The sequence below is a fragment of the Acetobacter malorum genome (assembly GCF_001580615.1).
In the GTDB taxonomy this organism is placed as follows: domain Bacteria; phylum Pseudomonadota; class Alphaproteobacteria; order Acetobacterales; family Acetobacteraceae; genus Acetobacter; species Acetobacter malorum.
In genome coordinates, this window is the sequence record NZ_LHZC01000042.1 from 1 (window position 1) to 57,671 (window position 57,671).

The 57,671-nt window shown below is 60.0% G+C and carries 47 protein-coding genes and 2 tRNA genes (1 of these 49 running past the window's edge); 20 read left to right on the plus strand and 29 right to left on the minus strand.

Features of this window, described 5'->3' with window-relative positions; genetic code table 11:
• Positions 1-381: 381 nt before the first annotated feature.
• Positions 382-1,998 (minus strand): efflux transporter outer membrane subunit, encoded by a 1,617-nt coding sequence (locus AD930_RS04475; RefSeq protein ID WP_082781700.1) that lies wholly within the window; start codon positions 1,996-1,998, stop codon positions 382-384.
• Between the two features lie 59 nt (positions 1,999-2,057).
• On the opposite strand from AD930_RS04475, the gene AD930_RS04480 reads away from it, so the two are divergent.
• On the plus strand, positions 2,058-2,729 hold the full coding sequence (locus AD930_RS04480; protein WP_043549945.1) for a TetR/AcrR family transcriptional regulator: 672 nt from the start codon (positions 2,058-2,060) through the stop codon (positions 2,727-2,729).
• 105 nt (positions 2,730-2,834) lie between these two features.
• Here AD930_RS04480 and AD930_RS04485 read toward each other — a convergent pair whose 3' ends face one another.
• From AD930_RS04485 to AD930_RS04510, 6 genes are all read right to left on the minus strand, one after another.
• The gene (locus tag AD930_RS04485; protein WP_061505290.1) at positions 2,835-3,758 is read right to left on the minus strand and encodes an FAD-binding protein; all 924 of its coding nucleotides are present in this window, start codon (positions 3,756-3,758) and stop codon (positions 2,835-2,837) included.
• 2 nt (positions 3,759-3,760) lie between these two features.
• Positions 3,761-4,510 carry an electron transfer flavoprotein subunit beta/FixA family protein gene (locus AD930_RS04490; RefSeq protein ID WP_043549942.1) on the minus strand — a complete coding sequence of 250 codons (750 nt, stop codon included), beginning with the start codon at positions 4,508-4,510 and terminating at the stop codon, positions 3,761-3,763.
• 62 nt (positions 4,511-4,572) lie between these two features.
• Positions 4,573-6,210, minus strand: coding sequence for an electron transfer flavoprotein-ubiquinone oxidoreductase (locus tag AD930_RS04495; protein WP_061505291.1), 1,638 nt, complete (start codon positions 6,208-6,210; stop codon positions 4,573-4,575).
• Between the two features lie 138 nt (positions 6,211-6,348).
• On the minus strand, positions 6,349-7,008 hold the full coding sequence (locus tag AD930_RS04500) for a 2OG-Fe(II) oxygenase (protein WP_061505292.1): 660 nt from the start codon (positions 7,006-7,008) through the stop codon (positions 6,349-6,351).
• Between the two features lie 150 nt (positions 7,009-7,158).
• Positions 7,159-8,538, minus strand: a complete 1,380-nt coding sequence (gene hemN / locus AD930_RS04505; RefSeq protein ID WP_061505293.1) for an oxygen-independent coproporphyrinogen III oxidase — start codon at positions 8,536-8,538, stop codon at positions 7,159-7,161.
• A gap of 4 nt (positions 8,539-8,542) precedes the next feature.
• Complete coding sequence (locus tag AD930_RS04510) at positions 8,543-9,382, minus strand: OmpW/AlkL family protein (protein WP_043549939.1); 840 nt, start codon at positions 9,380-9,382, stop codon at positions 8,543-8,545.
• A gap of 301 nt (positions 9,383-9,683) precedes the next feature.
• Between AD930_RS04510 and AD930_RS04515 the strand changes: the two genes are divergently transcribed.
• Positions 9,684-10,463, plus strand: a complete 780-nt coding sequence (locus AD930_RS04515; RefSeq protein WP_061505294.1) for a Crp/Fnr family transcriptional regulator — start codon at positions 9,684-9,686, stop codon at positions 10,461-10,463.
• Here AD930_RS04515 and AD930_RS04520 read toward each other — a convergent pair.
• The 5 genes from AD930_RS04520 to AD930_RS04540 all read right to left on the minus strand — a co-directional run bounded on the left by AD930_RS04520 (position 10,443) and on the right by AD930_RS04540 (position 18,782).
• Complete coding sequence (locus AD930_RS04520) at positions 10,443-11,981, minus strand: efflux transporter outer membrane subunit (protein ID WP_082781701.1); 1,539 nt, start codon at positions 11,979-11,981, stop codon at positions 10,443-10,445. The two genes, AD930_RS04515 and AD930_RS04520, sit on opposite strands and share 21 nt — an antisense overlap.
• A complete protein-coding gene (locus tag AD930_RS04525) occupies positions 11,978-15,067 on the minus strand; it encodes an efflux RND transporter permease subunit (protein WP_061505295.1) in 3,090 nt (1,029 codons plus the stop codon). The genes AD930_RS04520 and AD930_RS04525 overlap by 4 nt, the downstream gene beginning before the upstream one ends.
• Entirely contained in the window at positions 15,060-16,187 is a 1,128-nt protein-coding gene (locus AD930_RS04530; protein WP_061505296.1) for an efflux RND transporter periplasmic adaptor subunit, read from the minus strand. Before AD930_RS04530 ends, AD930_RS04525 begins: the two co-directional genes overlap by 8 nt.
• Before the next feature lie 358 nt (positions 16,188-16,545).
• Positions 16,546-18,129: a Do family serine endopeptidase gene (locus AD930_RS04535; protein WP_061505297.1), complete on the minus strand. Its 1,584-nt coding sequence runs from the start codon at positions 18,127-18,129 to the stop codon at positions 16,546-16,548.
• Between the two features lie 179 nt (positions 18,130-18,308).
• Positions 18,309-18,782, minus strand: a complete 474-nt coding sequence (locus AD930_RS04540) for a nucleoside deaminase (RefSeq protein WP_061505298.1) — start codon at positions 18,780-18,782, stop codon at positions 18,309-18,311.
• A 278-nt stretch (positions 18,783-19,060) separates the two neighbouring features.
• Here AD930_RS04540 and AD930_RS18410 point away from each other — a divergent pair, with 278 nt between their 5' ends.
• The 8 genes from AD930_RS18410 to AD930_RS04575 all read left to right on the plus strand — a co-directional run bounded on the left by AD930_RS18410 (position 19,061) and on the right by AD930_RS04575 (position 24,316).
• A complete protein-coding gene (locus AD930_RS18410; RefSeq protein WP_264820932.1) occupies positions 19,061-19,189 on the plus strand; it encodes a hypothetical protein in 129 nt (42 codons plus the stop codon).
• Between the two features lie 120 nt (positions 19,190-19,309).
• On the plus strand, positions 19,310-20,038 hold the full coding sequence (locus AD930_RS04545) for a gamma-glutamyl-gamma-aminobutyrate hydrolase family protein (RefSeq protein ID WP_061505299.1): 729 nt from the start codon (positions 19,310-19,312) through the stop codon (positions 20,036-20,038).
• On the plus strand, positions 20,035-20,793 hold the full coding sequence (locus AD930_RS04550; protein WP_043549931.1) for a pseudouridine synthase: 759 nt from the start codon (positions 20,035-20,037) through the stop codon (positions 20,791-20,793). Before AD930_RS04545 ends, AD930_RS04550 begins: the two co-directional genes overlap by 4 nt.
• Positions 20,794-20,795: 2 nt before the next feature.
• Positions 20,796-21,431, plus strand: a complete 636-nt coding sequence (gene rsmD / locus AD930_RS04555) for a 16S rRNA (guanine(966)-N(2))-methyltransferase RsmD (RefSeq protein ID WP_061505300.1) — start codon at positions 20,796-20,798, stop codon at positions 21,429-21,431.
• Between the two features lie 150 nt (positions 21,432-21,581).
• Positions 21,582-22,178 (plus strand): single-stranded DNA-binding protein, encoded by a 597-nt coding sequence (gene ssb / locus AD930_RS04560; protein ID WP_061505301.1) that lies wholly within the window; start codon positions 21,582-21,584, stop codon positions 22,176-22,178.
• Positions 22,179-22,256: 78 nt separating this feature from the next.
• Entirely contained in the window at positions 22,257-23,573 is a 1,317-nt protein-coding gene (locus tag AD930_RS04565) for an O-antigen ligase family protein (RefSeq protein WP_061505302.1), read from the plus strand.
• 189 nt (positions 23,574-23,762) lie between these two features.
• The gene (dksA, locus tag AD930_RS04570) at positions 23,763-24,176 is read left to right on the plus strand and encodes an RNA polymerase-binding protein DksA (RefSeq protein ID WP_043549927.1); all 414 of its coding nucleotides are present in this window, start codon (positions 23,763-23,765) and stop codon (positions 24,174-24,176) included.
• A gap of 65 nt (positions 24,177-24,241) precedes the next feature.
• Positions 24,242-24,316: transfer RNA gene (locus AD930_RS04575), tRNA-Thr, on the plus strand.
• A 438-nt stretch (positions 24,317-24,754) separates the two neighbouring features.
• Here AD930_RS04575 and AD930_RS17360 read toward each other — a convergent pair.
• The 3 genes from AD930_RS17360 to tldD all read right to left on the minus strand — a co-directional run bounded on the left by AD930_RS17360 (position 24,755) and on the right by tldD (position 28,099).
• Positions 24,755-25,168, minus strand: a complete 414-nt coding sequence (locus AD930_RS17360; RefSeq protein WP_082781702.1) for a hypothetical protein — start codon at positions 25,166-25,168, stop codon at positions 24,755-24,757.
• Positions 25,169-25,209: 41 nt separating this feature from the next.
• On the minus strand, positions 25,210-26,469 hold the full coding sequence (gene tyrS, locus AD930_RS04585) for a tyrosine--tRNA ligase (RefSeq protein WP_061505304.1): 1,260 nt from the start codon (positions 26,467-26,469) through the stop codon (positions 25,210-25,212).
• A 172-nt stretch (positions 26,470-26,641) separates the two neighbouring features.
• The gene (gene tldD / locus AD930_RS04590; protein ID WP_043549924.1) at positions 26,642-28,099 is read right to left on the minus strand and encodes a metalloprotease TldD; all 1,458 of its coding nucleotides are present in this window, start codon (positions 28,097-28,099) and stop codon (positions 26,642-26,644) included.
• Between the two features lie 225 nt (positions 28,100-28,324).
• Here tldD and treF point away from each other — a divergent pair, with 225 nt between their 5' ends.
• Positions 28,325-30,805: an alpha,alpha-trehalase TreF gene (treF, locus tag AD930_RS04595; protein WP_244150491.1), complete on the plus strand. Its 2,481-nt coding sequence runs from the start codon at positions 28,325-28,327 to the stop codon at positions 30,803-30,805.
• 72 nt (positions 30,806-30,877) lie between these two features.
• On the opposite strand, the gene AD930_RS04600 is transcribed toward treF, so the two are convergent.
• Positions 30,878-31,573 (minus strand): histidine phosphatase family protein, encoded by a 696-nt coding sequence (locus AD930_RS04600; RefSeq protein ID WP_061502473.1) that lies wholly within the window; start codon positions 31,571-31,573, stop codon positions 30,878-30,880.
• 16 nt (positions 31,574-31,589) lie between these two features.
• Positions 31,590-33,806, minus strand: coding sequence for a hypothetical protein (locus AD930_RS04605; RefSeq protein WP_244150492.1), 2,217 nt, complete (start codon positions 33,804-33,806; stop codon positions 31,590-31,592).
• Positions 33,807-33,960: 154 nt separating this feature from the next.
• Here AD930_RS04605 and rfbB point away from each other — a divergent pair, with 154 nt between their 5' ends.
• The 7 genes from rfbB (at position 33,961) to AD930_RS04640 (ending at position 41,998) form a co-directional block, all read left to right on the plus strand.
• Positions 33,961-35,019 (plus strand): dTDP-glucose 4,6-dehydratase, encoded by a 1,059-nt coding sequence (rfbB, locus tag AD930_RS04610; protein WP_061505305.1) that lies wholly within the window; start codon positions 33,961-33,963, stop codon positions 35,017-35,019.
• The gene (rfbA, locus tag AD930_RS04615) at positions 35,016-35,927 is read left to right on the plus strand and encodes a glucose-1-phosphate thymidylyltransferase RfbA (RefSeq protein WP_061505306.1); all 912 of its coding nucleotides are present in this window, start codon (positions 35,016-35,018) and stop codon (positions 35,925-35,927) included. Before rfbB ends, rfbA begins: the two co-directional genes overlap by 4 nt.
• A gap of 46 nt (positions 35,928-35,973) precedes the next feature.
• Positions 35,974-36,531, plus strand: coding sequence for a dTDP-4-dehydrorhamnose 3,5-epimerase (gene rfbC, locus AD930_RS04620; RefSeq protein ID WP_061502469.1), 558 nt, complete (start codon positions 35,974-35,976; stop codon positions 36,529-36,531).
• 15 nt (positions 36,532-36,546) lie between these two features.
• The gene (gene rfbD / locus AD930_RS04625) at positions 36,547-37,452 is read left to right on the plus strand and encodes a dTDP-4-dehydrorhamnose reductase (protein WP_061505307.1); all 906 of its coding nucleotides are present in this window, start codon (positions 36,547-36,549) and stop codon (positions 37,450-37,452) included.
• Positions 37,453-37,572: 120 nt separating this feature from the next.
• Positions 37,573-38,562 carry a glycosyltransferase gene (locus AD930_RS04630; protein WP_082781703.1) on the plus strand — a complete coding sequence of 330 codons (990 nt, stop codon included), beginning with the start codon at positions 37,573-37,575 and terminating at the stop codon, positions 38,560-38,562.
• Positions 38,563-38,747: 185 nt separating this feature from the next.
• Positions 38,748-41,330, plus strand: coding sequence for an FtsK/SpoIIIE family DNA translocase (locus AD930_RS04635; protein ID WP_373320460.1), 2,583 nt, complete (start codon positions 38,748-38,750; stop codon positions 41,328-41,330).
• Complete coding sequence (locus AD930_RS04640; RefSeq protein ID WP_043549915.1) at positions 41,327-41,998, plus strand: RluA family pseudouridine synthase; 672 nt, start codon at positions 41,327-41,329, stop codon at positions 41,996-41,998. Before AD930_RS04635 ends, AD930_RS04640 begins: the two co-directional genes overlap by 4 nt.
• Positions 41,999-42,048: 50 nt before the next feature.
• Here the strand turns inward: AD930_RS04640 and AD930_RS04645 are convergent, their stop codons facing one another.
• The 6 genes from AD930_RS04645 to AD930_RS04670 are packed head-to-tail and all read right to left on the minus strand — an operon-like array spanning position 42,049 to position 47,716.
• Complete coding sequence (locus tag AD930_RS04645) at positions 42,049-43,233, minus strand: glycosyltransferase family 4 protein (RefSeq protein WP_082781704.1); 1,185 nt, start codon at positions 43,231-43,233, stop codon at positions 42,049-42,051.
• A 33-nt stretch (positions 43,234-43,266) separates the two neighbouring features.
• Positions 43,267-43,938, minus strand: coding sequence for a glutathione S-transferase (locus tag AD930_RS04650; protein WP_061505310.1), 672 nt, complete (start codon positions 43,936-43,938; stop codon positions 43,267-43,269).
• Between the two features lie 12 nt (positions 43,939-43,950).
• Positions 43,951-45,033 carry a tRNA 2-thiouridine(34) synthase MnmA gene (gene mnmA, locus AD930_RS04655; protein WP_043549911.1) on the minus strand — a complete coding sequence of 361 codons (1,083 nt, stop codon included), beginning with the start codon at positions 45,031-45,033 and terminating at the stop codon, positions 43,951-43,953.
• Positions 45,034-45,065: 32 nt separating this feature from the next.
• Entirely contained in the window at positions 45,066-45,380 is a 315-nt protein-coding gene (locus tag AD930_RS04660; protein ID WP_043549910.1) for a ferredoxin family 2Fe-2S iron-sulfur cluster binding protein, read from the minus strand.
• A gap of 7 nt (positions 45,381-45,387) precedes the next feature.
• On the minus strand, positions 45,388-46,551 hold the full coding sequence (locus AD930_RS04665; RefSeq protein ID WP_061505311.1) for a cysteine desulfurase family protein: 1,164 nt from the start codon (positions 46,549-46,551) through the stop codon (positions 45,388-45,390).
• Between the two features lie 16 nt (positions 46,552-46,567).
• Positions 46,568-47,716 carry a cysteine desulfurase family protein gene (locus tag AD930_RS04670; protein WP_061505312.1) on the minus strand — a complete coding sequence of 383 codons (1,149 nt, stop codon included), beginning with the start codon at positions 47,714-47,716 and terminating at the stop codon, positions 46,568-46,570.
• 494 nt (positions 47,717-48,210) lie between these two features.
• On the opposite strand from AD930_RS04670, the gene AD930_RS04675 reads away from it, so the two are divergent.
• Positions 48,211-48,876 (plus strand): alpha/beta hydrolase, encoded by a 666-nt coding sequence (locus AD930_RS04675; RefSeq protein ID WP_025828379.1) that lies wholly within the window; start codon positions 48,211-48,213, stop codon positions 48,874-48,876.
• Between the two features lie 89 nt (positions 48,877-48,965).
• Here AD930_RS04675 and AD930_RS04680 read toward each other — a convergent pair whose 3' ends face one another.
• Both AD930_RS04680 and cysS read right to left on the minus strand, forming a co-directional pair.
• Positions 48,966-49,733 carry an RNA methyltransferase gene (locus tag AD930_RS04680; RefSeq protein WP_082781705.1) on the minus strand — a complete coding sequence of 256 codons (768 nt, stop codon included), beginning with the start codon at positions 49,731-49,733 and terminating at the stop codon, positions 48,966-48,968.
• Positions 49,730-51,100 carry a cysteine--tRNA ligase gene (gene cysS, locus AD930_RS04685; RefSeq protein ID WP_061505314.1) on the minus strand — a complete coding sequence of 457 codons (1,371 nt, stop codon included), beginning with the start codon at positions 51,098-51,100 and terminating at the stop codon, positions 49,730-49,732. The genes AD930_RS04680 and cysS overlap by 4 nt, the downstream gene beginning before the upstream one ends.
• Before the next feature lie 134 nt (positions 51,101-51,234).
• Between cysS and AD930_RS04690 the strand changes: the two genes are divergently transcribed.
• Positions 51,235-51,309, plus strand: a tRNA-Thr gene (locus tag AD930_RS04690).
• Positions 51,310-51,369: 60 nt separating this feature from the next.
• Here AD930_RS04690 and AD930_RS04695 read toward each other — a convergent pair.
• From AD930_RS04695 to addA, 4 genes are all read right to left on the minus strand, one after another.
• Positions 51,370-52,719: a bifunctional folylpolyglutamate synthase/dihydrofolate synthase gene (locus AD930_RS04695; protein WP_061505315.1), complete on the minus strand. Its 1,350-nt coding sequence runs from the start codon at positions 52,717-52,719 to the stop codon at positions 51,370-51,372.
• An 11-nt stretch (positions 52,720-52,730) separates the two neighbouring features.
• The gene (gene accD, locus AD930_RS04700; RefSeq protein WP_061505316.1) at positions 52,731-53,660 is read right to left on the minus strand and encodes an acetyl-CoA carboxylase, carboxyltransferase subunit beta; all 930 of its coding nucleotides are present in this window, start codon (positions 53,658-53,660) and stop codon (positions 52,731-52,733) included.
• A gap of 131 nt (positions 53,661-53,791) precedes the next feature.
• Positions 53,792-54,118, minus strand: a complete 327-nt coding sequence (trxA, locus tag AD930_RS04705; RefSeq protein WP_043549901.1) for a thioredoxin TrxA — start codon at positions 54,116-54,118, stop codon at positions 53,792-53,794.
• A 129-nt stretch (positions 54,119-54,247) separates the two neighbouring features.
• Positions 54,248-57,671, minus strand: the 3' portion of a protein-coding gene (gene addA / locus AD930_RS04710; RefSeq protein WP_244150493.1) for a double-strand break repair helicase AddA. Its footprint extends 176 nt past the window's final position; the window shows 3,424 of its 3,600 coding nt (coding positions 177-3,600); the start codon falls outside the window, past its right edge — the gene reads right to left on this strand; it ends in the stop codon at positions 54,248-54,250.

The following is a 57,671-nucleotide window of genomic DNA, read 5'->3' on the forward strand; positions in this document are numbered from 1 at the left end:
TCCAGAGGAAGCTGCCAACCGTGATCTCGTCCGGTGAAGCGGTTTCTATGCCATCGACCCCAACCCGTCAACACTATCCAGACCAAAAACTTTAAAAAAGTTCGTCTTAATTTTTAGACCGGGCCAGAACCCTAGTTTTCCGCCAGTTTTCAACGGGATAGCAGTTTTACCCTCCTGCCGAATCACCTCTAAACCTTAACGGAATCGTTTTTGAGAGTGGCCTGCAGGATGAGAGCACCTGATTAAAAGGGATAACGCCCCTCCCCTTAAAAGGATGCCAGCCTCAAGGCTCTATTTCCCGCCTGATCTCCGCCTTACAAATGCAAAACCCCCGGCGTCTGCGACGCCGGGGGTTTTGCAGCACACTGATACAGTAGGCTTTTAGCTGTGCTGTGTCGTCTTGGGTGTGGTTTTGCTGCCCTCGGGGTAGGTCGTCTCCCAACCACCGCCCAGCGCATTATAGAGGCGCACCAGATTATCCGAGATGACCGCCGTGCTATCTGCCAGTTGTGTCTGAGACGACAACAGGCGGCGCTCTGTGTCCAGCACCTGCAGGAAGCTTTGCATCCCGTGGCGATACTGATCCTGCGCCAGCTGCCAGGATCGCTGGTCCGCCGCTACCTGTGCCTTTAGGCTGAGGTTCCGCTTCTGCTCGGCCTCATAGGCTGTCAGAGCGTTATCCACCTCGCTCCATGCCTTAAGCACAGTCTTCCGATATCGGAGCGCTGCTGTTTTCTGAGACGCCTTCTTCATTTCAAGCTGACCGGTCAGACGACCACCCTGAAAGATAGGCAGCGAAATAGACGGGCCCACATTCCATGTCCGCGCACTCCAGAACCCAAGGTCCCGGAAAGAGAAGGACTGGAAGCCAAACCCGGCATCAATGGTCACTTTAGGATAGAAGTCCGCTTCTGCCTGACCGACTTCCGCCGTGGCAGCATGCAGTTCAGCATCCGCTTCCCTGATATCCGGGCGTCTGCGTGCCAGCTCAGACGGTAACCCCACCGGCACAGCTGCCGGAACCAAAGGAATAGAGGCCGTCTGCGTCAGTTCCGCATTCAGGCCACCGGGAGGCGCGCCCATCAGCAGATTGATAGCGTTAATCTGCATGGCAATCCGCTGCTCAAACTGCGGGATGCTGGAATTGGTGCTTTCCACCTGGGAACGTGCACTCTCCACATCCAGTTCACTCACCAGTCCACTTTTATAACGGGCGCTGCTGAGCTTGAGCATCTGCGTAGCGGCATCACGGTTAGCGATGGTGATGCGCAACTGCTCCTGAAGGCCACGCAGTTCCATATAGTCGCGCGCCAGTTCAGCCTGACGGGCGATCAGGATACCGCGGCGTTCTTCCATAGAGGCCGTCAGATAAGCCTTGGCGGCTTCATACTGCCGCCGGACACGGCCCCACAGATCGACCTCCCAGCTTGCCTGAAGGCCATCCTGCCACTGGTTGAGCAAAGGAATGGAAACATTGGCGGACTGTGAGGACAGAAGTGCGCCCATCCCTTCCGGTGCATTCTGACCAATCCGCTCTACAATGCGGCTGAGCTGTTTACTGCTATACTGCGCGCGCTTGTAAGAGCCTGAGGCCGCAAGATCCGGGAATCGCTCAGCGCCGGCAATCAGCAACTGCCCACGGCTGACGGCGAGTTGTTCTGTTGCCTGCAGCACATCAAGGTTTTCCGAGGCCAGACGTTTTTCAAGAGACGTCAGTTCCGGGTCCTGAAAGACCGACCACCATTCCGGGTCAGGCGCCTGTGTGCTAGGCACACTCAGAACACGGGAAGCCCCTTCAAGTTTGGCATGCTGCCATTCTGCCGGGGTCCATGTGGCTGGCTTTTTGTAATCCGGGCCTACCATGCACCCACCCAGCGCTAAAGCCAGAACTATGGTGCCTGCCCCCGACACATACCGTTTCGCCACCTGATCGCTCCTAACGAAAGTCCGTATTCTTACTACCCGGTTCTTGCACTGACCGACCGGTTCGGTCAGCATGCCAAACTATCGTTTTTCAATGTTGCGTCAATCATCATACTTGGGAATAACACCACACAATGTCTGCCTCCCCTTCTAAGCCCGTGATGGTGACCCACCTCTGCACCGGGGAATCTGAGGCCAAGCGCCAGCAGATTCTGACCGGAGCAAAAGCTGTTTTTGCAGCCCATGGCTTTGAAGGCGCCAGTATGTCCGCCATTGCGCGTGAGGCAGGCGTTTCCAAGGGCACGCTGTATAATTACTTTGCCAACAAGTGCGATCTGTTTGCCGCCTTTGTGGAAAAGAACTGCCGGGAAAAACTCGAGGTTCTGGCCCCGGTGCAGAAATTAAGCCTGTCCCCGGAAAAGACGCTGACGGCTCTGGCCCGGGAGATTATCAGGCTGATCATCTCACCAGAAAGCCTGATGCTCTATCGGATTATTGTCTCCGAAGCGCCGCATTTCCCGCATCTGGCCACAACCTTCTGGCAAAGTGGCCCCAAAAGGGCGATTGAAACCCTGTCTGGCTGGATTGAAGGACAGGTGGCGCAGGGCACACTGAACGTGGATGACCCTGTTTTTGCTGCGGAGCAGTTCTTCTCACTCTGCCAGACGCGCATTGCGCACCGGAAACGCTTCAATATGCCGTTTGATAATGAAGCTGAAGACGAAGAGAAGGTCATTAACTCTGCCGTTCGCATGTTTCTGGCAGCTTATGGCGTCAAGCCTTCTGAAGCCTCCGCAGCGGACTGAAACCCTTACCGTTTCTCAAAAAACAAAAAGCCTGTGTGCTCTGGGTAAGAGCGCACAGGCTTTAAGCCGTAACGGCCCGGAAATCCGGGCCGCAGAAACGATAGGTTAATTCAGCGCCTCGGTCAGAGCAGGCACGATCTCGAACAGATCCCCCACAATGCCGTAATCGGCGACCTGGAAGATCGGAGCTTCCGGATCTTTGTTGACGGCCACAATCACGCGGCTGTCTTTCATACCGGCCAGATGCTGGATCGCGCCGGAAATACCGAATGCCAGATAGAGTTCCGGCGCCACGATCTTGCCGGTCTGCCCGACCTGGAATTCGTTCGGCACAAAGCCCGAATCCACAGCTGCACGGGATGCGCCGATAGCAGCGCCCAGCTTGTCGGCCAGCGGTTCCAGAACGTGGAACTTTTCTTCGCTCTGAAGGCCACGGCCACCGGAGACAACCACGCGGGCAGATTCCAGTTCCGGACGCTCGGAATCGGACAGGTAAACTGCCACAAATTCAGAAACATTCGGGTTGGTTGCTGGCGCAACCGTTTCAATCGGAGCGGAGCCGCCTTCTGCCGGAGCGGCATCAAACGCAGAACCACGCACCGTCAGAACCTTTTTGGCATCGAACGAGCGCACGGTCGCCAGAGCGTTCCCTGCATAGATCGGGCGCACGAAGGTTTCGGCGTCCACAATGCTGACCACTTCCGGGATCGGCTGCACGTCCAGCAGAGCAGCAGCACGCGGCAGCACGTTTTTGCCTACGGCGCTGGCAGCGGCAATAATCTGGTCATACCCGCCAGCGAGCGAGACAATCAGAGCAGCCAGCGGCTCAGCCAGTTCATGCGCATACTGTGCATCGGCAGCATGCAGAACCTTGGTAACACCCGGGATAGCGGCTGCGGCCTGCGCCACGGCGGCATCACCCGCCACCAGCACATGCACGTCACCCAGCTGAGAGGCGGCGGTTACGGCAGAAAGGGCAGACTTTCTGATCCGGCCCTCTTCATGATCGAGAAGAACAAGAGCGGTCATAATCAGATCACCTTTGCTTCGTTACGCAGTTTTTCAACCAGTTCACCCACGGAGCCAACCTTCACACCAGCCTGACGCTGCTCCGGTTCCGCTACGGACACCACAGTGAGGCGACGGGTCATGTCCACGCCGAGGTCTTCAGCCTTCAGCGTTTCCGTCGGCTTTTTGCGGGCCTTCATGATGTTGGGCAGAGAGGCATAGCGCGGTTCGTTCAGGCGCAGATCCGCCGTGACGACTGCCGGCAGAGCCAAAGAGACATCTTCCGTGCCGCCATCGATTTCACGGCTGACCTTCACGCGGCCATCCGCAACTTCGACCTTACCGGCAAACGTGCCCTGCCCCCAGCCGAGCAGACCAGCCAGCATCTGGCCGGTTGCGTTCATGTCATCATCAATGGCCTGCTTGCCAAGAATGAACAGACCCGGCTGTTCTTTCTCGTTAATGGCCTTCAGCACCTTGGCGACTGCCAGAGGTTCCGGGCTTTCTTCAGACAGAACCAGAATGGCGCGGTCTGCGCCCATGGCCATGGCGGTCCGCAGCGTGTCCTGTGCCTGCTGCACCCCGATGGAGACAACGACAACTTCAGACGCAACGCCCTTTTCCTTGAGACGCACTGCTTCTTCCACAGCAATCTCATCAAAGGGGTTCATCGACATCTTGACGCCAGTGGTTTCAACACCGCTGCCGTCCGCCTTAACACGCGGTTTGATGTTGTAATCAACAACCCGCTTTACAGGTACTACAATCTTCATGGCTTCTTTCGCTTGCAGACGCAGGATCGTTCAAACGTTGCTTACCGTACTTTGCAACAAAATCACATACCAGCAGGATAATTAGGACCGCCGCCGCCTTCGGGCACAGTCCAGTCAATATTCTGGGTTGGATCCTTGATGTCACAGGTTTTGCAATGCACGCAGTTCTGCGCGTTAATTTGCAGAGCCGGCGCTGTGGCTTCATCCACCACTTCATACACGCCAGCAGGGCAATAACGGGCTTCCGGTGCACGGAACACATCCCAGTTAATCGTTTTCCACAGGGAGGGATTGCGCAGGCGCAGATGCACCGGCTGATCTTCCTCATGGTTGGTGGCGGACAGGAAGACGGAAGACAGACGGTCAAACGTCAGCGTGCCATCCGGTTTGGGATAGTTCGGCTTTTCACACAGGGCCGCGGCTTTCAGGGTTTCGTTGTCCTGATGCCTGAAATGCAGCGTCCACGGTGCGCGGCCACGCAGAAGCATGGCGTCCAGCGCGGCATAGACTGCCCCGCCCTTCATACCGAAATGCGCGAAAGCCGGACGCACATTACGGGCGGTGCGCAGTTCTTCCCACAGCCAGCTGTCTTTAACACGCTGTGTGTAGGAGCCGGGTTCAACCCGGTCTGTCTCAATGGCTTCAACCACCGCTTCTGCTGCCAGCATACCGGACTTCATGGCCGTATGCGTGCCCTTGATTTTGGGCATGTTCAGGAAGCCTGCGGAATCACCAATCAGAGCGCCACCGGGGAAGGTCAGACGCGGGATGGCCTGCAGGCCGCCTTCTGACAGAGCGCGTGCGCCGTAGCTGACGCGACGACCGCCTTCCAGATGCTTGCGGAACGCCGGATGCAGTTTAAGGCGCTGCATTTCGTCGAACGGGGAAAGCCATGTGTTGGGATAGTCCAGCCCGACCACAAAGCCGTAGGACACCAGGTTTTCACCAAAGTGGTAAAGCCAGGCGCCGCCATAGGTGTTGTCATCCAGCGGCCAGCCAAAGCTGTGCTGCACCAGACCGGGGCGATGGTTTTCCGCCGGAATTTCCCAGACTTCCTTGATCCCCAGCCCGTAGGTCTGCGGGTCCACGCCTTTGCGCAGGTCGTAATGCTCCATGACCTGCTTGGTCAGGGAGCCACGGCAACCTTCTGCAAACAGCGTATAACGGCCGCGCAGTTCCATACCCGGCTGGTAATTGGGGCCTTCTGCGCCGTCTTTGGTAATGCCCATATCCCCGGTGGCCACACCAACCACGCGGTTGTCTTCAATGAGGACTTCAGCGCCCGCAAAGCCGGGGTAGATTTCCACACCCAGCTCTTCAGCCTGCGTGGCCAGCCAGCGGCAGACTTCACCCAGACTGACAATATAATTGCCGTGATTAGCCATGTGCGGCATCAGGCGGTCCAGCATGGGCACGCGCAGGCTGCGGGTTTCGGTCAGATAGAGCATCTCTTCTGACGTCACCGGTGTGTTCAGCGGTGCACCGCGGTCCTGCCAGTCTGGCAGAAGCTCAGCCAGAGCCCGTGGCTCAATGACAGCACCGGAGACGATATGCGCCCCGATTTCGCTGCCTTTTTCAATCAGACAGACGCTTGTTTCCGGTGAAAGCTGGCGCAGGCGAATAGCCGCAGCCAACCCGGCTGGCCCGCCGCCAACTATGACGACATCAAACTCCATCGACTCACGCACAGATTCACTCATTCCCGTTCACAGCCCCCGTTGAGATCTCGGCGAGGCCTTCCTAAAGCCGATTTAACGCGGAATTGCAAAAAAACAGCCGTAGCAGACCCCGGATTCTGCCTGAAAATCCGTGTCTGAAGCCTTATTTTCAGTTTTCTTTCAGGCAGAAGCCACTGGCACACGCGGTCCAAAGGCCAGCTCATGCACCGCACGCCATGCTGGGTCGACAAAATTGACGATCAGCGTGCGGCGGGTGCCCTCAATAGGACGCTTAACAAAGCCATGCCATGTCTTGTCAGACGGAATGAACAAGACACCGGAATTGAACGCGCCAGACGCCCGCGTCACGGACTTGCCGTCCGGCGTCATGAGGTCCGTGCCCCATGCATGGTCTTTATCGTTTGTGGACAGAGAGATCAGCAGGGTGAGTCTCTTCGCACCAATATCGGTGTGCGGTTCCAGCCAGAAGCCATCTGTGTCCAGACACAGTTCCAGCCGCAGGGCGGAGTCGTCCAGCTCTGCACCACAAACATCCTTGAAGACTTTACGCGCGGCTTCGCTATCCAGCAGGTGCGCCATCCGGTCCAGCCGCGCATCCTGCGCGCGGGTTGCTGGATCCACAAAGACGCGGAACTTGTTACGGGTCTCACGACGGCCGCCGACATCACCCGCCCGCGCTTCATCACCCGGTTCCCATTCCAGCAAGGCGTCACAGGCGTCTGGTTCCAGAACGGACTCCAGCATCCAGTGCGTAAACGGGACCTGTGCAGGCTGCATGGTAGCCAGCTTTTCTGTCAAAGCGGGGGCGTCAGAACGCATCTGTTCTGTCCTTCAGCTGTGATGCGGGTTCCTGCCCTTAAGAAGAATACCGTTCTTTTTTATGGCATCCGGGCGGGGAAAGTTCTCTCTCCATGCGCCAAAACACGCGCACGATCAACTGATGCCTCAACGGGTAAAGCCCGTGAAGGTTCAGAGTGCCGTGGCAAAACGGGGCTGAGGAGCGCCTCCCGGCATGGCGGAAGACAGGATCTGGCGGTGCGTATCAAACACGGCAGCCACATTCCGAAGGAAAGGCCGCCCTGCTTCTGTCACCCGCACGCAGCCACCTTCCATCTGCACGAATCCATCCTGCACAAATGGCTTCAAAGCAGCATGTTCTACCGAAAAATCATGCCCGGCGGCGGGGCCAGCCTGAAGGTCCACCTGCATAGTGCACATCAGTTCTTCAATCAGACCGCCGCGCAGTTTGTCTTCTGCCGTGCGGGCCACGCCGCGGGCAACCGGCAGACCATCCTGATCTGCCAGAGCACGGACATACGGAGCAACTGCCGTGATGTTCTGCGTATAGCCATCCGGCAGCATGGAAATGGCGGAGGCCCCCATTCCCAGCAGCACGGTGGACGAATCGGTTGTGTAACCCTGAAAATTCCGGCGGAGCGTGCCCGCCTGCGCGGCCTGAACCAGAGTATCATCCGGCAGAGCGTAATGGTCGAGCCCGATGGCCACGTATCCTTCCGCACACAAAACCTCTTCAATACGGGCGCGCTGACGCAGGCGCTCGACGGGCGGCGGCAGAGCGTCTTCGGGAATCAGGCGCTGGCGCTTCTGCTTCCACGGCACATGCGCATAGCCAAACACTGCCAGACGGCTGGACCGCAGAGATGCGATTTTACGCGCCGTGGCGGCAACACTCTCTTCCGTCTGATACGGCAGGCCATAAATCAGATCGACATTCACGCCGGACACACCGGCGGCGCGCACGGCATCAATGCAGGCTTCGGTCTGGGCAAAGGACTGATGGCGGCCACAGGCCTCCTGCACCTTTTCTTCCAGATCCTGCACACCAAGGCTGATACGCGTAAAACCGAGATCACCCAGCAGTTGCGGATACCCTGCGGGGACATGACGGGGGTCGAGTTCCATCGCCAGTTCGGCGTCCGGCTCAATCCGGAAAAACTGACGCACGCTACGCATGACCTGCCGGAGCGAGGCCGCAGGCAGCGTGGAGGGCGTCCCGCCCCCAAACTGGAGATGCTTGACTGACCGCTGCGGACCCACAAGCGCCACAACACGGCGCAGTTCCTCACGCAGCAAATCTCCGTAGGCCATACGCCCGTCTTCATGGCGCATGACGGATGTATTGCACCCGCAGAAGCGGCACAGTTCATCACAAAACGGAACATGGAAATAAAGAGAAACCGGCGCATCCGCCGGGAGGGCGCGCAGCCATTGTTCGGCCTGCGCAGGCCCGACTGCATCCGTAAAGCTGGCTGCAGTCGGGTAGCTGGTGTAGCGCGGCAGGTTCCCGCCGTAACGGAGAACCAGATCAGATAAGGATACCGCGCTCATACCATTAGAACCGGTAAGCGATACCAGCGGAGACCACGGTCGGGTCCAGAGATTCATGCGCACGGACACGCAGCGTTTCTGCAGGGTTCTGAGCCCAAGCATGCATACGCACAAACACCTGCTTGACGTCTGCGTTGAAGAACCAGTTGCCAACCAGCTGATAGTCAAAGCCAGCGTTCACAGCCGGACCACCGGTAAAGCCGGAGTTCAGCTTGGTCAGGCCCAGCGGGCTGCCTGCGTTAGCGTGCATGCTGTGGAACCACATTGCCGTAACACCCACACCCACATACGGGTTGAAGCGCTTATGCGGACGGAAATGCCAAGCGAAGGTCAGCGTGGGCGGCAGCACCCAGGCACTCCCGACGTCCAGCTTGCGCGGGCCACCCAGAGACGGAACATCGCTGCCCAGAGCAGCCACTTCGTGACGGGTGCTGGTGGCAATCAGGTCAACAGAGATGTTGTCCGTCAGGAAGTATTCCAGCGTCAGCTCAGGCATCGCCTGGTTGGTGGTGGACAGGTGCGTGTTGCGCAGGGGGATGGTCGTGCCACCAGCATGCAGAGCCACGTTGCTATCACGGTCCTGCGGCAGAACGCCCACGCCGGACAGGCGGATCATGAAGTCACCCTTGCCCAGACCGATCTTGGTGCTGGCGCAGGTTTCAAAAATCCCGCAATGGCCGCCACCCGGACGCGGAGCAGCCGGAATTTTGCTCATGACCGGAGCATTCACATAGGTTGCGTTCGGGGATGCCGGAGCAACAACCTGTGCCTGAGCGGCGGCCGTGCCGGAAATCGCAGCCACACCCGCCGCAAGGGCTGTAAATAAGGAACGAAGCTTGACCATACCTGTTACTCTTCCAACTGCGCTGTAAGTTTATGAGACGGGAGAAATCACGCGCAGAGGTCGGTCACCATGATTTAGATCAAACCCACACCATGATGGGTCGAAGAGTGTGTTATTTAAACCACAGCGCACAACACAACTCTGATATTCGTTTAAAACATCCTTGCGGGTAGAGATTTTCGAGAGCTGTCGTTGATTTATATCAACAATAACCTAATATTTACGAAAGATTTCCCTGACACAGGCTTTTCCGGATCCTCCTCGCATCCGCAAGAGTCGGCTTTGCCGGACCCATACCTTCATGCCGCCTGCTCCCCATTCACGGACACAGTCCATGCCTCTCAGGCGCAGGTTTACGCCTGAAGCCAGGACTGACGTGCATCGTTGTCTTGTCTGTGAAATTCGGGAACACAGCGTGTGCAACGGTATTGATGACACCGAGCTGGCCATTCTCGCACAAGCCTCAAAACGGCTGACACTGCCGCCCGGCACAGCGATGATTGAAGAAGGCACCCCCGCACTGTCCTTCTTCAACGTGACATCCGGGACAGTTAAACTCTTCAAATCCCTTCCGGATGGCCGCCGCCAGATTACAGGTTTTGCAGATGTCGGGCACTTTCTCGGTCTGACCACAGCCAAGACCTATTCCTTTGGGGCGGAGACAGTGGATACCGTGCAGGTCTGCCGTTTTCTGCGCCCTCAGCTGGAAACCTTGCTGACGGATTACCCGCAGTTTGAACGCCGACTGCTGGATGAAGTAACGGACGAACTGGCGGAAGCACAGGAACAAATGCTCCTGCTGGGCCGCAAGACAGCACGTGAGCGCGTCGCCAGTTTTCTGTTAAACCGCATGATACCGCCGGCCCCTGCCGGACAGGGCAAGACCGAAGGCTGTCTGGTCTCTCTCCCCATGACGCGGGTCGATATTGCGGATTATCTGGGCCTGACCATTGAAACCGTGAGCCGCACCATAAGCGCCCTCCGGCGCGAGCAGACCATTACCGGCACCGATAATCACGGGATCCGGGTTCTCTCCGTCACCCGCCTGCGGGACCTCGCCTCAGGGCAGGATAGTCGCTAACCCTTTATCCGGATGCCAGGACGGCGTGCGCGGCGCGTCTGGCTCCTTGCTGTTCCACCAGCCACCACCCAAAGCCTGAAATAGCGCAACCGTATCCGACAATCTGTCCGCTCTGGCCTGTGCCAGAGCCAGCTGGGCCTGAAGCTGGGTCTGCTGCGCCTGAAGCATCGCGACCTCACTCACATCTCCCAGCCGATACTGCGCCTGCGCAATATGCCAGCTCTCTGCGGCTGCGGTTGCAGCGGAGGCATTAGCGCCTAAGGCCGTAGCATCGGAGCGGATAGCAGTGAGCGTATCCGCCACATCCTGCAAAGCCGCGATAATGGTTGTGCGATAATCTGCTGCCGCCTGATCATACTGTGCGCGGGCCGCATGCTCCTGATGCCGCAGCAGACCGCCATCAAACAGCGGCTGGGTAATCATGGCAGCAATTTCCCACTGCCCGAATCCCGGAGAGGCCATCTGCGCGATGGACGCCGCAGCAAAACCCGGCGTTGCCCCAAGCTGCACATTGGGCAGACGGTTTGCGACTGCGACGCCAACCTGCGCACAGGCGGCATGCCAGTTGGCCTGTGCCGTGCGGATATCCGGGCGCTGCTCAATCAGGCGCGCAGGCAGGCTGACCGGCAAATCAACCGGCAGGCTCAGACTCTCCAGCGTGAAGCTCGGCTCCGGCGCATCGGGCGCATCCCCCACCAGAGCCGCAATAAGGTGCTTTTGCTGCTCCAGTTGCTTTTGCAAGGGGGCCAGAGTGGCTTCGTTTTGCGCCAGAGAGGCACGCTGCATGGCTACATCATTGCGGGAAAACTGCCCGACCTGTTCCTGCCGTTCGGCCGAGGCCAGCAAGGTGCGCTGCAACGCTACAAGAGACTGCGTGGCCTCCAGCTGCGCATTGAGCGCTGCGTAATCAATCGCCGCCTGCACAACGGAAGAGGTGAGCGTCAGATAGACCGCTTCCAGCTGGTCTCGCTGGGCATCACGCAGGGCTTTTGCGGCTTCCACTCCACGCCGCACCCCGCCCCACAAATCCGGCACATAGGAAATATTCAGCTGCGCCGTGTGCACGGTGTAAAGCCACGCGTTGCTGTTCGGCACTGGTGAGTATGTGCGGGAGGTCTTGTTGCGTGTCGGGTTAAAGCTGCCGGAAACAGACGGATACAGCGCGCTCTGCTGGGCCAGACGGTTTTCATTAGCGGCTGAAAGCGCGTCCCGCGCGGATTCCAGAGAGGGATTCTGGTCCAGCGCACGCCGCACCAGCCTGTCCAGATCTGGCGAATGGAACAGTGCCCACCATTGCGGCGGAATATCCTGCCCCGGGTGGAACACCTGCACCACGCTCTGCGGGCCGGCCGCGGCAGCTTCGGCTGAGCCAGCCACAGGCTGCGTGCTGCTGCCCTTCCCCGCCTGTCCATACTCGGTGGGGGCTGGCGGCGCGGGTTTTTTAAAGTCTGGCCCTACGGCGCACCCACTCAAAGCCAGAGCAGTAGCGGCCCAGAGCATCAGTTTGTTTGGCATCATGGCGCAGGCTCCCGTGCAGCTGCCCGGCGCTCACACCACGCTTCCAGCTCGTAATAGAATGTCGGCAGAATAAACAGCGTCAGAATCGTCGCGATCCCCAGACCGCCGACCACCACGGTCGCCAGACCGCGCTGCACGTCCGTACCAATGCCGGTTGCCATAGCGGCGGGCAGCATGCCCATGCTGGCGACGGTGGCTGTCATCAACACAGGGCGAAAGCGTTCCCCCGCCCCTTCCAGCACGGCATCATACAACGGCACACCCTGTGACCGATGCCGGTTGATGTTGGAAATCATGATGATCCCGTTCTGCACCGCCACACCAAACAGCGCGATAAAACCAACGGCGGTCGCCACATTCAGGGTTTCCCCCCGGACCTGCAGCGCGACCAAACCACCCAGCAGGGCCAGCGGCACCACAGCCAGAATCAGCACGGCCTGCCGCAGAACGCGGAATTCCGCAAACAGCAGAACCAGCATGACAATCAGCATGATACCCAGCGCCACACTCAGGCGCGCCTGTGCGCGTTGCTGCTGCTCAAACGCGCCAGCCCATTGCAGACGATACCGGCTGGTATCGAAATGCACCTGTTCGGCAATTTTCTTCTGCGCTTCCGCCATATAGTCGGACAGGGGCCGCTTGCCGTTATCCACCCGCAGCGTGATCTGCCGTTCCGTCATTTCATGCGAGATTGTGCCTTCACCCGTTTTCAGGCTGATTTGGGCAACCATCTCAAGCGGGATTTGCGCGCCATTGGCCGCCGTCAGCGGGAGATGCGCCAGAGAGCGCAAATTGCTGACCGTGGCCGGGGGCACGCGTACCGTCATATTGTAGGTACGGTCTGCAATATAGATCTGGGACACCGGGCCATCGCCAATGGCGTTGCCCACCACGGCCATGATGTCCGCCACGGAAATACCGTAACGGGCTGCCGCGGGCCGATCCGCCACAATGTTGAGTTCCGGAATTTCCGGCTCCTGAAAAACAGACGCTTCGGTCGTGCCCTTCACGGTTTTCAGAACATCGACAATCTGGTTACCAATCCGCCGGATTTCCCGTGCATCATTGCCATAAACGCGCAGGACCAGCGCGGAATGTGCGCCGCCGACCTGATCGTTCATGCCATCGGCAATTGGCTGGCTGATGCCAAAATCAATACCCGGAATTTTCGCCAGACGCTCATGCAGTTTGGCGACAAACTGGGCCTTTGTCTCACCATGCGGCCAGGTGTTGTACGGCTTGAGGCCTACTGGCACTTCGATGTGTGACGGCGTCCACGGGTCCGTGCCGGAATCATTCCGGCCTAACTGGGTTACGGCGTAAGAGGTTTCCGGAAACGTATAGATGGCGTGGCGCACTTCATCCGCCATGGCCCCGGCTTTCTCCAGTGAGAGGCCGGAGGGCAGCTGAACCTGGAGCCACAACGCGCCCTCATCCATTTCCGGCAGGAACTCACGCCCGGTATGCATGCCCAGCACGACCACCAGCACAAAAGCAATCACGGCACCAATATAGGCCAGAAGCGGACGGCGCATGGCATGGGCCAGACCGTCATGGTACAGGTGGTGCAGCTTTTCCAGCGGCTTGTTATGGAAAATCTTGTGCGGCTTACGCATGGCCAGAAAGGCAAGCGATGGCGTGAGCACAATAGCGCTGAGCAGCGCACCCAGCAGTGCAAAACTGACGGTAAAGGCCATAGGCCGGAACAGCCGCCCCTCTGCGCCTTCAAACGCAAAAAGCGGGCTGTAGGCGACAATAATCACTAGCGTGGAAAACACGATCGCCCGGCCGACATGTTTTGTCAGCCCTTCCACATCCTCCAGAGACATGGTGCGGCCCGGTTCCGCTTCCCGCAGGCGCAGGATGGATTCCGTCACCACAATCGCGCCGTCCACGATCACCCCGAAGTCAATCGCCCCGAGGGAGAACAGGTTGGCCGGCATACCGAGCAGACTCATGATGAGAAAGACCGTCGCCAGCGCCAGCGGAATGGTTACCGCCGCCACCAGCGCACTGCGCGGGCTGCCAAGGAAGAGGATGAGGATGACAAAAACCAGCCCCACCCCTTCCAGCACCGTGTGGGTAACTTTCTCCGTGGTGGCATTCACCAGATTGTCACGGTCAATATAGGGCACAATCCGCACACCCTGCGGTTCCAGCTGCTTTTGCAGTTGCGCCACGCGGGCATGCAGCAGGTTCAGCACCTTCGAGGCGTTCTCGCCCGAGACCATGCTGACAATGCCCTCAATGGTATCCGGGTTTCCGTTTTTCCCCAGAATCCCTTCCCGCACCTGATGCCCAAGCTGCATCCGTCCCAGTTCCCGCAGGAAGACCGGGGTGCCGTCATGCTGGGTTACGGGGATATCGCCCATTTCCTTCAGCGAGTGGATCATGCCCATGCCGCGCACAATGTAGGACTGCTCGCCCCGCGCCACGCGGCCACCGCCAGCATTGATGCTGCTGTTGGTAATGGCCGTCAAAACATCATTCACCCCCACGTGGAAGCGGGAGAGCGCGGCCGGGTCCAGAAGCAACTGATATTCCCGCGTAAAGCCGCCGAAGTTGTTGATGGCCGCCACGCCCTGCACTTTTGTCAGAGCCGGCACCACAATCCAGCGCTGAATTTCAGAGAGCTGCATCAGATTCTGGCGGTCTGATTCCAGCGTATAGCGGTAAATTTCACCCGATGGGCTGGTGACAGGCCCAAGGCTGGCCGTCACCCCCGGCGGCAGCGTGACCTGCGCCAGTTGCTCCGTCACACGCTGGCGGGCGGCGTAAACATTCACGCCATCCCGAAAAATCAGATTGATGAGCGAGAGGCCAAACGTGCTGCTGGAACGGCTGTTGGCCAGCCCCGGCGTGGCCGCAAGCTGGCGCTCAAGCGGAATGGTGATCAGCTGTTCTACTTCCTCCGCAGCCAGCCCTGAGCTTTGGGTGGTGACCTGAACGGACACGGCCCCAAGGTCGGGATAGGCTTCAACCGGAAGATCTTTCCACGCCCAGCCGCCCCACAGAGCCAGCACAGCCATCGCCACAAAAACAATACGGCGCTCCCGCAGGCAGGCCGCAATAATCCGCTCAATCATCGTTCAGCAAAACCCCACCGCGCGTCACGATGCGGTCTCCGGCACTCAGGCCGCTCAGAACCCGTGTGTCTTCACCTTCGTCGTAGGAAATGCCGACCTTGCGCCGCTTGAACGTCCAGGGCGCGGTTTCCACAAACACGGTCACGTTGTCATTATTCATCAGCAGGGCCGACTGCGGCACCATCAGGCCCGGTGGCTGCTTGAGCTGAATATTAACCGTTGCGAACATGTTGGGATGCAAATCTTCATCCGGGTTGGGCAGTGGGATCATGGCACGCAGGCGCCGGGTTTCTGGCCGCAAATCCGGCTCCACCGTGGCGATTTCCCCATACAGCACGACCCCGTCCCGCGCGGGCAGCGTGAGGGAAACGGACTGGCCGATATGGATCTGGTCCACATCGGCTTCCGGCACATCCGCTACGGCCCAGATTTCTGAGAGGTCTTCCACGCTCAGCAAGGGGGCCGTAATGTCGGTCACGTTCTGGCCGGGAGCCATGCTGACAGCAGACACCACCCCATCCACCGGGGAGCGCAGGATCAGTTTGCCGCCTGCCACCGCGTTATCATCAAACGAGGCCAGACGATCCTGCGCGCGGCGTTCCTCCGCCTGTGCCTGCACCAACGCAGCACGGGCGGCCTCAACATCCCGCGTCGCAGCACCACCGGCCTGCTTGACCTGCTGGGCGCGCGCCATCGCAGCCTGCGCCATCACCAGCCCGGCGCGTGCTTTTTCTTCATCCGTAGTGGCTTGCGCCGTATCCCCGGCAAGCAGCGTCGCCAGTGGCTGCCCGTGCTTTACATGCTGACCCGGCACGACATTCAACGCCATGATGCGCCCGGTGACGGGTGCCAGAATGGGCACCTGCCGGGCAGGTTCCGTTACAATGGCACCGGGGACAGACAGGGTATCCTTCGGGACAACAACCTGTACGGCCTCAACCTCCAGCCGCTTCCGCAGGGGCGAGCCCTCCGGCACGGTCCGGCTGCCATCCTGCCCTACGATAAGCGGTGTTTTCTCCGCCCATGCCGGGGCATTTGCCAGACACAGGACAGCACAAAGAAGGCCAAACACGCCACGACCCGCACGCAGTTGCGTGGCAAACACCCGTCCGGCTCGCATCACGCAACCCTGCACGGCAGATCAGAAAAATGAGTGAGTGTCATCGGGCGGATCGCTCCCACTTTATGAATTACGCAGGAGATACCCGCTCAGGACCTAAGCAAACAAGCCCCGAGGCTGGAGCATAGCTTCATTGCATTTGACGCATTAAGCTGATCTCGCTGAAAATTTCATCCATAAATATCAAATGTAATTAAAATTTTACCCTGTTTACTGAGCTTCAAAGGTCGTCCACGGCCAGTTTTTACACTTTTAAGAAATAATACCAGCCTGACGACATAAAAAACGCTGGCCCTTTGCAGAGCCAGCGTTTTGCGAGACCGAACTTTATGCCCGGTTTTAGACCATGACCATTGTCTTACTGGTCGTCGTCATCCCCACCGTTAGAAGAAGATGAGTCAGAGCCATCTCCCGTGCCATCCGGGGAAATGGCGATGAACAGAGACTGCCCATCCCGCAGCACACGGAGAAGAACCGGCTTTTTAGCCGCCAGCGCCCCACGCACAGCCGTAACTGCGGCCCGAGGGGAATCGACGGTCTGGTTGCTGACGGACTGGATCACATCACCGGGGCGAATACCGGCCTGATCCGCCGGGGAACCGGGCTGCACATCATTCACCACCACGCCATGCACATCACTGCCCAAACCAAGCTGGCGACGGATATCGCCACTCAGCGGCGTGAGGGACACACCCAGATGCTGGCCGGAGGACGCGGTGCCCTCAATGCCACCATCGTTGGAGGCTTTGGCGAGGTTGCCGATCTTGACCGTCAGCGTCTGCGGTTTCCCGCCACGCAGGTAGCCAATTTTAGCGTCTGTGCCCGGAGCAACGGAAGCAACACGCACTGCCAGATCATGCGGAGAGGCGACTTTCTGACCATTGAAATCGGTCACAACGTCTTCCGCCTTCAGGCCAGCCTTTTCTGCCGGGCTGTCCGGGCTGGTGCTGGCCACCAGCGCACCGGCAGGCGGCGCGCCGGGAGCTGGCGTCGGCATGTTCAGAGCTTTTGCCATAGCCGGGGAAATGACCTGAGCATTCACGCCCAGATACCCACGGACCACGTGGCCGGTCTTGCGCAGCTGGTCTGTCACGCTGCGCACGGTGTCAGACGGAATAGCAAAGCCGATACCAATGGACCCACCACCGGAGGGAGAGAGAATGGCGGTATTAACGCCCACCACTTTGCCATCCTGCGTGAACAGCGGGCCACCGGAGTTACCGCGATTGATCGGCGCATCAATCTGAATGAAGTTGTCGTACGGCCCTTCGTTAATGTCACGCCCACGGGCGGACACGATCCCGGCGGTGACGGTACCACCCAGACCATATGGGTTGCCTACGGCGACAACCCATTCACCGGGCTGCACATCGTCAGATTCGCCCAGTTCAATAAAGGGCAGCTTCTGAGTAGACGTGACTTTCAGAAGGGCCAGATCCGTCTTGCCATCACGGCCAATAATCTTGGCGGGCAGCGTGGTGCCATCATCCAGCGTGACGGTGACCTTGGTAGCCCCTTTCACCACATGGTTGTTGGTCACCACATACCCATCGGCAGAGATCAGAAAGCCAGACCCGCGGGCTTCAATCTGCTGGCGGGACTGCTGGGGCGCCATCTGGAACGGGAAGGGAAAAGGAAAGGGCATGCCGCCCATACCGCCCATTCCCCCCATGCCGCCGCCTTCACCCTCAACAGCATCAGCCTTGATCATGGAGGTAATGGAAACAACGGCAGGTTTGACCTGTTTGACCAGATTCACAAAGTTTGGAAGCGTCTGGACAGGGCTGCTCGGCTTGATGGCTCCGGCATCCTCAGCATAGGCAGCGTGGAGGCCAACCGGCCCTGTGCCCATCGTCCCTACAAAGGCTGCACCAGCCAGAAGGGCCAGAAGTGTCTTGCGGCTAGTCCGCCCGAAAAACTTGGATACAGATTTTTCCGACATCACGATTCCGACTGTTCCCTTAAACTCTTGCCAACAGGGTCAATCCCCGCCGGGGCGCATGATTCAGACCATCAGGCCAGATATCATACGCTTCTGCGGTTAACATGGTTCCTTGATAACAAAAACAAAAGGTCGCCCGGCAGGAACATCCTCACTTATTCATACTCTTGTAACAGGCATCAGGATGCGGAAGAGGTCTCGCTTTCCCGCTCCCGCAGCGTCTGGAAAAAGGTTTTGAGCAACGCGGCAGAGTCGCGCTCCCGCACGCCGCCAATAATTTCCGGCCTGTGCAACGCCTCGGCGCGAAACGGCAGACGCGGCCCATGCTCCACGCCACCGCCTTTTGGATCATACGCCCCAAACAGCACCCGCCCGACGCGGAAATGCGCCAGAGCCGCGGCACACATGGGGCATGGTTCCAGCGTGACAACCAGCGTACAATCCGCCAGCCGTTTCCCGTCCCGCGCCGCGGTTGCTGCGCGCATCACCAGCATTTCCGCATGGGCGGATGGGTCATGCAACTCTTCAACACGGTTGCCCGCCTGTGCCAGCACGGCACCATCCGGCCCCAGCAAGACCGCGCCGACAGGAACTTCCCCTCTTTGCGCTGCGTTCTGCGCCTCGCAAAGTGCTAGTTCCATCCCGTTTTTCATCGGTACATGCCTCTTTCCGCTCCTGTTGGCCGTGCTGCAAACCGGCTTAGTCTTTCTGTTAAAAGGAGAAACTCACCAAATATTTCAAGCCTCACTCACCGTTCGCCAAAATCCGTCTTTTTGCCTTATTTCAAACGGTCGTTTTTCCTTGCAAAAGTGCGATCTTCTCTGTCATCATGCCTTATAGATGCCACGATCTGTTCTGTAACAGACGTCTGCCTCATACCATGTTGTCAGGTCATTCTGCCCTGACCCAGATAGCGGAAAGGATTAGTACAATGCACAGTCTGTCTCTCATCCTCGCCGCCGCTGCCATCGGCCTCGGCCTTGCCGTTGTAGACCGGACGGGGAATGAACCGGCAGCAGCCTCTTCCCACGTCCAGCGGGTTTCTCTGCTTCCGGGTTGATGTCTGCGGACTTTCTGCCGTTTTCAGAAGACGTTTGTGTTTATCCCCGTGCAAACCGTCGCAGGGTGTGGCACCTGATACGCTCCATCCGGCTTTTTCTGAAAAAAGACACCCGAGTTCATGACTGCACGCCGCCCTATTATCGGCATTACGCTTGACCATGAGGCGGGCGGACCAGACCGCTATTCCCGATTCCCCTGGTATGCCCTGCGGGAAAACTATATGTCCGCCGTTGCGACGGCGGGCGGTTTGCCATTGGCTCTGCCGCTTTTCCCGCAGCTTGCCTCCGAGTATCTCGACCAGATTGACGGACTGCTGATCACCGGCGGCGCGTTTGATATTGACCCGGCTCTGTATGGTGAGGCCGAGCGCCACAGCAGCGTGACCCTCCGCCCGGTCCGCACGCAAGCCGAGCAGGCCTATCTGGCCGCGGCCATGCAGCGTAAAATGCCGGTTCTGGGCATTTGTGGCGGCATGCAGCTTCTGGCCGTAGCCCTTGGTGGCACGCTGATCCAGCATATCCCCGACTCCTTCCCCTCAGCCCTCCCGCACGAGCAACCTAATCCGCGTGACGAAGCCAGCCATGCAGTGCATCTGGAGCCGGAGACACTGCTGGCGCGCTGCGTGGGGCGGCCGCGCATGGCCGTTAATTCTTCCCATCATCAGGCCGTGCGCACACCCGGACGCGGGATTATCAATGCCGTGGCAGAAGATGGACTGATTGAAGGGGTGGAAGACCCCACCCTTCCGTTTTGCCTTGGGGTGCAATGGCATCCGGAATTTGGCATAGACCCGGGTGACCGGAGCATTTTTAGCGCCTTTGTACGGGCAGCAGGAGAACAAGAGTGACGCAGGAAACGCGTGGAGAACGCATCGCCAAATGGCTGGGCCGAACCGGTGTTGCCAGCCGGCGTGATGCCGAGCGGATGGTTGAAGAAGGACGGGTGAAGCTGAATAATCAGCCCGTTACGCATCCCGCCACGTTTGTCACTTCCGACGATATTGTGCAGGTGGACGGCAAGATTGTGGACCAGCCCCAGCGCACCCGCCTGTGGCGTTACCACAAGCCGGACGGACTGGTGACGACGCATAAGGACCCGGAAGGCCGCCCGACTGTTTTTGCCTCGCTGCCGGAAGGCATGCCGCGCGTCATCAGCGTGGGGCGACTGGATCTGAACAGTGAAGGCCTGCTGCTGCTGACCAATGATGGCGAACTGGCCCGGCGGCTGGAACTGCCCAACAACGGCTGGCTGCGGCGCTACCGGGTGCGCGTATTTGGCGTGGTGGATGAAGCCCGTCTGGCGTCCCTCGCCAAAGGCAGCGTGTTCGAGGGCGTGCGGTATGGGCCGATTGAAGCCGGTCTCGATTCCCGCAAGGGCGACAACGCCTGGCTGACCGTGTCCCTGCGTGAAGGCAAGAACCGCGAAATTCGTAAGGTGATGATGGGCCTGAACCTGCATGTCAGCCGCCTGATTCGCACCAGCTATGGCCCCTTCCAGCTCGGCACCCTGCAGCGGGGCGAACTGGAAGAAGTGCCCGGCAAGACCCTGCGTGAGCAGATGCCCAGAGCACCAGAGAAACCTGCTGGCAAGAAGGCCCGCTAATTATGCGGATTATTGCAGGGGCCCGCAAAGGCCGGATGCTGGCGGCTCCATCCGGCACCACAACCCGCCCTACGGCGGACCGGGTGCGGCAGGCGTTATTCGACATCCTGCTTCATGCCCCATGGGGCGGCCCGGACCTGCTGACCAACGCGCGCGTGCTGGATGTGTTTGCAGGCACGGGCGCACTCGGGCTGGAAGCGCTCTCACGCGGGGCAGAACAGGCCACGTTTTTTGAGAATGACCGCGCGGCCCTTTCCGCCCTGCGCACCAATATTGCAGGCTGCAAATGGGAAGACCGGAGCAAGGTCATCCCCCGGGATGTCACCAAACCCACGCGCGCTCCGGCTCCCTGCTCTCTGCTGTTTCTGGACCCGCCCTACCGGCAGGATCTGCCAGCCCGCACGCTGGCCGCCCTGCATGCACAGGGATGGATTGCCCCCGGCGCCATTGCGGTGATTGAAACCGCTGCGCAGGAACCGCTGCCGCTACTGCAGAAAAATGCGGACGGCACGACACTCCTGCCGGAAGACGCGCCTATCAGCGATGAGGAAGAAGCACCGCCTCTCCCGGCCTACGCTGGCACATTGCTGGCGGAACGTCGGCATGGGGCAGCGCGTCTTACTGTCTGGCAACTGTAAGCGCGGGCAAAAGCCGTCCGGGTCCTGCGGGTGCTATGCGCCGCAGGGACCATTTTACAGATTAGAACCAACGGAGAACTGGCGGGCAGCGCAGGAGTGCGCTACACGGGCTGGATACTCTTTTTATTGTTTTAGAAAACGGGGTCATTGATGGCTGGCAGCGTCAACAAGGTTATTCTGGTGGGCAATCTGGGCAAAGACCCGGAAGTCCGCACCAGCCAGAGCGGCATGAAAATTGTCTCTTTTTCTGTCGCCACCAGTGACACATGGAATGACCGCGCCTCCGGTGAACGCCGGGAACGGACGGAATGGCACCGTGTGGTCATTTTCAATGATCGTCTGGCTGACGTCGCAGAACGCTTCCTGCGCAAAGGCCGCAAGGTCTATCTGGAAGGCGCTTTGCAGACCCGCAAATGGACCGACCAGTCCGGGCAGGAACGCTACACGACCGAAGTGATTGTTGAGCGGTTCCGTGGGGAACTGGTTCTGCTCGACAGCCGCAGCGGCGGTGAGGGTGAAGAATCCGGCGGCTTTGGTGGCGGCAACAGCAGCTACGGCGGCGGGAATAGTGGTGGCGGTTACGGCGGCGGAAGCGGCGGTGGCTATGGTGGTGGCAATCAGGGCGGCGACTTTGGCGGCTCTTCCGCACCGCGCCAGAACGCTCCGGCCCGTGGACCGGGCGGCGGCAATGCTGGCGGCTGGGATGCCCCCGGCAACAGTGATCTGGACGACGAAATCCCGTTCTAATCGGCCTATGGGTCTGACAGTCCCTCCCCCGGCCCTTTGCCGGGGTGATGCGGTCTGTCTCAACGGGATTTTTCCGTAATGACACCTGCATCTTCTGTTCCCCGCTCCTCCGGTCGCCTTGCTGCGGCTCTGACGCTGTGCGGAACAGGGTGCACCTTTCTTCTCCCTTTCCTATTTTTTTACAGTCGCGCACTGAGCGATGTAGCGGCGACCGTTATCGCCTGCCTGTTCCTGCTCTACTCCGCTCTGCAAAAAGACTGGGCGTGGATACGCAAGGACTGGCTCCGCCCGGCAGCCGTGTTCTGCGGGCTTTGCCTGATCTCCTCCCTTCATATCGGCCTGAAAGGCGCCTGGGTTCAGGCGTTATGTCTGCCGCGCCTCTTCCTGCTGGCTGCGGCCATGGAAAGCTGGATTCTGGTATCGGCCTCACGCCGCCGGGCGCTGGCTTCCATTTTATTCGTGCTGGCCTTCTGGCTGATTGGCCAGTGCTGGAAACAGTATCTGACCGGCACCAACCTGCTGGGCTATCCCCCTGCGGATGATGGTGCTCTGACGGGCCCCTTCGTGAAGCCACGCGCCGGATTCACGCTGCTCATGCTCTTTTTCCCGGCCCTGATGCCGGTTGTTTTGCAGGCATTTTACAGCAAGCGTCTGCGCCCATGGATTGGCGGCGTGGCCCTGCTGGTGCTGAGCGTGACAACCATGGTGCTGATTGGCCAGCGGATGAGCAATGTGCTGCTCCTGTTCGGCCTGATGCTGACGGCCCTGATGATTCCCCGCTTTCGCATACCTTTTGCCCTGATTGTGGTAGGCGGTGCCGGGCTGGTGGCCAGTCTTCCGACCATCTCGCCGCGGACCTATGCCAAGCTGGTGCTCAAATTCTCCAACCAGTTGCACCATTTTACCCAAAGCGATTACGGCAAGCTGTATCGCACCGCTGTGACCATGATTGTCTCCCACCCATGGCTAGGGCTGGGCATGGATGGCTTCAGAAACTTCTGCCACACCCCGCTCCATACCGATGCCCTGACGGGCTTCGGCCTGCCTCCGCTGGACAGTGACACGGCACAGGGCTGCAACATCCACCCGCATAATTACTATCTGCAAATTGCCACCACGGCAGGCCTGCCGGGGCTGGTGGCGTTTGCATGGATGCTCTTCTGCTGGGTGCGCACCGGCCTGCGCGCCCTCTCCCCCGTCCGGAACCCGCAGCAGGCTATGCTGTTTGTCATGTGCTGCGTGCTGATCTGGCCAGTCGCCTCTACCAGCGCCCTGTTCTCCTTCCCCACCGCAGGGTGGTTTTTCCTGTTTGCCGGCTGGCTTCTGGCTGCCTCGGAGCCCATCAGCTCACCCGACCAGAGCAGCGCTGCCGCATCACTTTTTAAGAAAATCTAAATATTTCCTTTTATTAGCAGCCTGTCCGCATACTATTTCTTGGGCATAGTCAGCTGCCTGCATGCCTATGCTGTCCTTTTTCTACCTCTAAAATCTCATAATGTTCTTGGCGTTCGGAGTGCACACCGCTATAAGCCGCGTCATTCTTTCAAGGCAGGTGTCCTGTCATTGCAAAGGCTGACAACTGACATGATTACTCTACCGCCAGACTATCGCCCGTCAGACAATGAAGAGTTCATGAACCCTCTTCAGACGGAATATTTCAGACAGAAACTCCTGAAGTGGCGTGCTGAACTCCTGAAAGAAGCCGGGGATACGCTTGCCAGCCTTTCTGAAGGCGGCATCCATGAGGCTGACATCACTGACCGTGCCAGTGTGGAGACGGACCGTGCGCTGGAACTGCGCACGCGTGACCGTGCCCGTAAGCTGATCGGCAAGATCAACCTTGCCCTTCAGCGCATTGAGAACGGCTCCTACGGCTATTGTGAGGAAACGGGTGAGCCGATCACCCTGCGTCGTCTGGAAGCGCGCCCGATTGCGACCCTGTCCATCGAGGCGCAGGAACAGCATGAACGGATGGAAAAAACCCATCGTGACGATTAATTCCGCTTTTTAAGCGGAAACAGACTTGCGGCGTTCGGCGTGAACAGCTAGAACGCCGCCAGCGGGCTGCTGTAGCTCAGTGGTAGAGCACTCCCTTGGTAAGGGAGAGGTCGACAGTTCAATCCTGTCCAGCAGCACCACGATTTTCCCCGCCTTTTTATAATCCCGCTATTTTCCCTTCCAGTGCCATCCGGCTTGGAAATGGGATTTGGGATCAGCGGTGGAATTAAGGCCGCCAGCAAGGCTGGCTTTCTGTTCCCGGCAGACCTTTGCCGACAGATCGGCTTCCCAAATATATTCAAAAAGCGTGAGGCCACGCACCCCGTGGGTAAACCTGTGGATAACGGGTGCAACCTCGGTGCACGACTCAGAAAACCAGTAAAAAGCGACTCCAGAGGCTGTGGATAATTAATGGGACTCCCCCCTGAGCCTTAGGGACAACCGCCGGTTTCGTGCACATCAGGTCGGGTTGATAAGCTTTTTATCCCTACGCGCGCACTCTGCGAGCAACTGATAAAAAAAAGGGGGCTGAATAACAGCCCCCCTTTCCCATCAGCCTGATCAGACTTCATTCGGTCTCAGCGGCCCGGACCTCCGGGTTTTCCGCCACCACCGGGGCCTCCATGGCCCCCATGGCCGCCCCCACCGGGACCACCGCCTCCTGGACCGCCTCCGGGGCCGTGTCCCCCACCGCCGGGACGTCCACCGCCACCCGGGCCGGGCGGGCGAGGCATACCGCCGCCGCCGCCCGGTCGGCCACCGGGGCGTGGCGCCATGCCGGGGCGGCTACCACCGGGGAACGGGCGGGCACGCCGGTCGGCATAGCCCCAGCGCGGGCCGGAGCCATAGCCGTAATACTCATCATAGCCGCCGTAAGAGGGGCTATAGCCGTTATAGTCATACCCTCCGCCATACACCGGGCCTGCACAGCCAGCGAGTGTGCCGACCAGCATCATCCCCACACAGCCTAAAATCAGAGGGGTACGTTTCATGCGGCTCTCTCCTGTCGCCTTAGTTCCTTTAGGAGCACTAACTACGCAACTTTGACCAGAACATGGTGCTTCTTGCCAGAAGACAAGCGAATGGCACCCTCCACCATGTCTTTTTCTGAAATCACGCCGTTTTCATCCTGCACCACGGCGTTATTCACACGCGCCCCGCCACCGCGCACCAGCCGACGTGCTTCACCGTTGGTTTTGGCCAGACCAGCTTCCACAAACAGGCGGAACACCGGTACGCCTTCCGCCAGCAGGGTCTGCGGCACGGTATGCACGGGCAGATCTGCCGCAGCCACCTTGCCTTCTTCAAACGTCTGGCGGGCCGCTTCCGCAGCGGCCTGAGCCGCTTCGCGCCCATGGCACAGGGCTGTGGCTTCTGTGGCCAGAATTTTCTTGGCTTCGTTAATTTCTGCGCCCTGCAGGGCTTCCAGCCGCGCGCATTCATCCAGCGGCAGATCGGTAAACAGACGCAGGAAACGCCCCACATCGGCATCTTCCGTGTTGCGCCAGAACTGCCAGTAATCAAACACCGGCAGGCGCTTTTCGGACAGCCAGACGGCGCCATTGGCCGTCTTGCCCATTTTGGCGCCGGAAGAGGTCGTCAGCAGCGGGGTGGTCAGGCCCATCACGCTTTTCTGGTCCGTGCGGCGCACAAGATCCACACCGGAGACAATATTGCCCCACTGGTCAGACCCACCAAGCTGAAGCGTCACCCCATGGCGGCGGTTCAATTCCCGGAAGTCGTAGGACTGGAGAATGGAGTAGTTGAATTCCAGAAAAGTCAGGCCCTGCTCACGGTCCAGACGGTTCTTGACGGAATCGAAGGACAGCATGCGATTGATGGAGAAATGCACCCCGACATCACGCAGCAGGTCGATATAGGCCAGCTTGTCCAGCCACTCGGCATTGTTGGCCAGAATGGCTTCAGACGCGCCCCCACCAAAGGTGAGGAACTGGCGCAGGCAGCCTTCAATCCCTGCCAGATTGGTGCCTATGGTCTCTTCCGTCATCAGCCTGCGGGCTTCCTCACGGAAAGACGGGTCACCAATTCTGGCCGTGCCGCCACCCACCAGAGCCACCGGACGATGGCCGTGCTTTTGCAGCAGGCGCAGCATCATAATCTGGATCAGGCTGCCCACATGCAGGCTGTCCGCAGTCGGGTCAAAGCCGATATAGGCTGCAACAGAGCCCTTCGCCATCGCTTCATCCAGCGCCACGGAGTCCGTGCACTGAAAAATGAAGCCACGCGCAGCGGCCTCCTGCATGAAGGAACTCTGAAACCCGTTTTCGACCATTCTCTTTAATTCCTGTTTACGCCTCTGCCTGCCGCCGGAGCAGGGTTCGGCCGTCGCTCTAGCATGAGCGCCAGCCCGGCAGAACCTTTTCCCGCGTCAGATCTCCGGCCCCCTCGCCTGCGGACAGCCGGAGTGAACTCTCTGTATGCTTTGTCTGTCAGTGCTGCGGTTGTCAGGCCGTACCGCCAACCGTCAGGCCCGTCATTTTCAGGGTCGGCTGGCCAACCCCAACCGGCACGCCCTGCCCGGCCTTGCCGCAGGTGCCAATGCCCGGGTCCAGTTCCATGTCTTTACCAATCATGGAAACATGCGTCATGGCATCCGCACCGTTGCCGATCAGCGTCGCCCCTTTGACGGGCGCGGTGATCTTGCCGTCTTCGACCAGATAGGCCTCGGATGCCGAGAACACGAACTTGCCGGACGTGATATCCACCTGCCCGCCGCCAAAATGCACCGCATACAGGCCGCGCTTCATGGAACTAATCATATCTTCTGTAGAAGCCTGACCGGGCAGCATGAGCGTGTTGGTCATGCGCGGCAGCGGCATATGTGCGTAGGACTGGCGACGACCGTTGCCGGTCGGGGCCACACCCATCAGGCGCGCGTTCAGACGGTCCTGCAGGTAGCCTTTCAGAATCCCATCTTCAATCAATGTGGTCCGGCCTGTGGGAGTGCCTTCATCATCAATGGTCAGGCTCCCGCGACGGTCCGGGAGTGAGCCATCATCAATTACCGTGACACCCGGAGCCGCAACGCGCGTGCCCATGCGCCCCGCAAAAACGGATGTGCCTTTGCGGTTGAAGTCGCCTTCCAGCCCGTGCCCAACGGCTTCATGCAGCAGAATGCCGGGCCAGCCTGCGCCGAGCACAACTTCCATCTCCCCCGCAGGCGCAGGGCGTGCCTCCAGAGCGATCAGCGCCTGCCGCAGCGCTTCATGCACAGCGCCCTGCCATGTTTCTGCTTCCAGCAGGCGGTTGATTTCATACCGGCCACCCAGACCGTGGCTGCCGCTTTCACGCTTGCCGTCCTGCTCCACCACCACTGAGACGTTCAGCCGCACCAGCGGGCGCAGATCGGCCACTCGTGCGCCGTCGGCCCGGATAATCTGCACCGCCTGCCATTCGCCAGAAAGAGACGCCATAACCTGCACCACGCGGCTATCCTTGCCACGCGCGTAAGCATCAATCTGGGTCAGCAGGCCAGAGCGGGCCGCAAAATCCGTCTCGCCTAGCGGATTGGCATCCGTATAGAGGCGGCGGTTAGTGGAACGCGGCGCATCGGACATTGTGCCGGACCGACCGCCACGCACCGCACTCACCGCATCACCAGCGCGGGCCAGAGCAGAGCGGCTTAAATCATCGGAATGAGCAAAACCGGTTTCTTCCCCCAGCACGGCCCGCAGGCCAAACCCGCTGCTGGTGTCAAACGAGGCTGAGCGGATAACGCCGTCATCCAGCGCAATGCCTTCACTTTCCCGATATTCCAGAAACAGTTCGCCATCGTCCATCCCGTCCAGCGCCTTGCGGGTCAAGGCTTCTGCATCGGCACGGTCCAGCAGGGCTCCGGGTCTGTCAAAAAACATCTGGTCTGTAACCGCCAGAGCGCCAGGGCTTGAAGGAATGGATGACATGGACGAAACTCCTGACAGGACTAAGGCTCCGGGTAGCGGGTTCTCCCGGCAGAGCGGCCAAAGCATAAACAGTTAAGTGCTACCGCAAAACCCGCAAGGGGTTTGATCGTTTCTGTTTGATGACCAGATACGAGTCCTGACGCTTTTTCAGGACCCTTGCCAGACTGACCGCTGTGGCTCTCCCTTGGTGCCCCGGCGTTCCGCCGCAGCCAGAGGAAAGACATTATGAGTGCCTATCAGGACGGGACACGCTCCGGCCGCCCCATGCCAGCAGTATCGCCCGCTTCCGGCCAGCGCATCTCCTCCCGCCCCATAGCGCATCTTGCTCTGATCTGTTTTCTGGCCGCCAACCCCGCCGCAACTCTGGCACAGACCGCCACCCCGGCACCGCGAGCCCCTACTGTGTCCTCGCCGGTTCTGACGCACGACGCCACGCCAACAGAGCCCGACACAGCCCATCAGCCGCACACTGATGCGGCCACTACACCCGATGCGCAGCAGACGAGCACACACCCTGCTCCTGCTCCTGCTCCTGCTCCTGCTCCTGCTCCTGCTCCTGCTCCTGCTCCTGCTCCTGCTCCTGAAAAGGTGCCCGCAGGCTCACAGGCTGCAAGCACGGAACCGGCCCAGCCCACACTTGATGAAGAAAATTCCGCACCACCTGTGCAGGTCAAACTGTTCGATGTGCAGCCCGCAACACATGCAGGCGAACATGCAGCGCCAGATTTTGTGCCGCAGGACCTCCGACCACCCTCCATTGCGCTGGGTGATCTGTTTTCCGCTATTCATGCGGCTCGGATCTTTACCGATGCCAAAGCCGTGGCGGATGCCATTCCGGATCAGGCGCCTACAGATCTGGTCGCCGCATGGCGGCAGGAGAAAGATCTGCCCGATTTCAATCTGAAGCGTTTTGTCTCGCAGCACTTCACCATCCCCGTGCTGCGCTCGGCGGCCTACAGTCGCAAACCGGGCGAGAATGTGCGCGATTACATTTCCGGCATGTGGGATGTGCTGACGCGTGAGGCCGATACGGCGGTGCCCTGGTCTTCCCTCTTGCCGTTGCCTGAAACATATATTGTGCCCGGTGGCCGGTTCTCAGAATTTTATTACTGGGACAGCTACTTCACCATGATCGGCCTGTATGAGGACGGGCGCATTGACCTGCTGCGCAATGTGGTGCGCAACATTGCCTCGCTAATGGACCGATATGGCCACATGCCTAACGGCAACCGCACCTATTACCTCAGCCGCTCACAGCCGCCGTTTTTCTCCGTCATGCTGGACCTTCTCGCCAGTCATGACGGACAGGTGGTCTACACATCCTTCCTGCCGGAATTGCAGCGCGAGTATGACTATTGGACACATGGGACCGACGCCCTCAAACCCGGCGCGGCCTGGCAGCATGTTGTCCGCCTGACGGATGGCACCCTGATGTTCCGCCCGTGGGACGACATGGATTCCCCGCGCGATGAAAGTTTTCCGCAGGACTTAGCTACGGCAAAACGCTCCCACCGCCCATCTCCGGAACTCTGGCGCGACCTCCGGGCCGGGGCAGAAACCGGGTGGGATTATTCCTCCCGCTGGCTGGCGGATGACAAGACGCTGGACACCATCAACACCACCGCCCTGATTACCGTCGAATATAACTGTCTGATGGTACATCTGGAGCAAACGCTCTCCCATGCCTACGCGCTGAATGGAGAGAAAGACAAAGCGGCCTTTTACGCACAGCAGGCTACGCAGCTGAAAAACGCCATTAACCACTATCTGTGGAATGAAAAAGAGGGCGCGTATTACGATTATAACTGGCGCACCGGGCAGCTCAGAGACGTGCTCTCCACCGCGACAGTTGTGCCGCTCTTCCTGCATATTGCCCCGCAGGATAAAGCCGATGCCGTCGCCCGCACCATCAAAGCGCGCCTGCTCCATGTGGGTGGCCTGACCGTCACAGACCGTGAGACCGGGCAGCAGTGGGATTACCCCAACGGCTGGGCTCCGGAAGAATGGATGGCCATCAAAGGGCTGGAACAGTACGGGCATCATGATTTGGCAGCCGAGATTGGTCGCCGCTGGATGGCCCGCGTCATTGGCACGTATGAAAAAAGTGGCGTTTTGCTGGAGAAATATGATGTCGTCTCGCCCGAGATCAGCGCCACAGGCGGCAAGGGCGGCGGCGAATATCCCATGCAGATCGGCTTTGGCTGGACCAACGGGACCTTGCTTGGGCTGATGAATCGTTACCCGCAGAGCACCCGCAAAGTGCTGGATAACAACCCGCTGGCCGATCAGCCCTCTCAGCAGCCCCTGCCGCCTGTGGATGCATGGGATGCGAAAGGACCGGAAATCCCGGTTACAGAACATTCTCCGCTGAAAGGTGTGCCCGTTTCCACCCTGAAAGCCGAGCATCCGACGCAGGAGAACGATCGTCCCTCCACCCCGTCAGCGCCTGCCTCGCCGGAAGCTCACCCAGCGGTGCCAGACTCTGAGCACCCCTCATCCGGGCAGACTCCGGCAAAACCGGCAGACCACACGCAGCAGCCCGCACCGGACCAGAAGCAGGACAATAAACCGGCCACTCAGGAAGAACCGGCACCGATTGTTCCGCAACTCAGCCCGACACAAAACCCGCAGCCAGCCAGTGGGCCAGCACCAGCACCAGCACCAGCACCAGCACCAGAGTCAAAAACTTCTGCGCCGGGGCCGTAAAGCAGGTTTTGTTGGAAAAGCGGTCTTAAGGGCCAGAGATTACCTCCAGCCCGAACGAGACTGCCTAAATCCTCAGATACCGGGCAGTTCGTTCACGGTGACAACACGCCAGCCCTCATCCAGCCTTTCCAGAATAGTCAGGGAAAGGTTCTGGATGGAGAAATGCAGGGCGGTCTCCGGGTGAACACGCAGCGCATGCGCCAGAGCGGCGCGAATAGCCCCGCCGTGGCTAACGGCGACGATATTCTGCCCTTCATAGGCTTCGGCCAGACGGTCCAGCGTCACGCCTACGCGCCCGCATACATCCAGCATACTCTCCCCACCCGGCGGGCATTCCGTGGCCGAGATGGACCAGAAAGGATGCGGGGCCAGACGCAGATGCTGCGGTAATTCCTGATGCGGCATGTTGTGCCACTCACCGAGGTTCTGCTCGATTAGAGCAGGTTCCACATCCATCGGCACCGGACCGTAACCCGCTTCCTGAATAGCCTCAGCAGTGCGCCGTGTGCGGGAAAGGGGGCTGACAAGCCAATGCGCCTCACGCGGCAGACGAGCGGCCAAAGCTTCATACATCGGCCGTTGCGCAATCAGGCTATCCGGGCAGAGGGGGACATCCAGCGCCCCATAAAGCCGGAGGCGGGCATTCTGCTCGACCAGCGCATGGCGAATCAGCCAGAACCGCGTAATGCCGGGCGCAAGTTGCGGCGTGTCGAGAAAATTACCCTGATTGATCTGCTGGGCGGCGGGACGTGTGAGGCTGACGGTCATGGACTCTGTTGTGCTGTCAGGGACCGCCCAACGCAAGAGCAGAAATGGAACGTCGCAGTGCGTCCGCTTTCTGCTCGTCTGTTACGCCTTCTTTCACAGGACGTTCTGACCAGTGAGACTCGTCCGCCGTGTCCTCCGGTTCCCAGCGCGGCGCATAGGAGGGCAGCGGGTCTGCCTGCGCAATGGTCTTCCAATGCATCAGAATCAGACTAATTTTTTCCAGAACCCGGAGCGCATCCTGAATTTCCCGCGTCATGCGGGCGGTAGCGTCCAGACCTTCATGAGACGGTTCGCCCGACACAAGGCGTGCCCCCGCGGATAATCTGAGGGCTCCTACAAGCCCTCCGGCGGCCTGCGCATACGGAATTGGGACAGGCTGGCCGATATGGCAGAGCAGCGCGGCAAGCGCCTTTTTTTCTTGTGGGACGTAGGGCGAAAGATCGGCATTGAGCCACTGATAGAGCTTGCGACATCGTTCCAGATCTAGTGGGGGTAGGCCCTCTGTTCTCTCAGGAGCCCTTACCAGAAAGGACAGAATTGTTTGCTGACGGTCCCAGTCATGCGGCAAAGCATCCCGCTGCGGAGCGGGCTGAGGCAGAAACGCAAGGTCGGTATTGGCTTCGATTCCTCGCCTGACGGCAGCCAGAAAACCCTGCAACCGTTCCGCCACAACGACAGAGGGAATCGCCCCGAGAGCAGCCATTTCAGCCTGTGCTGCTCGCCAGCGCAGCAGCAATCCGTGATTAAATCCGGACGCCAGACCACGGCAAGCGGGGCTGGCCGGCCATTCACACTGGTTGGCGTAGGCCGCGAGGCCTTCAGGCAATAGCCCCTGATCCAAGCGGGCCTTCCAGCAGTCCGGCAGCAGGAGCGCCCCGCAGAACGGAGGGCCGGTGAAAAATTTGGACCCCGTCACCATCACCGCCCAGCCACGGGCCAGATAGGCCTGAACACGCTCCGGCATCAGCCGGGCCTGACAGGCATCCACCACCACATCCAGCTGCCCCGGATATTGGTCACACAGTGCTTCAAGAGCTTTCAGGTTGGGTGCCAGGAGGCCAGTTTTGGACAGATCCAGCACATGCAGCAGCACGCGTCGCCCTTTTACCAACTGGTCCTGAATGTCTTTCTGACACGCGGCCGTCACCTCGGCCTCTGGCCGCAACTGGCCCTCGGCATCCCGCAAAGGCAGATCAACACAGATCGTATCATCCGGGAATCCGGCTACAAGCTCCCCTTTACAGACGGACGCCCCCAATGCTGTTTCCTGCGCAAAATGCCAGCCGTGGGAGGCCAGCGGCACACCGCTGCCCGTTTCTTCCGGTGCTGTCAGAACAGTTGTAACCGGCTGCCCCGGCAAGGTGGACAGCGCCAGCACAGCCAGCGCCGCATCCGTGCCCGAAGAGGCCAGCAAGACATGATCCTCCCCCGGCAGCCCAAACCAGCCCGCCAGAAAATGGCGGACATCCAGAGCCAGCGCCTGCAAGGCCTGAGGGGCCTTACCCTCAAGAACAGCGCGAGCCAGCTTCACCCGTGCCAGTTCTCCGCCGGTAAAGCCTCGCTCTGAGAGAGAAGAGGCTGTGGAAGACGCAAAGGTTACCGCCCAGGGGCGAGGCCGGTGCGAACAACCGTAATGATTGAGGCCCGTGCGCACATCAATATTCAGCCGGGCATCACCCCCTTCCGCCATCAGGGCTTCAACGGGGCCGATCAGCGGCCAGGCCTGCACAAGCCACGCGTAAAGCTCATCCCAAAGAGCGCTATCGTCCGCTCCTTTACCCGGAGCACTAACAAGGGGGCGCAAAGCCGCAAAAAGCTGAGGCAAATCTTCTCGGATGGGTGGGTGTGCGCTGGCAAGCGTCCGGACCCATCGCTCGGGAGCGGGTAAATCCGCTGGCGCATCCAGCATCCAGAACCGGGCTGCCGTTCTGGCGGCGGAGAAGGAAATTTTTAGCGCCTGAAGGAGGTCCGGCTCCTGCGCGTCTGACAAAACCGCCAGTTCCAGCGCATGACGCAAATGAAACGCCACGACCCGACGTTCTCCCAGACACGGCGCCCCCAGAACAGTCTGCCCCCCAGGGCGGACATGGAAAGGATGGGCCACGGCCGGGTCCAGCATAATCCGGCATTGTGTTGCCAGCAGCCGCAGCTCCGGGCGGTCCAGCACATGCAGCAAGGTTTCCGTCAGGTTTCTGGCAAACATTTTTCCGCTTTCAACTCCCTGACGAACCATGCTCTCTGACTGCCTATAGGCTTGTTTTTCATACAGCCAAGCATAAGAAAATCGCAAATCTGCCAAGATTGCTGGCGAAGACTGTACTTCTGAGCTATGCCCAAAGACTGGTGATTTTAATCGTTTGTTTCGGTCCACAGAATACGGAATACCAATGCGTATCTTATTGACAGGCGGGTGCGGATTTATCGGATCCGCAGTGATCCGCCATATTATTCGGGACACCAGTCATTCTGTCCTGAATGTTGATTGCATGACTTATGCGGCCTCTGAAGAAACCGTGGAAGACGCAGCCGCCAGCGGGCGCTACGAATTTGCACGGGCCAATATCGTCAATGGCAGCGAACTCAGTCGCCTGTTTGAAACGTTCCGTCCGCAGGCGGTCATGCATCTGGCAGCAGAAAGCCATGTGGACCGTTCCATTGATGGGCCCGGCGTGTTCATTCAGACCAACGTAGTCGGCACCTATTCCCTGCTGGAAGCAGCCCGCAAATATTGGCTGACGCTAGACAAGGCTGACCGCGCCGCCTTCCGCTTCCATCATATCTCCACTGATGAAGTTTTCGGGGCGCTGGAACCGAACGATCCGCCCTTTACCGAAACCACCCCGTATGACCCGCGCAGCCCGTATTCTGCCAGCAAGGCGTCGTCCGACCATCTGGTGCGCGCCTGGTACCATACCTATGGCCTGCCCACGTTTGTCACCAACACGACCAACAATTACGGCATCTGGCACTTCCCGGAAAAACTGATCCCGCTCATCACCATCAACGCTATCGAAGGCAAGGATCTGCCTGTGTATGGCGATGGCAAGAACGTGCGCGACTGGCTGTTTGTGGAAGACCACGCCGAAGCACTGGTCAAGGCTGTTGAAACAGGCGTGCCGGGTGAGACTTACGCCATTGGTGCCCGCCAGCCGCGCACCAATCTTCAGGTAGTGGAAACCATCTGTAATGTTCTGGACGAACTGGTTCCGGACCCGGCCGGCCCGCGCAGCCGTCTGATCCGTTTTGTGACAGACCGGCCCGGCCATGATTTCCGTTACGAAATTGACCCCTCCCACGCTGAAAAAGCGCTGGACTGGAAAGCAAAGCATACTTTTGAAACCGGCATTCGCCGCACTGTTCAATGGTATCTGGACAACCGCGACTGGTGGGAAGGCATCCGCGCCCGCCGTTACACAGGCAACCGACTGGGAAGCACCGTAGAATGACACAGAAACCTGCAATTCAGACAAAAATGAAGGGTATTCTGCTGGCCGGTGGTTCCGGAACGCGCCTGTACCCCATGACGCTGGCGGCCAGCAAACAGCTTCTGCCGGTCTATGACAAACCGATGGTCTATTATCCGCTTTCCACGCTGATGCTGGCGGGTATTCGGGATATCATGATCATCAGCACCCCGAACGATCTTCCGCAGTTCAAACGCCTTCTGGGCGATGGTTCCCAGTTTGGGGTGACCTTCGAATATCGTGCCCAGCCCTCTCCTGACGGCATTCCGCAGGCGTTCCTGATTGCGGAAGACTGGCTGGACAACTCCCCCTGTGCGCTCGCACTGGGTGACAACCTGATTTTTGCCGATCATCTGAGTGCTGCCCTGCAGTCCGCTGCCGTGCGCCCGACTGGTGCAACCGTGTTTGCGTATCAGGTCCGTGACCCGGAACGCTATGGGGTAGTGTCTTTTGATGAAACAGGCCGTGCTCTGAGCATTGTTGAAAAGCCGAAAGAGCCCGTGTCGAACTGGGCTGTGACCGGCCTGTATTTCTATGACAACCGCGTGCTGGACTTTGCAAAACGCGTGAAGCCCTCCCCACGCGGTGAGCTGGAAATTACAGACCTCAACCGGTTCTATCTGGAAGAAGGCAGCCTGCATGTGGACCGTCTGGGCCGTGGCTGTGCCTGGCTGGATGCTGGCATTCCGGACAGCCTGATGGAAGCCGGGCAGTTTGTGCACACCATTCAGGCGCGTCAGGGCATGCTGGTTGGCTCTCCGGCGGAAGTCGCCTACCGGCTTGGCTTCATTGATGCGGACCAGCTCCGCGCGCACGCCTCCCGCATGGGAAAAACAGAACTGGGGCGGCTCCTGATGCAGGTTGCCAATACGGTTCAGCCAACAAGCTGAACCCCCTCTTCTTTTTCTGACCATTTGCAGACAGGAGCTTTCTTTCATGAAAGTCGAACGCCTTGCCATTGAGGACGTGATTCTGGTCACGCCCCCGCGCTTTCAGGACAACCGTGGGTTTTTCTCCGAAACCTACAATATTGACCGGATGCGGGACGCAGGCATTACCGAACCCTTCGTGCAGGATAACCAGAGCCTTTCTCGCCAAAAGGGCGTGATCCGCGGCCTGCACTGCCAGCTGGCGCCTTACGCGCAAGGCAAGCTGGTCCGATGCACCAAAGGCGCAATCTGGGATGTGGCTGTGGATGCCCGGACCGGCTCCCCCACCTATGGCAAATGGGTTGCGGCTGAACTGTCTGAAGAAAATTGGTCACAGCTGTGGATTCCGCCCGGTTTCCTGCATGGCTTCTGCACACTGACAGAAGATGCGGAAGTGCAGTACAAATGCACTGGCCTGTATAACAAAGCCTCTGAGCGCGCCGTGATCTGGAATAGCAAAGAGCTGGCCATTGACTGGCCCATTAAGACAGAAGACGCCGTTCTTTCTGAAAAAGATCTGGAAGCCCCGGAATTTTCTGCCGCCAAAGGCTGGTTTCATCTGTAATCAGGAGCAGACCTCATGAGTCGTCTTGCACAAAACGGTGGTCCCATTCTGGTTACGGGTGGCAAAGGCCAGCTGGCAACCTCTCTGGTTAATCTGGGTGGCCCGCGCATTCGCTGCGTTGGCCGGCCTGACTTTGACTTCGACCAGCCCGAAACCCTTGCTGCCACACTGGATGCCATCAAGCCGGTCGCCGTGGTGAATGCCGCGGCCTGGACGGCGGTTGACCTTGCGGAAACTGAGGCCGAAGGGGCTGCCCGCGCCAATGCCACCGGGCCGGAAGAACTGGCCCGCCTGTGTGCCCAGCGCGGTATTCCACTGATCCAGGTCTCCACGGACTATGTGTTCTCTGGAGACAAAGGCTCGCCGTATGTGGAGACAGACCCGGTTTCACCCGAGACTGTCTATGGCCGCACCAAGGCGGACGGTGAGAGCAAGACGCTGGCCGCCAACCCCAAAACCATCGTGCTGCGCACGTCATGGGTTTACTCAGCACATGGGAAAAACTTTGTGCGCACCATGCTCAATGCCGGCGCTAAAAACCCGGCTCTGAAAGTGGTTGGGGATCAGAAAGGCAATCCGACCAGTTCAGATGATCTGGCTGAGGCAATCCTCTCCATTCTCGCCGTTGTCGAAAAAGACGGCTGGAAAGATGCGTTCGCTGGCATTTACCATGCCTGCGGCACGGGAGAGACAACCTGGCACGGTCTGGCTGTTACAGCCCTGCAGGATGCGGCAACCCACGGCCAGAAAATGCCGGAAGTGACTGCCATCCGCACGGAAGACTGGCCGACCCCCGCAAAGCGTCCGGCTGATTCCCGTATGGACAACAGCAAACTGACGCACGTTTTCGGCGTTACAATGCCTGCATGGCAGGACAGTGTGCGGAAAACGGTTGATCAGATTTTTGCACAGTCTGCGTAAAAACCTCTGCAAAGCTGTTTGGAACGGTCTGAAATTTGACAGATTTTCCAGGCAGCTTTGCCGCACGCGCAATCGGGAGGCATTTCCTATCCCGTAGGATCTGAAGGAAGAGCATCACAGGTGCAGGAGACCAGCCAGCACACTCTTATAAACCGCCAGACGATTTCTCTGGACGGTGGCTCTTCTGTTGCCATTCTTCTGTCTCTTTATAATGCTGTCCCGTATTTACAGCAGCAGCTGAACTCGCTCCTGCAGCAAACCCGCCCTGACTGGACTTTATATTGGCGGGATGATGGCTCTACCGATACCAGCCTGACCATCATGCACCAGTTTGCCCAACAGGTTGGCAAAGAGCGCTGCGTGGAAGTCATGCCGCGCAATGGAGAGCATCTCGGGGTCACAGCCTCCTACGCCACACTGCTGGCCCACACGCCCCCCACCCTTTCTGTCGCGTTTTGTGATCAGGACGACGTCTGGTTTCCCGACAAACTGGAACGTGGTCTGCGCGCTCTGGCTACGGTGCCAGAATCTACGCCAGCCCTGTACTGCACACGCCAGACCCTGACGGACAAAAACCTGCGTCCGACCGGCCTGTCTCCCGAATTGCCGGACACAACCGGCTTTTTGCCCGCCATGACGCAGAATATCGCGACAGGCTGCACCCTTATGCTGTCTCCTGCGGCCTGTGCCTTGCTCCGCAAAGCCATGCCCGCCCCCACCTTTCTGCTGCATGACTGGTGGGCTTACCTGATGGTGAGTGGCGCAGGCGGACGCATCCTGACGGATAATCAGCCGTCTCTGTTCTATCGCCAGCACGAAAAAAATGCCGTGGGAGCCCGCAGCCAGTTCCTGCACCGCGCGCTGGCCGCGCTGAAGCGTGGTCCGACGGCGTTCATGAATATCTTCCGGGCTAATACGCTGTATCTGCTCAACCGGCAGAGCCTGCTCACGCCGGACGCCGTTAGCGCTCTGCGTCTGCTGCGCAAAGCGCAGAAACCCGGTTGGGGAGGAGCACTTTCCCGAGTCTCCCTCATGCATCGCCTGAAGCAGCTCAGAAGGCATAAAAAGCTCGAACAACTGGTTTTCCGGGTCTGGTTTTTACTGGGATAAGCTTTTGTTCCCGCGTTTTGCGCAAAGACTCGCCTCCCAACCTTCTTTACGACACCAGTTCAGGCTAGGTTACGGACTGTTTCAGCCCGAAACAGCATCATCAACTATCCGTCGCCGGTCTCCCTTTTCAGCCAGAGAAGGGTACGGGCGGCCTTTTGGAGTCAGGATCCAGGCCCTTGGCGCGCGTGAGCCACTCAAGATCTTCCGATTACGTCCCCTCCCCTTACAAAAGCGCGTTTCGTCTGCGCCTTGAAGAAGGCGGGGGAATTTTGCTGTGCCTGCTCGCCTGCGTCTTGCTGGTCGCACTGGTTACGTACAACCCGAACGATCCCTCCTTTAATACCGCAACCGGCCAGCCGCCCACCAATCTGCTGGGTATGACCGGGGCTGTGCTGTCTGACACCCTGCTACAGGGAATCGGACTAGCTGCGGTTCTGCCTTCCCTGATTCTGGTGGCCTGGGGCTGGCGTTTCCTAAGCCATCGTCTGCTGGGGCATGAAGCACCAATGGTGTTCGCCCTGCGCGTGGTGGCGCTGATCTGCCTGCTGCCGGTTGCCGGGGCTCTCCTTGCCGCCATTCCGCTCCTGTTTACCGCCCTACCCCCCATCCACTGGCCGACACAGGCTGGAATTGGTGGGGGCATCGGCTTTTCCATTGCCCAGACATCCCTCTCCGCTGGCACGGCGGCCATTGGCCCGGCTGGTGGCATGGTAATCTGGATTCTCGGTAGCCTGCTCGCCATTCTGCTCACAGCGCTCTGCACAGGCCTGCGGCGTGAAGAATGGCTGACGCTCTGGCGCGGGATGATGGTGCTCTTTCGCCTGCCCGGCCAGCTTGGCATGCGCTTTGTGCGCTACTACGCCAGCCGTAAACCCCAGACAGCCGAAGTCTCCGGCCCGCTGGGAGGCTATGCGAGCGGAGAAGAAACGACCTGCGCCAAAGGCAGCGGTGGATCTGCGCACAGCCTGTTTCAGGATGATGAGGACGAGGAAGATATCCCCGTCTCGACCCGAGCGGGAAATGCAGGCCCTGCGGCTTATGCTCCTGAACCGGAAGAATCTGCTCCAGCTCAGACCACAGCGCCTGTGCGGGAAGAACCTGCTGCTGCCTCCGGCCTGACTCTGGAGCCTGCCCCCTCTCCGGCCCCCGCGCAGGGCCGGAATGGTCTTCTGGGCCGGTTGTTTACCGGCAAGGATGCAGCGACCTCCGGTAGCCCCGCCAAAGCGGCGAAAGCCTCTTCCGCCCCGACCCGGAAGGGTGGCTGGGAACTCCCGCCGCTGGAACTGCTGAAACCCGCTCCGGCCCGCACACAACATGGCCCCTCGGAAGAGGACCTCACCAAAACAGCGCGCCAGCTGGAACAGGTGCTGTGTGATTACGGCGTGCAGGGCACGATTGTTGGTATGAGCGCGGGTCCGGTCGTCACGCTCTATGAGCTGGAGCCCGCAGCCGGTATCCGTTCTGCTCGCGTGATTGGTCTGGCGGATGACGTCGCGCGCTCCCTTTCCGTGCTGAGTGTCCGTATTGCGACCGTCCCCGGTCGTAATGTGATCGGTATTGAAGTGCCGAACAAAAAGCGGGAAACGGTTTATTTGTCCGAGCTGCTCAATCAGCCGGACTGGCGGGAAGACCCGGCCCATCTCTCTCTCGCACTTGGTAAGGATATTGAGGGCGAACCCGTCTTCAGTGACCTCGCCCGTATGCCGCATCTGCTGGTGGCCGGCACCACCGGGTCCGGTAAATCGGTTGGCGTTAACGCCATGATTCTCTCGCTACTCTACCGACTTTCCCCGGATGAGTGCCGCCTGATCATGATCGACCCCAAGGTGCTGGAACTCTCCATTTATGATGGCATTCCGCACCTGCTGACCCCGGTTGTGACAGAACCGCCGAAAGCCGTGAACGCCCTGAAATGGGTTGTGCGGGAAATGGACCGCCGTTACCGCACCATGGCGCATCTGCAGGTGCGTAACATTGCAGGCTACAACGCCCGTGCGGCAGAAGCCCGCGCGGATGGGGAAGTGGTTGTCCGCCGTGTGCAGACCGGGTTTGACCCGGAGACTGGGAATCCGGTGTTTGAGGAACAGTCCGTCACACTGGACCCGATGCCCTATATCGTCGTGATTATCGACGAGGTGGCCGACCTGATGATGACCGCTGGTAAGGAAATTGACGCCTGTGTGCAGCGTCTGGCCCAGAAGGCCCGTGCAGCGGGTATCCATGTGGTCATGGCGACACAGCGCCCCTCCGTGGACGTTATTACCGGCACCATTAAAGCCAACTTCCCAACCCGTATTTCCTTCCAGGTGATCAGCAAGTTCGACAGCCGCACCATTCTGGGTGAACAGGGCGCCGAACAGCTTCTCGGGCAGGGTGATATGCTGTTTATGCAGGGTGGCGGCCGCATTACCCGCGTGCATGGTCCGTTTGTGGCCGATAACGAGGTCGAGCAGGTCGTCAACTTCCTGAAGGAACAGGGCGAGCCGATTTATGATGACGACGTTCTGTCCGAACCGGTGGAAGAAGCCCCGGCCAGCAGCGGCAAATCCGGCGGCGGCGATAACGGCGAATCCGACATGTATGATGAAGCCGTGGCCATTGTGACGCGGGAAGGTAAGGCTTCGACCTCCTTCGTGCAGCGGCACCTGTCCATTGGCTACAACCGCGCTGCCAAGCTGATTGAGCAGATGGAGCGTGAAGGCATTATCAGCCGCGCCGACCATGTGGGTCGCCGCAAGGTGCTGACTGGCCCCAACCGCGAGGAATGAGCAAACCCCTCCCCTGCCCTTTCCGGCTCAGCGTGCTGTATCAGGATCAGCATGTGGTGATTCTGGATAAACCTGCCGGTGTGCCCGTGCATGCCGGGCCAAAGGGTGGGCCTTGCGTGGAAGACTGTTTTCCCCTGCTCTCCCGCCGCAAGGACGGGCCTTGGCTGGCACATCGGCTGGATGCGGAAACCTCCGGCTGTCTGGCCATTGCCCTGCGCAAGCAGCCCCTTTTGGCCATGCAAAAAGCCTTTACCGACAAGACCGCGCGTAAAACCTACTGGGCCGTTGTGGAGGGGGGACCGGACGCAGAGCGGGGTGAAATCTCCCTGCCTCTGACCAAAAAAACGGCTCCGTCTGGCTGGAGCATGGTCACCGCTTCGGATGGCGCCCCGGCCCGCACCGACTGGCGTGTGCTGGGACGTGGCGAGGGGCTATGCTGGCTGGAACTCTCTTTGCACACAGGACGCACGCATCAGGCCCGCGTGCATTGCGCCGCCATGGGCTGGCCGATTCTGGGGGATACGCTCTACGGGCACCCTCACCCGGAAGGGCTGCACCTGCTGGCCCGCAGTCTGACGCTGCCACTTACGCCGCCCGTTGCCGCCACAGCGCCGCCCCGCGAAGGCATGGAAGCCGCACTCCGGGCTTGCGGGTGGCAGGGTATCTAAGGCCTGAAAAACACTCTTCTAAGCGAATAACGTTCCTGAAAGGGCGGTCGTCAGGCCCGGAACAGTCCTTTCCAGCGCCATTCCCGCACAATGTCTTCATGCAGGAGGCGGCGTTTTTCCCGCATGGTAGCGGCATCAAACAACCGGGCACGGGCACGGCCAGCCTGCCCTGCTTCCGCTCGTAGGGCTGGCGAGGTGATGAGGCGTTCCAGAACATCGGCCAGATCGTTCGGTTCATCCGGGTCCGCATACAATCCGGCATCCCCGACTACATCCGGCAGACCGCCCCGATGCGAGGCCACAACGGCTGCTCCGCATCCCATCGCTTCCAGAGCTGCCATACCAAACGGTTCCGGCCAGCGGCTGGGCACCGCCACCACGGCGGCCCAACTCATGGCCTGCATCACAGCCTCATGCGGCTGATAGCCGCGCAGCACCACACCGGCCTGTTCAGCCTGCGGACGCAAAGCGTTGAGAAACGGAGTCTCTGGCGAGTCGGGGCCGAAGCGATCAGCGCCAATCATCTCAGCGCGCCAGCCTGCATGCCGGGGCAGAACGCGGGCGCAGGCCGCCACAAAAGCATCGGCCCCTTTATCCGCCACAATGCGCCCGGCAAACAGCAGCACCGGGTCTCGCTGTTCCGCTGGCGGCGGTAAGGCAGAAAGATCCAGACTATTAGGCAGCACCCGCACGCAGGAGGTGACACCCGGACTGATAAAGCGCCCACGCACCCATTCTGAGACCGCGACCACCGCCACAGCCTGCCCCAGATGCTCACGCTCTGCCGCTGTACGGGCGCGCCGCATGCCACACGGGTCATTATGCAGCACCAGCACAATCGGCAGGCCGGGGCAGGCTTTGCGCAGAGCCAGAGCAACATCAGGCCGGTTATGGACTTCAATCAGATCAGGCCGGACAGACCGGGCCACACGCGCAACGCCCGCCGCATAACGCTGAATGCGACTGAAAGGCCGAAAGACTGGCACCACAGGCACAAACCGCACCCCGGCAAAGGGCTGCCCAACAGGCGGAAGCCCGACGACAGTTTCCGCACTCCCCGCCATGCGCCGCACCAGCAGCGCAATGGCCCCGGCCTCACCGGGTGCGAAACGTTCTCTCGGAGTCAGCACCGTCAGAACGCGCAAGGCTGAATGTGGGCCTTGCGCGCCTCGTTCTTCGGCAACTTCGGTCGGTGTGGGAGCCGTTGGCGAGCCCTCGCCGGGAAGCGCCGTCATATCTGGCAGAACATCACAGAAAAACGAGCCCGATCAGGCCAGAGATTCATAAACGTCCAGATACCAGTCTGTGGGTTCCTGCGCAGCCTGATCGTACCAGTCCTGCATCAACGGATGCTGGCGCACGGCCGCCATATACTGGCGGGAAACATCAGAAAGACCGGGCACATCGTAGGACAGAAATCGCGCCACAATGGGGGCATACATGGCATCGGCATTGCCAAACTCTGCCCCAAAGAGGAATGCGCCATCCTGCCCAAAACGTGTGCGGGCATCGGTCCAGAGGGCATCAATACGGGCGATGTCTTTCAACACGTCCTCATCAAACCCCGCAGCCGGCGGACGCTTATCGCGGCCCAGATTCATGGGCAGAGCAGCCCGCACAGCGCGGAAACCGGAATGCATTTCAGCAGAAATGGAGCGCGCAACCGCGCGGGCACAACGGTCAGCAGGCCAGAGATCGGGGTCCTGTTCCGCACAATATTCCGCAATAGAGAGCGAGTCCCACACCACGGCACCATGATGTTCCAGATACGGTACGCAGCCGTTGGGAGAGAGCGTTTTGAGTGCTGTCGTCTTGCCGCCACCGGCCAGAGGGATGACATCAATATCGACATTCAGCCCGGCCAGCCGGACCGAAAGCCAGCCCCGCAGAGACCATGAAGAATAGCGCTGCGTTCCAATAACCAGCCGTCCGTCTGCCATCTTTTCTCTCCTTCAGGCCGCCGACGTTGCCTCCGCCCGGCGAATAAAGCCGCCGCCCAGAATGCGGCTGCCATCATAAAACACACAGGCCTGACCGGGGGCGGGCATGGCGGGTTCTTCCAGCAGAACAGTCGCACCCTCCGCAGTCGGCACCACACGGGCCGGGCGGGGCTCTTCCCGCGCACGCATCTGCACGCGGCAGACCAGCCCTTCCGGCGGAGCGTCTACCAGCCAGTTCACATCCCGCACGGAAAGGGTGCTGACGTAAGATCCCTCACGCGGGCCAATCACCACGCGCTTGCGGCCCGGTTCCACACCGACAACCATCTGACGCTCACCATCCAGCCGGGCCGCGTTACCCAGCCGTTTGCTCTGGCCAACGGTAAAACGCATCACGCCTTCATGCTGGCCAACAACACGGCCGGCGCTATCCACAATCTCGCCGGGGCCAGCCATTTCGGGGTGCATTTTTTCCACGAGGTCCACATAGGACCCATCGCTGACAAAGCAGAGATCCTGACTGTCCGGCTTACCCGCCACAACCAGTCCGAAGCGCTCAGCTTCCTCACGCACAGCGGCCTTGTCCGGCATGTCGCCCAGCGGGAAACGCAGGAAATCCAGCTGTTCCCGCGTGGTGGCAAACAGGAACCAGGACTGGTCCCGCGCCTCATCAACCGGGCGGTGCAGTTCTGCCCCGTTCGGGCCTTCCACACGGCGCACATAGTGGCCGGTGGCCATGGCGTCGGCCCCGATTTCCTTCGCCAGCCCCAACAGGTCGGTAAATTTCACGCCCTGATTACAGGCCACGCAGGGGACCGGGGTTTCACCGGCTGCATAGGCATCGGCAAACCGCTCGATCACGCTGTCCTTAAACCGGCGTTCCGCATCAATCACATAATGCGGGAATCCCAGACGGTCGGCCACGGCACGGGCATCACGGATGTCCTGCCCGGCACAGCATGCGCCTTTTTTGGCCGCACCGCGGGAATCATAAAGCTGAAGGGTCGCTCCGATTACCTCGTGCCCTTCTGCCTGAAGGCGGGCGGCAACCACGGAACTGTCCACCCCCCCGGACATGGCCACAAGAATGCGCATCGGCGCGTCCCCTTTTTATCTGTAAACGGTGTTCAGGCCGTGCGCGGCAGGCGCACAACCAGACCATCCAGTGCTTCAGTCATGACAATCTGGCACCCAAGGCGGGACGTCTTTTCCAGACCAAAGGCCAGATCCAGCATATCTTCTTCATCATCCGTGGCGGCAGCCAGTTTCGGCGCCCAGGACGGGTCTACAACCACATGGCAGGTTGCGCAGGCCAGAGAGCCTTCACAGGCCCCTTCAAGATCAATGCCATGCTTGTGGGCAATTTCAAGCACAGAAAGGCCGAGCGGCGCATCAACCGTGCGTTCGGTTCCGTCCTGTTCAACAAACGTCATCTGGGGCATTCGTTTTTTATCCTGCCAAGGCTGTCTTTGTCATGGCGGCCTGCACCAGCCTGTCCGCCGCGCGCTCCGCCTCGGCGGCTGAGGTAAAACGTCCGGGGGAGAGACGCAAGCTTCTTCCGGCCTCATCCCGCCCCAGACCCATGGCCTCCAGCACATAAGACGGGGCGATTTCCGCCGAAGAACAGGCCGAGCCCAGAGACACAGCCAGCCCCGGCATGGCGGCAATCACCTCCAGCGCCTTTAGGCCTTCCGGCAGACGCAGACTAAATAAACCCGGCAAACGAGGTGCAGCGGCGGCATTGACCACGACCCCCGGCAGGCTGCGTTTCACGCGCGCCAGAAACACGTCCCGCAGATGCTCAAGATGGGCAGCATCTTTCGGCCCTTCTTCCCGCGCAATCCGGCAGGCCTCCCCGAATCCAGCCAGCAAAAAGCCCGGCAATGTGCCGGACCGCAGCCCGCGCTCCTGCCCTCCGCCAGAAAACAGAGGGTGCAACCGCACCCGTGGACGGCGGCGGACAAACAGCGCCCCGGCCCCTTTGGGACCGTAGAGTTTGTGCGAGGAAATAGACCCCAGAGCCAGACCCATTCGCCGCACATCGACCGGAATTTTCCCCGCTGCCTGCGCAAGGTCCGAATGCAGCAAGGCTCCGGCCTGCTCCACCAGCGGGGCGAGTGTTGCCAAATCCTGCAACACACCCGTCTCATTATTCGCCGCCATGATGGAAACCAGAGCAGTTGGCACCTCAAGCGCCTTTTGCAAAACAGCCGGGTCCAGCAGTCCGTTGGCGTCCACAGGCAGAATAACCGGCTCAAATCCTTCCTGAGCCAAGTCCCGCACGCTTTCCAGAACGCATTTATGTTCGGTAGCCACGGTAATCACGCGGCGGCGCGGGCTGCCCTGTGCGGCCAGATGGCGTGCAGCCCCTTTGATGGCCAGATTATTGGCCTCGGTCGCGCCGGATGTGAAAATAATCTCACGCGGGTCGGCCCCAATGAGGGCAGCAACTTCTGCGCGTGCCGTTTCCACCAGCGCCGCAGCCCTCTGGCCCGAAGCGTGGGTGCTGCTGTGCGGATTCCCGTTCTCTTCTTCAAGAGCGGTTAGCATCACGGCCCGCACGCGGGGGTCACACGGGGTGGTCGCCGCATGATCGAAATAAAGCTCGTCCATGTCCTCCCCTTTTTGGTTAGCCCGCAATGGTCGGGGCAGCACTTTGCGCCATGGCCCCATAAGCCCGGATAAACTGATTTATGTCGTCTTCCGTCACATTCCAGGGCAGGGACACACGAATGGCCTGCGCCGCAAGATCCCCAAGTCCCATGGCGTCCAGCACATGAGAGGCCGCAACCTTGCCGGATGAGCAGGCAGACCCAGCAGACACACACACGCCATCCAGATCCAGCCGCATCAACTGTCCCTGCGCCCTGCGCCCCGGCAAGGACAGATTGGTGGTGTTAGCCAACCGGGGTGCATCACCGCCATTCACCACAGCACCTGCGGCAACCGCCGCCTCTTCCAGCTTATCCCGCAACGCTGCAAGCAGCTGAGCAGGCTGAGCCAGAGACGCCTGCAAGGCTGCCGTCAGCCCCGCCAGTGCTGGCAATGGCGGCGTACCGCCACGGCGGCCCTGCTCCTGTCCGCCCCCTTCAAACAACGGGTCCAGACGCGCGGGAGCCGGACCTCGCAACAGCAAAGCCCCAGCACCTTTGGGGCCACCCATTTTGTGGCCAGACAGAGCAAGGCTATCCATGCCCATCTCTTCAACACACAACGCCATGCGGCCTGCGGCCTGCACGGCATCCACATGCACATGCGCGCCATGGATTCGGCAAAGGCGCACAATCTCCGCCATGGGGTGCAGAACACCCGTCTCGTTATTGGCCAGCATCAGACAGACAAAGGCGGACGGGCCGTCCTGCGCGAGTTCGGCTTCCAGCACATCCAGTCGCACCTGACCGGCAGCGTCCACGGGCAGCCACGCCAGCGGCGCGCCTGCTGGCACGCCCTTGCGCACGGCATCATGTTCCGTCTGCCCGACCAGAAAGCGCCTGCCCTGCCCCAGCCCGTGCATGGCCAGAACATTGGCCTCCGTTCCACCAGAGGTGAAAATACAATTCAGCGGGGCCACACCAAGGGTTTTTGCAACCTGATCCCGCGCGTCTTCCAGCACGGCCCGCGCCATGCGCCCGGCCCGATGGACGGAGGAGGGATTGCCTGTCAGATCAGCCGCTGCAAGCATGGCCTCGCGCGCTTCCGGCCGGAGCGGTTCCGTCGCGTTGGCATCCAGATAAATCCTACGCGGCGTCTCACTCCCGCTGCGCGTCCAGAGACTCATACTCTGCTCCTCTTTCCGGCCAGTTGCCGCTGCCCGATTGCCTTCACTTGTCCGTGCGTTCCCCTGCAAGGGGCACAAAACAGCCATTAGAACGATTTATGTGGAAATTATGATTGCACACCCCTTATAGAAGGGCACATGGTCGTTACCATACAGTGCAGCAAGGTGGGCCAGCATGGAGAGTCTGTTTTCCGGTGTCTTTGGTGGCCACAAGACAACACAGGAGCAGTATGCCCCTGCCAGCGACAAGGTCAATCTCAGATTTTGCGCCTCACCCCTTTTCCTGCCTCCTGCATGATACCATGTCCATAACAGACCTTTCTCAGCCGCGTCTTTCCTGCATGCGGCGGTGGGTGGCCTGTTTTACGAATGTTTTGCGGGCCGCCTGACCCGCCCGCACCGGCTTGTAGCGTGGCATCGCCGCCTGCCGGAGCATCTGCCAAACCGGGATGCGTCATGCCCACGGACGCATTTCAAAACAATGCGGAACCCGAATGCCTGAGGTTATGTTTGCCGGCCCGGACGGGCGTCTTGAAGGGCGTTACCACCATTCCAACCAGCCCAATGCCCCCTTAGCACTGGTGCTGCACCCGCACCCGCTGCATGGCGGCACAATGAACAACCGCATTACCTACGCTATGTACCGGTCCTTTGAAAAAATGGGCTTTTCGGTCATGCGCTACAACTCCCGTGGTGTCGGGCGGTCTCAGGGCCGGTATGACGGTGGGATTGGTGAAATTTCCGATGCCGCCGCCGCTCTGGACTGGATGCAGATGGTCAACCCGAATGCCAGCGGTCTGTGGATTGCGGGCTATTCCTTCGGGGCTTTTGTGGGCATGCAGTTGCTGATGCGCCGTCCGGAAATTACCGGCTGGATCAGCGTCGCACCCCCGGCCACCTATTATGATTTTGGTTTTCTGGCACCGTGCCCCTGTGGCGGCCTGATGATTGCAGGCGGCAAGGATGACATGGCTCCGGAACCGGCCATTCACAAACTGGTGGATAAGCTGAACACCCAGAAGGGTGTGACGGTCGACTACCGCGTGTTCCCCGATGCAGACCATATCTTTGCCAAACAGGCAGACAAGGTGACGGCTGCTCTGGAAGACCATGTGACGACAGCCATGGCACACCGCAACATGCCGCTGGCTGCTGACTGATTTCCTTATGCATGGGGCAGAGTGTCCGCACATCTGCCCCTGCATACCGAACCACCGCCTAATAAAGGCGTGCAGTTCGGTCGTTTAGATTACTTTCTGCGCGGATGCGCCAGTTCCCGCACCACGCCATGCAGCGTGCGCAGCTCCTGCTCCGTAACTTCCCCACGCGTGAAAAAGTGCCGCAGATTGCGAACCATGCCGGGGCGCTTCTGCTCGTTATGCAGGAAGCCGCACTCGTCCAGCTCCCGAATCAGATGCCCCATAAAGTTTTCCAGCTCACCTTTGGTGGCCACATGGGTCTCGTTGGTCATGAGTTCACGCGGCGCGGTCTGATCTTCCGCCATCCACCATTCATACGCCATGATCATGACGGCCTGCGCCAGATTGAGCGACATGAAGGCCGGGTTTAGCGGATAGCGAATGAGCGCATCCGCCCGCGCCATATCCTCATTATCCAGCCCGGCACGTTCCGGCCCAAACAGCAGCCCGACTTTGAGGCCCCGATTGGTGGCCGCGCGCAATTCCGCTGCCCCACCGCGTGCCGTCATCACCGTTTTGACGATGTGGCGCGGACGCGGACAGGTGGCGAAAACGTGGTGCAGATCGGCAATAGCGTCATCCACGCTCTCATGCACCGTGGCTGCTTCCAGAATCCGGTCTGCGCCTGAGGCGGTGCGCCAGGCGCGGTCCTGCGGCCAGCCATCCCGCGGGCTGACCAGCCGGAGGTGAAACAGCCCACCATTGGCCATGGCCCGCGCGGTGGTGCCAATATTTTCCGCAAGCTGCGGACGCACCAGAATGACAACCGGCGTGTTGCCAACGGGCTCCAGCGGAGCCCCGCCGTCACGCCCGGTCATGCCCGCCTCCAGATGGTGCCGTCTTTCGTATCTTCAAGCACAATCCCCTGCCCCTGTAGCTGGTCACGCAAGGCATCCGCCTTTGCAAAATCGCGGGCCTTTTTGGCAGCTGCACGCTCGGCAATCAGGCCGTCGATTTCTGCATCTTCGTCAGAACTGTCGCCCTTGAACCATTTTTCAGGGTCTTCCTGCAAAAGCCCAAGCATACCCGCGCCAGCTTTCAGAGCCCCGGCGGCCTGTCTGTCACCCGCCAGCGCCTGACCGGCAAGAGCATGCAGTTCAGCAATGGCCATCGGCGTGTTCAGATCTTCCGCCAGCGCCTTCATGACGCCTTCCGACGGAGCAACCTCCGGCACAGGGCCTGCAGCCAGAGCGCGATAGAACCGGTCCAGCACCTTGCGGGATTCCTGCAAGCCAGCCTGCGTATAGTTCAGCGTAGAGCGGTAATGCGCCCCCAGCAGCAGCAGGCGGAGGGCCTCCGCCGGAGCCTGTTTCAGCACGTCCCGAATCGTCAGGAAGTTGCCGAGTGATTTCGACATCTTCTCGCCTTCAACGAGAAGCATGGCGTTATGCACCCAGTAATTGGCGAACTTACCCTGCGGGAAGCAGCACAGGCTCTGGGCGCGCTCATTCTCATGGTGGGGGAACAGGAGGTCCGACCCACCACCGTGAATATCAAAGCTTTCACCCAGATAGCGGTGCGACATGGCCGAGCATTCAATATGCCAGCCCGGACGCCCGCGACCCCACGGGCTTTCCCAGCCCGGCTGATCTGCATCGGAGGGTTTCCAGAGCACAAAGTCACCCGGATTTTTCTTGTAGCCCGCTACTTCCACACGGGCACCAGCCACCAGATCTTCCGGGTCCCGGCCAGACAATGCGCCGTAAGACGGGAAAGACGCGACCGAGAACAGCACATGACCATCCGCCTCATAGGCGTGGCCGTTTTCAATCAGGCGGGCAATCAGCGCCTGCATTTCACCAATGTTATGCGTGGCGCGCGGTTCAATATCCGGCGGCAGCACGTTCATGGCGGCCAAATCCTGATGAAACTCTTCCGTGGTACGCTGCGTGAGGGAGCCAATATCTTCCCCATTGGCGCGGGCACGGGCGGTGATCTTATCATCCACATCCGTGATGTTGCGCACAAAGGTTACACGCGGATAGGCATGGCGCAGGAACCGCACCAGCACGTCAGCCGTCAGCATGGCGCGCAGGTTGCCAATATGGGCCAGATCATAGACCGTGGGTCCACAATAATAGACTTTCACATGCTCCGGATCGAGCGGCGTGAACGGCACGGTCGCGCGGCGCTGACTATCGTGCAGAGAGAGTGCTGGCAAAGATGCTGAGGCAGAGTGCGACATAAGCGACTAGATGCGCCAGCGTGTGGTTCGATGCAATATCCGCACAACCAAAAAACTGCGGGAAGATCGAAAACCGGATCTTGACGCGCCGCGCGTTTTACAGTTTTAATCCGCCCCTGCACGTAACGTGCTGTGCCCTTATAGCTCAGTGGTAGAGCAACCGCCTTGTAAGCGGTAGGTCTTCAGTTCAAATCTGAATGGGGGCACCATTCTTTCCTATTTTCAAAAAATGCTGTTTTGCCTGCTCTTAATGAGCCAGAGGCGCGCTTTTACGCGCCCGGTTTCCAGCCATCCTGTGTCAGCGCTACACCAGCCAGATACAGGCTGCCGCAAATCAGCACCCGGGCGGGTTTGCCGTCTGACTGGGCTTTGAGGCCTTCCAACGCTTTTACCAGTGTCGGGCCAACCTGTGCCTTGCCTGCTGAGGCCTCGACAATTGCTTCAACCGGCAAAGCCAGATGCTGCGTGGGTTCACTAATAGCCCACAGCGTGGTGGCGTAAGGCAGAACCGGGTTCAGAAAGCCCGTGGCATCCTTGGTTTGCTTCATGCCGACCAGCAGGTGCAGAGGCTCGTCGCCCCATTTCTGCAATTCCTGCGCCAGTGCATGACCCGCGCCGGGATTGTGCCCCCCATCCAGCCACAACTCCCATCCTGCAGGCAGGCTTTCCGCCAGTTTCCCGTGCAGACGCTGCATGCGTGCAGGCCACGAGACCTTGCCCACGCCCTGCCAGCCCGCATCCGGCACGCTCAGGCCAGAAACACGCAGAGCCTCCACCGCCAGACCAGCATTTTCCATCTGCCATGGGCCAGTAAGAGCAGGAGCCGGCAGCGTGAGCGTCCCTTGGGAATCGGTAAAAATCAGACTGCCCTCTGGCGCGGAAACACCCGCAGAAGCGGCAGCCGCAATCTGCCAGGCCTCACCACGACAGGCGAGCGGCGCGCCCACCTTGCGGGCTTCCGCTTCCAGCACATGCCGCACGGCATCCGGCTGCGCGCCGGTTACGGCAGGCACACCGGGTTTGAAAATGCCGGCTTTTTCAGCGGCAATCGCTTCCAGCGTGTTCCCCAGAAATGCTTCATGATCCATGGAAACAGAGGTGACGATGCAGGCAGCCGGGTGCTTAAGCACATTGGTGGCGTCACACCGGCCACCCAGACCAACCTCGATAATGGCTAATTCCGCCGGATGGCGCGAGAACAGCAGGAAGCCCGCTGCCGTCAGCACCTCAAACACAGTGATAGGCGCGCCCGCGTTGACCTGCTCGATTTCTTCCAGTGTGGAGACCAGTTCGGCCTCGCTCACCAGCTTTCCGGCAATGCGGAACCGCTCCGTCACATCCACCAGATGGGGGGACGTCATCACATGCACGCGCCAGCCAGCCGCCTCGCCAATAGCGCGCAGCGTGGCGCAAGTGCTGCCTTTGCCGTTGGTGCCCGCCACATGGATAACGGGCGGCAATTTATCTTCCGGGTGGCCCAGCTTACCAAGCAGGGTTTCCAGCCGCCCGAGCGAGAGATCAATCAACGCCGGGTAAAGGCTGTTCAGCCGTTCCAAGACTTCTCCGGTACGGCCGGAAAACTCAGTCGTCGGCGCAGAGCCGCCAGAAGAGGATGTCACGCGCCAATCGCTCAGGCAGCCGGGGCCGCAGGAGCGGCGTCCGGTACAACCGTAGCGGCAGGCGTGGGCGCAACCTTATCACCGTCCGGCGTAACAGGCGTGCGCATCAGCAAGCCAATGATCCGGGCCAGCGTTTCCCGCATATCTTTGCGCTTCACCACCATGTCCAGCATGCCGTGGTCCAGCAGATATTCAGACCGCTGGAAGCCTTCGGGCAGCTTTTCGCGCACCGTATCTTCAATCACGCGCGGGCCAGCAAAGCCGATAAGAGCATTGGGCTCGGCAATCTGCACATCGCCCAGCATAGCGAAGGAGGCCGTCACCCCACCCGTGGTCGGGTTGGTCAGCACCACAATATAAGGCAGGCCCGCTTCTTTGAGCATCTGCACGCCAATGGTGGTGCGCGGCATCTGCATCAGGCTGATCGCACCTTCCTGCATACGCGCGCCGCCAGAGGCCGTGAAAATGACCAGAGGAGACTTCTGCAACACGGCCAGACGCGCGGCGGCCACAAAGCGCTCACCAAAGGCAGCGCCCATGGTGCCGGCCATGAATTCAAACGCCATGACACCCACAACGCTCGGGTGCCCGCCAATAGTGCCGTGGGCCACAATCAGGGATTCATCCAGCTGACTCTTGGCGCGGGCGTCTTTCAGGCGGTCGGTATATTTTTTCTGGTCACGGAAGCCCAGCGGGTCCACCGGGGCAGGCGGCAGTTCGATCCGGGTGCATTCCCCGTTATCAAACGTCCACGCCAGACGGTCAGCCACCGGCGCTTTCATGTGGTGCCCGCAATGGGGGCACACATTCAGGTTACGGTGCAGTTCCTTGGTCAGAACCATCTGACTGCAGGACTCGCAGTTGGTCCACAGATTATCCGGCACGTCACGACGCAGCAGGCCGCGAATTTTGGGACGGACGTATTCGGTGATCCAGCTCATTTTGAACCCTGCAACTGCGATAAATCAAAAAATGGGAACATAGCCCTGTTGCAGCGTGCCTTACGCTGCTTGCGCCGTCCTGCCAAGCATTATGGCCCGGCGGGACGGCGCATCAGACTGGGAGATGCGCCTTACAGAGCGCCTTCAACCCAGGCTTTCAGCTGGCTTTTGGGCAGTGCGCCCACCTTGGTGTCCAGCACCTGACCATCACGCACCAGCATCAGGGTCGGGATGCTGCGCACGCCGTAGGTGTTGGGGGAGACGGGGTTATCATCAATGTTGATCTTGGCCACCGTCAGCTTACCGGCAAAGTCCTTGCCGAGTTCTTCAAGCGCCGGGCCGATCATCTTGCACGGGCCGCACCACTCTGCCCAGAAATCAACCAGCACCAGACCAGAGGCCTTGAGCACATCGGCATCAAAGCTGGAATCTGTAACAGCACGTGTATGTTCACTCATGGATTATCTCTTCCTTGGTTTAAGGGACGGATCACGCAGGTGCGTCGTGCAGGGCCAAACCCAGCTGCGTGCAAACGGTTCCCCATCCACTTCTGTGTCTCTCTACACTTAAGGGGCCAGCGCATCCGGTCAAGATGCGCTGTAGGGGCCGCCCCCCGGTGCATGCAGATCCAGCAAGGCATCGGGCAGCACATCCGCGCGCGGCCCTTCCGTCCAGACCAGCACACATCGCACCGGTTTATCGGGATACAACCCCTGCAACAAAGCCCGGTAGGCCGCCATCTGGCGCAGATACAACACTGGTGTTGCCGCCACCGTGCGCGGCGTGTGCCGCCCGGTTTTGAAGTCACACACCAGCACCTTGTCCGGCAGCAGAATCATGCGGTCCACCTGCCCCACAATCACCTGCCCGCCTGCCACACCGGCCAGACGCTGCTCAGCCCGCGCCTGCGAGGAGAACAAGGGCGCCAGATCCGGCAACGCCAGTACGCTCAGCACCTGTTCAGCCAGAGCTTGCGCCTCATCAGGCTTCAACCCGCTGGCAGGCCGCCCCAGCCAGGCATAGGCCATCTCGGCCTGCTGCTCCGGTGAATAAGCAGGTAGATACTGTAAGAGAGCATGCACCAGCGTGCCGCGCCGGAAAGCGGCCTCACGCGCTGCAGCGGGCGTGACCGTAGCCACATCCAGCGGAGAACGGACCGGGGGCAATGGCCCCAGCATGGCATCATCCGGGCGGCTGGGGGCCAGAGGCCGAGCCAATGGAGCATCCGGCACCGGCGGCGCGCCTTGCCATGTCGGGGCATGCCCCAGCCATGCAGGCAGAGCTGGCGGAGAGGCCGCAACCGGTAGCTGACTGGCTGACTGCTCTTGCAGGCTTTCTTTGAGGCCACGCGGCTGGGGCTTTTCCTCCAGAACCAGCATTTCGCCCGTCCAGCCGCCCGCATCCCACTCCTGCGGCACAGCACCGACGACTTCAAACCCCTTGCGGCACCGTTCATACCAGCTTTCAGGCGGCACCACGCGCCCCGGCTTCCAGCCACAGACCACCAGACGCTCTGCGGCACGCGTAAGCGCCACATAGAGCAGGCGGTTATATTCCTCGATCGCACTGGCCTGCATGGCCGCCCGCAATTTTTGCGTCACGCTTACGGCCAGCGCACCCCGTGGCACATAAAGCGGCACGTCCAGCCCGGTTGGACCGTCCTTCACCCAGAACAGACGATCCTCAAACCGGGGTGTGCCCACCGTATCGGGCAGAATGACCAGCCGCGCCTGCAACCCCTTCGCCCCATGCGCGGTCATGACGCGCACAGCATCCCCCCCGGCTTCCGCTTCACGCTTTACCGTTTCTTCCGAATTGCGCAGCCAGTGCAGAAAGCCCTGCAAGGATGGCGGATGCATATCCTGATAGCGCAGAGCCGCCGAAAGCAGTTCATCAATCGACTCGGCAGCCTCCGGCCCCAGACGGGCCAGCAACCGTGCGCGACCACCGGAACGCCCCAGCGCCTCGGACAGCAGTTCATGCGGGGTCAGATAATCCACGCGCCGGAACAGGCCATCCAGCATCTGCCAGGCCTGCGTCCAGTCTGGCCGTTCCGTGTGATGCTCCCGCAAGGCGGACCAGAGCGGCTCCGCCTTACCGCGCCCGGTCGCCAGCACCATCAGGCTCTCATCGGAGAGGCCACCTAAAGGAGACGTCAGCACACACGCCAGCGTCAGATCATCCTGCGGCAGCAGCAGCGCTCCGCAGAGTGCCATCAGATCCTGCACAGCCAGCTGGTCAGCCAGCCCTGTGCGCACCAGAGTCGCAACCGGCACATTTTCCGTTTTCAGAGCACGAATCAGCGCCGTGACAAACGAGGACCGACGCGGCACCAGCACCAGCACATCACCCGGCGTCAGCGGTGCCGCGCCCTCTTCCGGGGGTGAGTTCAATTGCCGCGCAATAAAACGTGCCAGTGTATCAGCCAGTTTCTGCTGCGGGTTCTGGCGGGTGGTATTGGCGGTTGGGGGCTTCCACGGACTAAGGGCGTCTTCCTCATCCATCTGCGCCTCAGCCAGCGGCCACAGTTCCACGCGCCCCCCTTCGCCCGGTCGGGCCGTGAGGTGGCGCATGGCACGGCCATCTTCTTCCGCCACGCCTCGCGCCGCATCCGGCACGGAAAACACGGCATCCACCAAAGCAAGAACCGGAGCGGTGGAGCGGAAAGACACTGTCAGATCCGGCTCCTGCCAGGGCAGAGATGCAAAAGCCGCCCGGTTTTTAAATTCCCGCCGCCACAGACGGAAAGATTCCGGGTCGGCACCCTGAAAACCGTAGATAGACTGTTTATAATCGCCCACAGCAAAGACGGTGCGTGGCCCCTGCTCCCGCGTATGCGTGCCTTCACCCGCAAAAAATTCTGCTGTCAGATCCCCTGCAATACGCCACTGTTCTTGTGAGGTATCCTGCACCTCATCCAACAGCAGATGGTCAATCCCACCATCCAGTTTATACAACACCCACGCAGCACCCGGTTGTTGCAAAAGACCAAGTGTACGACGGATAAGATCATCATACTCCACAAGGCCGCGCTGACTCTTGCGAATATCATACAAAGCCGCAACCGGAGCCGCTGTTTTCAACAACGCCAGACCAAGCCGTGCCAGCCGTCTGGCCCGCAAGGCTTCTTCCACTTCAAGAATTCGCGCAGCTTCCCGTTCAAGAGCCGTCGCCAGATCTGCGTAATCATTTGCAAGTTTGGTCGTAATCAAACCCCTTTTGCGGGGTTTTCCATCCTTTGTAAGCAGAGCATTCCGCCATACATCCCACTGCGCAGCCCGCTCCGCAGGCGGCAAAGCCAGCCAGTCCAGAAGACGATACGCCGTCGCCTTAACGGTCTCCGTCCCCTTTTCCACCAGTGTAGGAATATGCGCCCGCAAGCGCTCCTCACCCGGAAAATTCGTGCACGCGTCTTGAATTTGCGCAGCATCACTTCCCTTCAACGCCCCCTGCGGTAACCCTAACACGCGGCAAAGAATGGTAGGCAGCAGGGCTGGCAGCTTCAGCACCCGCTCCCGAATAGCTTCCGCCCGGGAATCATGCCTGAGTGCGCCAACCAGATTAACGAAATCCCCGAGGCTGATCTGGCCGGCCAGAGGGGCAATGCTTTGTGTCGGGCTATTCCCCAGCACCGTTTCCACACACCCCTGCAAGGCCAGCGTGGCATCGGTTTCTTCCATGACAGTGAAATGCGGGTTCATGGCTGCTTCCAGCGGGAAGCGCCGTAGCAGCGACTGACAGAAGGCGTGAATGGTGCCAATGCGCATCCCGCCCGGAAGATCCAGAACCTCTGCAAATAATGCCCGAGCTTGCCTGCGTGTTTCTGCAGTGCACGGAACAGATAATCCCTGCAATTCCTTGTTCAGGGCCTCATCCGGCAACGTCACCCAGCGGCCAAGGCGAGTCTGGAGCCGGATGGCCATTTCTGCGGCAGCGGCCTTGGTAAAGGTCAGGCACAAAATCCGGGCTGGGGGGCTGCCCGGCAAAACCTCTCCGCCTGCGGGATTGGAG

Excerpts from the sequence above, each read along its gene's own strand:
- AD930_RS04605 (WP_244150492.1), bottom strand. The coding sequence starts at position 33,806 with ATGGTTCGTCAGGGAGTTGAAAGCGGAAAAATGTTTGCCAGAAACCTG.
- rsmD (WP_061505300.1), top strand. The coding sequence starts at position 20,796 with ATGCGGATTATTGCAGGGGCCCGCAAAGGCCGGATGCTGGCGGCTCCA.
- AD930_RS04480 (WP_043549945.1), top strand. The coding sequence starts at position 2,058 with ATGTCTGCCTCCCCTTCTAAGCCCGTGATGGTGACCCACCTCTGCACC.
- hemN (WP_061505293.1), bottom strand. The coding sequence starts at position 8,538 with ATGAGCGCGGTATCCTTATCTGATCTGGTTCTCCGTTACGGCGGGAAC.
- AD930_RS04660 (WP_043549910.1), bottom strand. The coding sequence starts at position 45,380 with ATGCCCCAGATGACGTTTGTTGAACAGGACGGAACCGAACGCACGGTT.
- AD930_RS04520 (WP_082781701.1), bottom strand. The coding sequence starts at position 11,981 with ATGATGCCAAACAAACTGATGCTCTGGGCCGCTACTGCTCTGGCTTTG.
- ssb (WP_061505301.1), top strand. The coding sequence starts at position 21,582 with ATGGCTGGCAGCGTCAACAAGGTTATTCTGGTGGGCAATCTGGGCAAA.
- AD930_RS04525 (WP_061505295.1), bottom strand. The coding sequence starts at position 15,067 with ATGATTGAGCGGATTATTGCGGCCTGCCTGCGGGAGCGCCGTATTGTT.
- AD930_RS04670 (WP_061505312.1), bottom strand. The coding sequence starts at position 47,716 with ATGAGTCTCTGGACGCGCAGCGGGAGTGAGACGCCGCGTAGGATTTAT.
- accD (WP_061505316.1), bottom strand. The coding sequence starts at position 53,660 with ATGAGCTGGATCACCGAATACGTCCGTCCCAAAATTCGCGGCCTGCTG.
- AD930_RS04485 (WP_061505290.1), bottom strand. The coding sequence starts at position 3,758 with ATGACCGCTCTTGTTCTTCTCGATCATGAAGAGGGCCGGATCAGAAAG.
- trxA (WP_043549901.1), bottom strand. The coding sequence starts at position 54,118 with ATGAGTGAACATACACGTGCTGTTACAGATTCCAGCTTTGATGCCGAT.
- AD930_RS04535 (WP_061505297.1), bottom strand. The coding sequence starts at position 18,129 with ATGTCGGAAAAATCTGTATCCAAGTTTTTCGGGCGGACTAGCCGCAAG.
- rfbB (WP_061505305.1), top strand. The coding sequence starts at position 33,961 with ATGCGTATCTTATTGACAGGCGGGTGCGGATTTATCGGATCCGCAGTG.
- AD930_RS17360 (WP_082781702.1), bottom strand. The coding sequence starts at position 25,168 with ATGAAACGTACCCCTCTGATTTTAGGCTGTGTGGGGATGATGCTGGTC.
- AD930_RS04650 (WP_061505310.1), bottom strand. The coding sequence starts at position 43,938 with ATGGCAGACGGACGGCTGGTTATTGGAACGCAGCGCTATTCTTCATGG.
- AD930_RS04665 (WP_061505311.1), bottom strand. The coding sequence starts at position 46,551 with ATGGACGAGCTTTATTTCGATCATGCGGCGACCACCCCGTGTGACCCC.
- AD930_RS04645 (WP_082781704.1), bottom strand. The coding sequence starts at position 43,233 with ATGACGGCGCTTCCCGGCGAGGGCTCGCCAACGGCTCCCACACCGACC.
- mnmA (WP_043549911.1), bottom strand. The coding sequence starts at position 45,033 with ATGCGCATTCTTGTGGCCATGTCCGGGGGGGTGGACAGTTCCGTGGTT.
- AD930_RS04680 (WP_082781705.1), bottom strand. The coding sequence starts at position 49,733 with ATGACCGGGCGTGACGGCGGGGCTCCGCTGGAGCCCGTTGGCAACACG.
- AD930_RS04540 (WP_061505298.1), bottom strand. The coding sequence starts at position 18,782 with ATGAAAAACGGGATGGAACTAGCACTTTGCGAGGCGCAGAACGCAGCG.
- AD930_RS04490 (WP_043549942.1), bottom strand. The coding sequence starts at position 4,510 with ATGAAGATTGTAGTACCTGTAAAGCGGGTTGTTGATTACAACATCAAA.
- rfbD (WP_061505307.1), top strand. The coding sequence starts at position 36,547 with ATGAGTCGTCTTGCACAAAACGGTGGTCCCATTCTGGTTACGGGTGGC.
- AD930_RS04600 (WP_061502473.1), bottom strand. The coding sequence starts at position 31,573 with ATGACCGTCAGCCTCACACGTCCCGCCGCCCAGCAGATCAATCAGGGT.
- AD930_RS04515 (WP_061505294.1), top strand. The coding sequence starts at position 9,684 with ATGCCGCCTGCTCCCCATTCACGGACACAGTCCATGCCTCTCAGGCGC.
- AD930_RS04675 (WP_025828379.1), top strand. The coding sequence starts at position 48,211 with ATGCCTGAGGTTATGTTTGCCGGCCCGGACGGGCGTCTTGAAGGGCGT.
- AD930_RS18410 (WP_264820932.1), top strand. The coding sequence starts at position 19,061 with ATGCACAGTCTGTCTCTCATCCTCGCCGCCGCTGCCATCGGCCTCGGC.
- tyrS (WP_061505304.1), bottom strand. The coding sequence starts at position 26,469 with ATGGTCGAAAACGGGTTTCAGAGTTCCTTCATGCAGGAGGCCGCTGCG.
- tldD (WP_043549924.1), bottom strand. The coding sequence starts at position 28,099 with ATGTCATCCATTCCTTCAAGCCCTGGCGCTCTGGCGGTTACAGACCAG.
- AD930_RS04545 (WP_061505299.1), top strand. The coding sequence starts at position 19,310 with ATGACTGCACGCCGCCCTATTATCGGCATTACGCTTGACCATGAGGCG.
- AD930_RS04495 (WP_061505291.1), bottom strand. The coding sequence starts at position 6,210 with ATGAGTGAATCTGTGCGTGAGTCGATGGAGTTTGATGTCGTCATAGTT.
- treF (WP_244150491.1), top strand. The coding sequence starts at position 28,325 with ATGAGTGCCTATCAGGACGGGACACGCTCCGGCCGCCCCATGCCAGCA.
- AD930_RS04640 (WP_043549915.1), top strand. The coding sequence starts at position 41,327 with ATGAGCAAACCCCTCCCCTGCCCTTTCCGGCTCAGCGTGCTGTATCAG.
- AD930_RS04565 (WP_061505302.1), top strand. The coding sequence starts at position 22,257 with ATGACACCTGCATCTTCTGTTCCCCGCTCCTCCGGTCGCCTTGCTGCG.
- dksA (WP_043549927.1), top strand. The coding sequence starts at position 23,763 with ATGATTACTCTACCGCCAGACTATCGCCCGTCAGACAATGAAGAGTTC.
- rfbC (WP_061502469.1), top strand. The coding sequence starts at position 35,974 with ATGAAAGTCGAACGCCTTGCCATTGAGGACGTGATTCTGGTCACGCCC.
- cysS (WP_061505314.1), bottom strand. The coding sequence starts at position 51,100 with ATGTCGCACTCTGCCTCAGCATCTTTGCCAGCACTCTCTCTGCACGAT.
- AD930_RS04475 (WP_082781700.1), bottom strand. The coding sequence starts at position 1,998 with ATGCTGACCGAACCGGTCGGTCAGTGCAAGAACCGGGTAGTAAGAATA.
- AD930_RS04530 (WP_061505296.1), bottom strand. The coding sequence starts at position 16,187 with ATGCGAGCCGGACGGGTGTTTGCCACGCAACTGCGTGCGGGTCGTGGC.
- AD930_RS04500 (WP_061505292.1), bottom strand. The coding sequence starts at position 7,008 with ATGCGTTCTGACGCCCCCGCTTTGACAGAAAAGCTGGCTACCATGCAG.
- rfbA (WP_061505306.1), top strand. The coding sequence starts at position 35,016 with ATGACACAGAAACCTGCAATTCAGACAAAAATGAAGGGTATTCTGCTG.
- AD930_RS04510 (WP_043549939.1), bottom strand. The coding sequence starts at position 9,382 with ATGGTCAAGCTTCGTTCCTTATTTACAGCCCTTGCGGCGGGTGTGGCT.